This window comes from Yinghuangia soli (genome assembly GCF_021502675.1).
Classification (GTDB): Bacteria; Actinomycetota; Actinomycetes; order Streptomycetales; family Streptomycetaceae; genus Yinghuangia; species Yinghuangia soli.
In genome coordinates this window covers 13,542-71,212 of sequence record NZ_JAKFHA010000017.1, presented here as the reverse complement: position 1 = coordinate 71,212, position 57,671 = coordinate 13,542, and the positions used below count along the sequence as shown (strand labels likewise).

At 71.4% G+C, this 57,671-nt stretch carries 45 protein-coding genes; 29 read left to right on the top strand and 16 right to left on the bottom strand.

Annotated features, from left to right (window positions below; translation table 11 throughout):
- The first annotated feature begins 277 nt into the window (after positions 1 to 277).
- From LZ495_RS25650 to rlmN, 7 genes are all read left to right on the top strand, one after another.
- On the top strand, positions 278 to 1,930 hold the full coding sequence (locus tag LZ495_RS25650) for a glycoside hydrolase family 71 protein (RefSeq protein WP_235055248.1): 1,653 nt from the start codon (positions 278 to 280) through the stop codon (positions 1,928 to 1,930).
- Positions 1,931 to 2,232: 302 nt separating this feature from the next.
- The gene (rpsB, locus tag LZ495_RS25645) at positions 2,233 to 3,129 is read left to right on the top strand and encodes a 30S ribosomal protein S2 (protein ID WP_235055247.1); all 897 of its coding nucleotides are present in this window, start codon (positions 2,233 to 2,235) and stop codon (positions 3,127 to 3,129) included.
- Between the two features lie 152 nt (positions 3,130 to 3,281).
- A complete protein-coding gene (gene tsf, locus LZ495_RS25640) occupies positions 3,282 to 4,115 on the top strand; it encodes a translation elongation factor Ts (protein WP_235055246.1) in 834 nt (277 codons plus the stop codon).
- Positions 4,116 to 4,304: 189 nt separating this feature from the next.
- Positions 4,305 to 5,036, top strand: coding sequence for a UMP kinase (pyrH, locus tag LZ495_RS25635; RefSeq protein ID WP_235055348.1), 732 nt, complete (start codon positions 4,305 to 4,307; stop codon positions 5,034 to 5,036).
- 36 nt (positions 5,037 to 5,072) lie between these two features.
- Positions 5,073 to 5,630, top strand: a complete 558-nt coding sequence (gene frr, locus LZ495_RS25630; RefSeq protein ID WP_235055245.1) for a ribosome recycling factor — start codon at positions 5,073 to 5,075, stop codon at positions 5,628 to 5,630.
- Between the two features lie 371 nt (positions 5,631 to 6,001).
- The gene (locus tag LZ495_RS25625; protein ID WP_372498649.1) at positions 6,002 to 6,931 is read left to right on the top strand and encodes a phosphatidate cytidylyltransferase; all 930 of its coding nucleotides are present in this window, start codon (positions 6,002 to 6,004) and stop codon (positions 6,929 to 6,931) included.
- Positions 6,932 to 7,083: 152 nt separating this feature from the next.
- Positions 7,084 to 8,187 (top strand): dual-specificity RNA methyltransferase RlmN, encoded by a 1,104-nt coding sequence (gene rlmN / locus LZ495_RS25620; RefSeq protein ID WP_235055244.1) that lies wholly within the window; start codon positions 7,084 to 7,086, stop codon positions 8,185 to 8,187.
- 347 nt (positions 8,188 to 8,534) lie between these two features.
- On the opposite strand, the gene LZ495_RS25615 is transcribed toward rlmN, so the two are convergent.
- Together LZ495_RS25615 and LZ495_RS25610 are read right to left on the bottom strand one after the other, a co-directional pair.
- Positions 8,535 to 9,863 (bottom strand): hypothetical protein, encoded by a 1,329-nt coding sequence (locus LZ495_RS25615; protein WP_235055243.1) that lies wholly within the window; start codon positions 9,861 to 9,863, stop codon positions 8,535 to 8,537.
- 18 nt (positions 9,864 to 9,881) lie between these two features.
- Complete coding sequence (locus LZ495_RS25610) at positions 9,882 to 10,616, bottom strand: ATP-binding cassette domain-containing protein (RefSeq protein WP_235055242.1); 735 nt, start codon at positions 10,614 to 10,616, stop codon at positions 9,882 to 9,884.
- 454 nt (positions 10,617 to 11,070) lie between these two features.
- On the opposite strand from LZ495_RS25610, the gene LZ495_RS25605 reads away from it, so the two are divergent.
- On the top strand, positions 11,071 to 11,883 hold the full coding sequence (locus LZ495_RS25605; RefSeq protein ID WP_235055241.1) for a tyrosine-protein phosphatase: 813 nt from the start codon (positions 11,071 to 11,073) through the stop codon (positions 11,881 to 11,883).
- A 90-nt stretch (positions 11,884 to 11,973) separates the two neighbouring features.
- Here the strand turns inward: LZ495_RS25605 and LZ495_RS25600 are convergent, their stop codons facing one another.
- The 4 genes from LZ495_RS25600 to LZ495_RS25585 all read right to left on the bottom strand — a co-directional run bounded on the left by LZ495_RS25600 (position 11,974) and on the right by LZ495_RS25585 (position 16,127).
- Entirely contained in the window at positions 11,974 to 13,359 is a 1,386-nt protein-coding gene (locus LZ495_RS25600; protein ID WP_235055240.1) for an NAD(P)/FAD-dependent oxidoreductase, read from the bottom strand.
- Complete coding sequence (locus tag LZ495_RS25595; protein ID WP_308268644.1) at positions 13,347 to 14,003, bottom strand: pyridoxamine 5'-phosphate oxidase family protein; 657 nt, start codon at positions 14,001 to 14,003, stop codon at positions 13,347 to 13,349. Before LZ495_RS25595 ends, LZ495_RS25600 begins: the two co-directional genes overlap by 13 nt.
- 271 nt (positions 14,004 to 14,274) lie before the next feature.
- Entirely contained in the window at positions 14,275 to 15,657 is a 1,383-nt protein-coding gene (locus LZ495_RS25590) for an aspartate aminotransferase family protein (protein WP_235055239.1), read from the bottom strand.
- Positions 15,654 to 16,127: an Lrp/AsnC family transcriptional regulator gene (locus LZ495_RS25585; RefSeq protein ID WP_308268643.1), complete on the bottom strand. Its 474-nt coding sequence runs from the start codon at positions 16,125 to 16,127 to the stop codon at positions 15,654 to 15,656. The genes LZ495_RS25590 and LZ495_RS25585 overlap by 4 nt, the downstream gene beginning before the upstream one ends.
- Before the next feature lie 256 nt (positions 16,128 to 16,383).
- Between LZ495_RS25585 and LZ495_RS25580 the strand changes: the two genes are divergently transcribed.
- Together LZ495_RS25580 and LZ495_RS25575 are read left to right on the top strand one after the other, a co-directional pair.
- Positions 16,384 to 17,820: a gamma-aminobutyraldehyde dehydrogenase gene (locus tag LZ495_RS25580; RefSeq protein WP_235055238.1), complete on the top strand. Its 1,437-nt coding sequence runs from the start codon at positions 16,384 to 16,386 to the stop codon at positions 17,818 to 17,820.
- Positions 17,821 to 18,026: 206 nt separating this feature from the next.
- The gene (locus tag LZ495_RS25575) at positions 18,027 to 19,241 is read left to right on the top strand and encodes a polyamine ABC transporter substrate-binding protein (protein WP_235055237.1); all 1,215 of its coding nucleotides are present in this window, start codon (positions 18,027 to 18,029) and stop codon (positions 19,239 to 19,241) included.
- Positions 19,242 to 19,286: 45 nt separating this feature from the next.
- Here LZ495_RS25575 and LZ495_RS25570 read toward each other — a convergent pair whose 3' ends face one another.
- Complete coding sequence (locus LZ495_RS25570) at positions 19,287 to 20,537, bottom strand: cation:proton antiporter (RefSeq protein ID WP_235055236.1); 1,251 nt, start codon at positions 20,535 to 20,537, stop codon at positions 19,287 to 19,289.
- Between the two features lie 151 nt (positions 20,538 to 20,688).
- On the opposite strand from LZ495_RS25570, the gene LZ495_RS25565 reads away from it, so the two are divergent.
- Positions 20,689 to 21,900, top strand: coding sequence for a geranylgeranyl reductase family protein (locus LZ495_RS25565; RefSeq protein WP_235055235.1), 1,212 nt, complete (start codon positions 20,689 to 20,691; stop codon positions 21,898 to 21,900).
- 524 nt (positions 21,901 to 22,424) lie between these two features.
- A complete protein-coding gene (locus LZ495_RS25560) occupies positions 22,425 to 22,613 on the top strand; it encodes a DUF5708 family protein (RefSeq protein WP_235055234.1) in 189 nt (62 codons plus the stop codon).
- A 78-nt stretch (positions 22,614 to 22,691) separates the two neighbouring features.
- On the opposite strand, the gene LZ495_RS25555 is transcribed toward LZ495_RS25560, so the two are convergent.
- Positions 22,692 to 23,423 carry a hypothetical protein gene (locus LZ495_RS25555; protein ID WP_235055233.1) on the bottom strand — a complete coding sequence of 244 codons (732 nt, stop codon included), beginning with the start codon at positions 23,421 to 23,423 and terminating at the stop codon, positions 22,692 to 22,694.
- Position 23,424: 1 nt separating this feature from the next.
- On the opposite strand from LZ495_RS25555, the gene LZ495_RS25550 reads away from it, so the two are divergent.
- Together LZ495_RS25550 and LZ495_RS25545 are read left to right on the top strand one after the other, a co-directional pair.
- The gene (locus tag LZ495_RS25550; protein WP_235055232.1) at positions 23,425 to 23,772 is read left to right on the top strand and encodes a hypothetical protein; all 348 of its coding nucleotides are present in this window, start codon (positions 23,425 to 23,427) and stop codon (positions 23,770 to 23,772) included.
- Positions 23,773 to 24,064: 292 nt separating this feature from the next.
- Positions 24,065 to 26,095 carry a serine/threonine-protein kinase gene (locus LZ495_RS25545; protein ID WP_308268642.1) on the top strand — a complete coding sequence of 677 codons (2,031 nt, stop codon included), beginning with the start codon at positions 24,065 to 24,067 and terminating at the stop codon, positions 26,093 to 26,095.
- Positions 26,096 to 26,155: 60 nt separating this feature from the next.
- On the opposite strand, the gene LZ495_RS25540 is transcribed toward LZ495_RS25545, so the two are convergent.
- The gene (locus tag LZ495_RS25540; RefSeq protein ID WP_235055230.1) at positions 26,156 to 27,769 is read right to left on the bottom strand and encodes a PucR family transcriptional regulator; all 1,614 of its coding nucleotides are present in this window, start codon (positions 27,767 to 27,769) and stop codon (positions 26,156 to 26,158) included.
- 468 nt (positions 27,770 to 28,237) lie between these two features.
- Here LZ495_RS25540 and LZ495_RS25535 point away from each other — a divergent pair, with 468 nt between their 5' ends.
- The 9 genes from LZ495_RS25535 to LZ495_RS25495 all read left to right on the top strand — a co-directional run bounded on the left by LZ495_RS25535 (position 28,238) and on the right by LZ495_RS25495 (position 40,110).
- Positions 28,238 to 29,734: a gamma-aminobutyraldehyde dehydrogenase gene (locus LZ495_RS25535; protein WP_235055229.1), complete on the top strand. Its 1,497-nt coding sequence runs from the start codon at positions 28,238 to 28,240 to the stop codon at positions 29,732 to 29,734.
- A 162-nt stretch (positions 29,735 to 29,896) separates the two neighbouring features.
- Positions 29,897 to 31,036 carry an ABC transporter ATP-binding protein gene (locus LZ495_RS25530; RefSeq protein ID WP_235055228.1) on the top strand — a complete coding sequence of 380 codons (1,140 nt, stop codon included), beginning with the start codon at positions 29,897 to 29,899 and terminating at the stop codon, positions 31,034 to 31,036.
- Positions 31,033 to 31,962 carry an ABC transporter permease gene (locus LZ495_RS25525; protein ID WP_235055227.1) on the top strand — a complete coding sequence of 310 codons (930 nt, stop codon included), beginning with the start codon at positions 31,033 to 31,035 and terminating at the stop codon, positions 31,960 to 31,962. Before LZ495_RS25530 ends, LZ495_RS25525 begins: the two co-directional genes overlap by 4 nt.
- A 161-nt stretch (positions 31,963 to 32,123) precedes the next feature.
- Positions 32,124 to 32,858: an ABC transporter permease gene (locus LZ495_RS25520; protein WP_235055344.1), complete on the top strand. Its 735-nt coding sequence runs from the start codon at positions 32,124 to 32,126 to the stop codon at positions 32,856 to 32,858.
- Between the two features lie 65 nt (positions 32,859 to 32,923).
- Positions 32,924 to 34,336 carry an NAD(P)/FAD-dependent oxidoreductase gene (locus LZ495_RS25515; RefSeq protein WP_235055226.1) on the top strand — a complete coding sequence of 471 codons (1,413 nt, stop codon included), beginning with the start codon at positions 32,924 to 32,926 and terminating at the stop codon, positions 34,334 to 34,336.
- A gap of 263 nt (positions 34,337 to 34,599) precedes the next feature.
- Entirely contained in the window at positions 34,600 to 36,132 is a 1,533-nt protein-coding gene (locus tag LZ495_RS25510) for a CoA-acylating methylmalonate-semialdehyde dehydrogenase (protein WP_372498643.1), read from the top strand.
- Positions 36,133 to 36,441: 309 nt separating this feature from the next.
- On the top strand, positions 36,442 to 37,389 hold the full coding sequence (locus LZ495_RS25505) for a metallophosphoesterase (protein ID WP_235055224.1): 948 nt from the start codon (positions 36,442 to 36,444) through the stop codon (positions 37,387 to 37,389).
- Between the two features lie 109 nt (positions 37,390 to 37,498).
- On the top strand, positions 37,499 to 38,302 hold the full coding sequence (locus tag LZ495_RS25500) for a tyrosine-protein phosphatase (RefSeq protein WP_235055223.1): 804 nt from the start codon (positions 37,499 to 37,501) through the stop codon (positions 38,300 to 38,302).
- A 194-nt stretch (positions 38,303 to 38,496) separates the two neighbouring features.
- Positions 38,497 to 40,110 carry a WxL domain-containing protein gene (locus LZ495_RS25495; RefSeq protein WP_235055222.1) on the top strand — a complete coding sequence of 538 codons (1,614 nt, stop codon included), beginning with the start codon at positions 38,497 to 38,499 and terminating at the stop codon, positions 40,108 to 40,110.
- A gap of 66 nt (positions 40,111 to 40,176) precedes the next feature.
- On the opposite strand, the gene LZ495_RS25490 is transcribed toward LZ495_RS25495, so the two are convergent.
- Together LZ495_RS25490 and LZ495_RS25485 are read right to left on the bottom strand one after the other, a co-directional pair.
- Positions 40,177 to 41,328, bottom strand: coding sequence for a trypsin-like serine peptidase (locus LZ495_RS25490; RefSeq protein ID WP_235055221.1), 1,152 nt, complete (start codon positions 41,326 to 41,328; stop codon positions 40,177 to 40,179).
- Between the two features lie 155 nt (positions 41,329 to 41,483).
- On the bottom strand, positions 41,484 to 42,941 hold the full coding sequence (locus tag LZ495_RS25485; RefSeq protein ID WP_235055220.1) for an APC family permease: 1,458 nt from the start codon (positions 42,939 to 42,941) through the stop codon (positions 41,484 to 41,486).
- A gap of 373 nt (positions 42,942 to 43,314) precedes the next feature.
- Here LZ495_RS25485 and LZ495_RS25480 point away from each other — a divergent pair, with 373 nt between their 5' ends.
- Positions 43,315 to 44,250 carry an NAD(P)H-dependent flavin oxidoreductase gene (locus tag LZ495_RS25480; protein WP_235055219.1) on the top strand — a complete coding sequence of 312 codons (936 nt, stop codon included), beginning with the start codon at positions 43,315 to 43,317 and terminating at the stop codon, positions 44,248 to 44,250.
- Between the two features lie 49 nt (positions 44,251 to 44,299).
- On the opposite strand, the gene LZ495_RS25475 is transcribed toward LZ495_RS25480, so the two are convergent.
- A complete protein-coding gene (locus LZ495_RS25475) occupies positions 44,300 to 45,124 on the bottom strand; it encodes a phosphatase PAP2 family protein (RefSeq protein WP_235055218.1) in 825 nt (274 codons plus the stop codon).
- Positions 45,125 to 45,513: 389 nt separating this feature from the next.
- Between LZ495_RS25475 and LZ495_RS44990 the strand changes: the two genes are divergently transcribed.
- Positions 45,514 to 46,014, top strand: a complete 501-nt coding sequence (locus LZ495_RS44990; RefSeq protein WP_235055217.1) for an STAS domain-containing protein — start codon at positions 45,514 to 45,516, stop codon at positions 46,012 to 46,014.
- Positions 46,015 to 46,130: 116 nt separating this feature from the next.
- Here the strand turns inward: LZ495_RS44990 and gabT are convergent, their stop codons facing one another.
- Positions 46,131 to 47,486 carry a 4-aminobutyrate--2-oxoglutarate transaminase gene (gene gabT / locus LZ495_RS25465; RefSeq protein ID WP_235055216.1) on the bottom strand — a complete coding sequence of 452 codons (1,356 nt, stop codon included), beginning with the start codon at positions 47,484 to 47,486 and terminating at the stop codon, positions 46,131 to 46,133.
- A gap of 282 nt (positions 47,487 to 47,768) precedes the next feature.
- Here gabT and LZ495_RS25460 point away from each other — a divergent pair, with 282 nt between their 5' ends.
- From LZ495_RS25460 to LZ495_RS25450, 3 genes are all read left to right on the top strand, one after another.
- Positions 47,769 to 50,153 carry a type IV secretory system conjugative DNA transfer family protein gene (locus LZ495_RS25460; protein WP_235055215.1) on the top strand — a complete coding sequence of 795 codons (2,385 nt, stop codon included), beginning with the start codon at positions 47,769 to 47,771 and terminating at the stop codon, positions 50,151 to 50,153.
- Between the two features lie 206 nt (positions 50,154 to 50,359).
- Positions 50,360 to 52,018: a PucR family transcriptional regulator gene (locus tag LZ495_RS25455; RefSeq protein WP_235055214.1), complete on the top strand. Its 1,659-nt coding sequence runs from the start codon at positions 50,360 to 50,362 to the stop codon at positions 52,016 to 52,018.
- A 509-nt stretch (positions 52,019 to 52,527) separates the two neighbouring features.
- Positions 52,528 to 53,970 (top strand): aldehyde dehydrogenase family protein, encoded by a 1,443-nt coding sequence (locus LZ495_RS25450; protein ID WP_235055213.1) that lies wholly within the window; start codon positions 52,528 to 52,530, stop codon positions 53,968 to 53,970.
- Positions 53,971 to 54,102: 132 nt separating this feature from the next.
- On the opposite strand, the gene LZ495_RS25445 is transcribed toward LZ495_RS25450, so the two are convergent.
- The 3 genes from LZ495_RS25445 to LZ495_RS25435 are packed head-to-tail and all read right to left on the bottom strand — an operon-like array spanning position 54,103 to position 55,426.
- Positions 54,103 to 54,564, bottom strand: a complete 462-nt coding sequence (locus LZ495_RS25445) for a hypothetical protein (protein ID WP_235055212.1) — start codon at positions 54,562 to 54,564, stop codon at positions 54,103 to 54,105.
- A 7-nt stretch (positions 54,565 to 54,571) separates the two neighbouring features.
- Positions 54,572 to 54,979 (bottom strand): hypothetical protein, encoded by a 408-nt coding sequence (locus tag LZ495_RS25440; RefSeq protein ID WP_235055211.1) that lies wholly within the window; start codon positions 54,977 to 54,979, stop codon positions 54,572 to 54,574.
- A 12-nt stretch (positions 54,980 to 54,991) separates the two neighbouring features.
- Positions 54,992 to 55,426, bottom strand: coding sequence for a hypothetical protein (locus tag LZ495_RS25435; RefSeq protein ID WP_235055210.1), 435 nt, complete (start codon positions 55,424 to 55,426; stop codon positions 54,992 to 54,994).
- 252 nt (positions 55,427 to 55,678) lie between these two features.
- Here LZ495_RS25435 and LZ495_RS25430 point away from each other — a divergent pair, with 252 nt between their 5' ends.
- The gene (locus LZ495_RS25430; protein WP_235055209.1) at positions 55,679 to 57,589 is read left to right on the top strand and encodes an acyl-CoA dehydrogenase family protein; all 1,911 of its coding nucleotides are present in this window, start codon (positions 55,679 to 55,681) and stop codon (positions 57,587 to 57,589) included.
- Positions 57,590 to 57,671 lie beyond the last annotated feature (82 nt).

Below are 57,671 nucleotides of genomic sequence, written 5' to 3'. Positions count from 1 at the left end.
CAAATGCCGGGAAATCTGTGGAGAAACGGTTCCGCCGCTTCCGGGCTGTGGACAACTCGATCGCCGCGCACCGCCCCGGACTTCGGCTCGCGTAATGTCGAAGACGTGCGGAGCGGGACGAGCACGAGGGACGCAATCAGGTCCGCTTTCCCGCTGTTTCGCGCCGGGCGGATATTCCGCCGGCGCCACGAGTCATAGGTTCTGGGTTTCCGCTTGCACTGGTCGCATGTCCCGACTGCTTCCATCACCTGCGCAGCGAAAGAACGGGGAATCACCCATGCCCGCCACACCCGCACGCGTCCGCCGGCGCCGCCTTGCCTCCGCCGCGGTGGGCCTCGCACTCGCCTCCCTGGCCGCCGCGACCGCCTGCGATCCGGAGTCACCGCCCAAGGGCGGGAGTTCGTCGGCCCCTGCGCCTTCCGGCAGTGCGCGCCCGACCGCCACCGGCACCTCCGGCGGCGGCACCACCGTTCCCACCGGCGGCCCTTCGTCGCCGGCCGGCACCACCGCGCCCGCCACGCCGCCTGCGTCCACTCCGGCGCCCGGCACCCCGCCTGCCGCATCGGGCCCGCTGCCCTTCGACATGCCGGGCACCGCGGCCCTGCGGTCCTCGCCCAAGAAGGTGTTCGCGCACTACTTCACGCCGTACCCGATCTCGCTCAACAACGCGCAGGGCGCCGACGACTACTACACCAAGCACTACCTCAACCCGGCAGGCGAGAACGGCAAGCACCAGCCGTACGGAGGGCTGCTGCGCGACCGCCCGGTGCCGCGGGCGCCGCTGCCCGGCGACTGGGAACTGCAGGACATGGAGACCGAAGTCCGCACCGCGGTCTCCGCGGGGATCGACGGCTTCACGGTGGACCTGCTCAACCTCGCGCCGGGGACACCGCACCGCAAGCGCGTCGAACTGCTCGTGAAGGCGGCGGAACGAGTCGACCCCGGCTTCCGGATCGTGCTCATGCCGGACATGACCGCGACGCAGGTGAAGGGACTGGACCCGGCCGGCCTCGCGGCCGCGCTGGCGGGTCTGGCCGGGTCCAAGTCCGTGCAGACGCTGGGCGACGGGCGCTTGGTGGTCTCGCCGTTCAAGGCCGAGGAGCGCCCGGCGCAGTGGTGGCGGGACTTCATGGCCGCGATGGAGGCGAACCACGGCAAGAAGGTCGCCCTGGTCCCGGTGTTCCTCAATCTCGGGGCCAATGCGGACGCGTTCGCGCCGATCAGCCACGGCTTCTCCGTCTGGGGGAACCGCAGTCCGAAGGCCCAGGCGGGGATAGCCGGTGATGCGGCCAAGGCGCACGGGCTCGGCAAGATCTGGATGCAGCCGGTATCGGTGCAGGACGAGCGGCCGAATCAGGGAATCTTCGACGAGGCCGGCAACACCGAGAATCTCCGGGCCACCTGGCAGGGTGCGATCGACAAGGGTGCCGACTGGGTGCAGCTCACCACCTGGAACGACTATTCGGAAGGAACGCAGTTCGCGCCCTCCGTCCATAACGGCCGTGTCTACCTGGATATATCCGCGTACTACCTGACGTGGTTCAAGACCGGAAAGCAGCCGGCCGTCGTGCGGGACGTCATATACCTGACGCACCGCAAGCAATTCGCCGCGACCCGGCCCGGCGCGGCAGGCCAGACCAAGTTCATGGCACCGCGCGGCGGCAGCACGCCACCCCGCGACACCGCCGAGGTCCTGGCCTTCCTGACCGCACCGGCCGCGATACGTGCGCAGTCCGGCACTCAGGTCCGCGACGTCCAGGCCCCGGCCGGCCCGAGTGCCCATCTGGTGCCGCTCGGTTACGGCGCGCAGACCGCGACCGCGACCCGGGGCACGGCGGCGGTCGCGACCGTGACATCACCCTTTCCGCTGACGCAGAACACGTCCATACAAGACCTCCAATATGTGGCGGCCGGCAGCGCGCGCCCGTGACGCAGGCCTGCTCGCGGGGGTGCGGGAGCGTGGTTGGCCGCCTGGTCGCCGGGTCCCGTACACTTCCGACAGCGGCCCGGACCTCCGGGTCGACTTCGCACGCCCACCTACGGGTCCTCCGGCGCTCTGCCGGTCACGTCGTGACCAGCAAAGATCCGATGTCGGATCCGGTGGGACACCTCTCGGTCCGGGAGTCCATCCCGGCGCGGTGTCACGGGCGTCAGGCGCGCCGGCACCCGCCGGTGCGGACAACCGAGCAGGCCCCGGGCAAGTTCGCGGGGCGTACCACGAGGAGCACGGCCATGGCCGTCGTCACGATGCGGGAGCTGCTGGAGAGCGGCGTCCACTTCGGGCACCAGACCCGCCGTTGGAACCCGAAGATGAAGCGCTTCATCTTCACGGAGCGCAACGGCATCTACATCATCGACCTCATCCAGTCGCTGGGTTACATCGACCGGGCCTACGAGTTCGTCAAGGAGACGGTCGCGCACGGCGGCACCGTCCTCTTCGTCGGTACGAAGAAGCAGGCCCAGGAGGCCATCGCCGAGCAGGCGACCCGGGTCGGGATGCCCTACGTCAACCAGCGCTGGCTGGGCGGCATGCTCACCAACTTCTCGACGGTCCACAAGCGCCTGCAGCGCCTGAAGGAGCTCGAGGAGATCGACTTCGACGACGTGGCCGGCTCGGGCATGACGAAGAAGGAACTCCTCGTCCTCAAGCGCGAGAAGGACAAGCTCGACAAGACCCTCGGCGGCATCCGCGACATGCAGCGCGTGCCCTCCGCGGTGTGGATCGTCGACACCAAGAAGGAGCACATCGGCGTCGGCGAGGCCCGGAAGCTCAACATCCCGGTCGTCGCGATCCTCGACACCAACTGCGACCCGGACGAGGTCGACTACAAGATCCCGGGCAACGACGACGCGATCCGCTCCGTCACGCTGCTGACCCGCGTGATCGCCGACGCCGTCGCCGAGGGCCTCATGGCCCGCGCCGGTGCGTCGCAGGCCGACGTGAAGGCCCCCGAGGTCGCCGCCGGCGAGCCGCTCGCCGAGTGGGAGCTCGAGCAGCTGCAGGGCGAGAAGAAGGCCGACGACGCCGAGGCGCCCGCCGCCGAGGCTCCGGTCGCCGAGGCCGCGGCCGAGGCCGAGGTCCAGGAGTCGGCCGAGACCGAGAAGGTCGCCGAGTCCGAGCAGTCCTGACGCCGTAATGCGGGGGGTACGCCGGGAATCCGAGCGTGCCCCTCGCATTCGTGCGGGCTGTGTCCGTGCCGGTGTTCCCGGCAGCCGGCAGGCGTCCGCGCGAATCCGCAAGAACCCACCGCGAGACGACACGCGAGAAGAAGAGATCTGACATGGCGAACTTCACCGCCGCGGACGTCAAGAAGCTCCGCGAGCTCACCGCCGCCGGCATGATGGACTGCAAGAAGGCCCTCGAAGAGGCGAACGGCGACCTGGACAAGGCCGTCGAGATCCTGCGCGTCAAGGGCCAGAAGGGCGTCACCAAGCGCGAGGGCCGCTCGGCCTCCAACGGTGCCGTCGTCGCCGTCCTCGACGGCAACAAGTCCGGCGTCCTCGTCGAGCTCAAGTGCGAGACCGACTTCGTCGCCAAGGGCGACAAGTTCATCGCCGTCGCCGACGCGATCGCCAACCACGTCGCCGCGACCTCCCCGGCCGACCTCGACGCCCTGCTGGCGAGCGAGATCGAGGCCGGCAAGACCGTCCAGGTGTACGTGGACGAGGCCAACGCCACGCTCGGCGAGAAGATCGTGCTGGACCGCTTCGCGCAGTTCGCCGACGGTTTCGTCGCCGCGTACCTGCACAAGACCAGCCCGGACCTGCCCCCGCAGATCGGCGTGCTGGTCGAGCTCTCCGGCGACAACGCCGAGGTCGCCAAGGACATCGCGCAGCACATCGCCGCGTTCGCGCCGACCTACCTGAGCCGCGAGGACGTCCCGGCCGAGATCGTCGAGAACGAGCGCCGCGTCGCCGAGGCCACCGCCCGCGAGGAGGGCAAGCCGGAGGCCGCGCTCGCCCGCATCGTCGAGGGCCGCGTGACGGGCTTCTACAAGGAGAACGTCGTCCTCGAGCAGTCCTCCGCGAAGGACAGCAAGAAGACCGTCCAGAAGGTCCTGGACGAGGCCGGCGTGACCCTGAAGCGCTTCGCGCGCATCAAGGTCGGCGTCTGACCGACCCCGACGCGGGGCCGGTCGTCCGGTCGGCCCCGCTTCGCTTGCCACACCGGCACCACCAGCGGTGAACAGGCGTACCGGGCCGGCACGCCGAGCCCCGTACGCCGGGAAGACGAGGAGGCCACTTCCGTGGAGGGACCCGTGCAGGAAACCGAAACGGGGGCGGCCCCTTCGTCGTCCGCCGACGTGACCGACCCGGCGGCGTACCGGCGCCGGGTGCTGCTGAAGCTCTCCGGCGAGGCGTTCGCCGGCGGCGGCGGCCTCGGTGTCGACCCCGACGTGGTGCAGGGCATCGCCCGCCAGATCGCCGACGTGGTCCGACTGGGCACCGAGGTCGCGATCGTGATCGGCGGCGGCAACTTCTTCCGCGGCGCCGAGCTCCAGGTGCGCGGCATGGACCGCGCCCGGTCCGACTACATGGGCATGCTGGGCACCGTCATGAACTGCCTGGCGCTCCAGGACTTCCTCGAGAAGCTCGGCATCGACACGCGCGTGCAGACCGCGATCACCATGGGCCAGGTCGCGGAGCCGTACATTCCGCGCCGCGCCATCCGGCACCTGGAGAAGGGCCGCGTGGTGATCTTCGGTGCGGGTATGGGCATGCCGTACTTCTCCACCGACACCACCGCCGCACAGCGGGCCCTGGAGATCGACGCGTCGGCCATCCTGATGGCCAAGGGCGTGGACGGCGTGTACGACTCCGACCCGAAGACCAACCCCGACGCGGTCCTGTTCGACAGCCTGGACCACGCCGAGGTGCTCGCCCGCGAGCTGAAGGTCGCCGACGCCACGGCCATCAGCCTGTGCATGGACAACCGACTGCCGATCGTCGTGTTCAACCTGCTGGTCGAGGGCAACATCGCCCGGGCCGTGCGGGGTGAGAAGATCGGCACCCTGATCAGCCGCACCAACGGCTGATCCACGGCGACACCGGACCGGGACAGGAGCCGAGACGTGATCGATGAAATCCTCCTCGAGGCCGAGGAGAAGATGGAGAAGGCCGTTACGGTCGCCAAGGAGGACTTCTCGGCGATCCGCACCGGGCGGGCCACCCCGGCGATGTTCAACAAGATCGTCGTCGACTACTACGGTGCGATGACCCCGGTGAACCAGCTGGCCTCGTTCACCGTGCCCGAGCCGCGCATGGTGCTCATCACGCCCTTCGACAAGGGCTCCACCAACGCGGTCATCAAGGCCATCCGCGACTCGGACCTGGGTGTCAACCCGACCGACGACGGCAAGGTCATCCGCGTGGTGTTCCCGCAGCTCACCGAGGAGCGCCGCAAGGAGTTCATCAAGGTGGCCCGCGGCAAGGCCGAGGACTCCCGCATCTCCATCCGCAGCGTGCGCCGCAAGGCCAAGGAGACGCTCGACAAGCTCGTCAAGGACGGCGAGTCGGGCGAGGACGACGTGCGCCGCGCGGAGAAGGAGCTGGACGACGTCACCCACCGCTACGTGGTCCAGGTGGACGAGCTGCTGAAGCACAAGGAAGCCGAGCTGCTCGAGGTCTGATGAACAACTCCACCTGGGGCGGTGCGCCGGAGCCCGAGCGGCACGTCGCCGACCCGTTCGAACCGTACGACCCGTGGGCGGGCCAGGCCGTGCAGGCGCCGGGTCCGCACCCGGCGCAGGATGCGGACGCGCTGCGCACCCAGGTGATACCGGCCATGCCCGCCGACCTGGCGGGCCTGGCCGAACTGGCCGAGCAGGCCGGTCCGGCAGGCCGGCCTGCCGGATTCGGCTCCGGTTCCACCCGGGCGCAGCAGCACCCGGACACCGCCGACGGGGTACATCTCCACGGTGGTACGACCCAGACCGGCGGTGCCCCGTACTTCGGTGCCCCCGACGACGAGGCGGACGGCGATGGCGGGCACACGGCGTACCTGCCCGTCGCCGACCCCGGCGTGCGCCCGGCCCCGGCCGCCCAGGAGCGGCCGGTGACCGGCGACCACGGGAACGGCACCGCGCAGCCGCAGCAGCCGAAGAAGAGCCGGGCGGGCCGCAACCTGCCCGCCGCGATCGGCGTGGCGCTGCTGCTCGGCGGGGCGATCGTCGGGTCGCTGCTGACCGTCCCGGTGATCTTCGTCGGCATCGTGCTGGCCGCGGTCCTGGTGGGCCTGTGGGAGTTCTCCGGTGCGCTGGGCCGGGCGCGGACCGCGCCGGGCGGCCCCGGGCCGGTGCGCCTGCCGCTGATCCCGCTCGCGGTCGGTGCGGTCGCGATGCTGATCGCGGCGTACGAGCGCGGCCCCGAGGGGCTGGGCATCGCCACGGCGCTGACCGCGCTCGCGGTGATGGTCTGGCGGATGACCGAGGGCCCCGAGGATTACCTCAGAGACATGGCCACGGGCGTCTTCGCCGCGTTCTACCTGCCGTTCCTGGCCGGTTTCGCGGTGCTGATGCTGGCCGCGGACGACGGGGCCAAGCGGGTCCTGGCGTTCATGATCGTGGTGGTCTGCAGCGACACCGGTGCGTACGCCGCGGGTGTCGCGTTCGGCAAGCACAAGATGGCGCCGAAGATCAGCCCGGGGAAGACCTGGGAGGGCTTCGCGGGCGCGGTCGCGACCTGTGCGGTGGCCGGTGCCCTGTGCCTGACGCTGCTGCTGGACGGCCAGTGGTGGCAGGGCGCGCTGCTGGGGGCCGCGGTCGCGGCGACCGCGGCGCTGGGCGACCTGGTCGAGTCGATGATCAAGCGCGACCTCGGCGTCAAGGACATGGGCGACCTGCTCCCCGGGCACGGCGGCCTGATGGACCGGCTGGACTCGCTGCTGGCCTCCGCGCCGGTGGTCTGGCTGCTCCTGGAGCTCTACCTCTAGCCGCGCAGCATCGGCTGCACCGGCAGCACGTACAGAACCGCGGACCGCGCAACCAGCCCGCACACGGAACCTCGAAGCCCGGCAGGCCCCCCGGCCCGCCGGGCTTCGCCGCGTACCGGGCACCCGTCCGGACCTGAGACACTGGACAGATCATGCCCAAGCCTGGAGAGCTCACCTTCGTCGCCCCGCGCCGCGCCAAGCCGCCGCGCCACCTTGCCGACCTCTCGCCCGCCGAGCGCCGCGAAGCGGTGGCCGCCCTGGGCGAGAAGCCGTTCCGGGCCGGGCAGCTGTCCCGGCACTACTTCACCCGGCTCGCGGACGACCCCGCGCAGTGGACCGACATGCCGCCCGCGCTGCGCGAGCGGCTGGCCGGCGAGCTGATGCCGGAGCTGATGACGTCGGTGCGGGACATCTCGTGCGACGGCGGCGCCACCCGCAAGTCGCTGTGGAAGCTGTTCGACGGCACGCTCGTCGAGTCGGTCCTGATGCGCTACCCGGACCGCGCCACGATCTGCGTCTCCTCGCAGGCCGGCTGCGGCATGAACTGCCCGTTCTGCGCGACCGGCCAGGCCGGCCTGACCCGCAACCTGTCGACCGCGGAGATCGTCGAGCAGATCGTCGCGGGCGCCCGCGCGCTGCACCGCGGCGAGGTCCCGGGCGGACCGGGCCGGGTCAGCAACATCGTCTTCATGGGCATGGGCGAGCCGCTGGCGAACTACAAGGCGGTCATCGGCGCGGTGCGCCGCATCACCGACCCGTCGCCGGACGGCCTGGGCATCTCGCAGCGCTCGGTCACGATGTCCACGGTCGGCCTGGTGCCGGCCATCGACAAGCTGACCGACGAGGGCCTCAACGTCACGCTCGCGGTGTCGCTGCACGCGCCCGACGACGAGCTGCGCGACACGCTCGTGCCGGTCAACACCCGCTGGCCGGTGCGCGAGGTCCTGGAGGCCGCGTGGCGCTACGAGGCCCGCACCGGCCGCCGCGTGTCGATCGAGTACGCGCTGATCAAGGACATCAACGACCACGCCTGGCGGGCCGACCGGCTCGGCAAGCTGCTGCGCAACCACAACGCGCACGTGAACCTGATCCCGCTCAACCCGACCCCGGGTTCCAAGTGGACCGCGTCCACGCAGGAGCGCCAGGACGACTTCGTGCGGCTCCTGGAAGCGCACGGCGTCCCGGTGACGGTACGCGACACCCGGGGCCGCGACATCGACGGCGCCTGCGGCCAGCTCGCCGCCGCCGAGGGCTGAGCGCGCGCGATCCGATGGGGCTGCGCGGCTCGCCCGCGCGATCCGGCCAACCGCCCGGACGCTTATCGCCCTCTTAGGTCCGATCGGGGAAAGTGGAGTCAGTGCCGCCGCATTGCGGGCCTCCGCAACCCCCGTACGGAGCTCTGCAGGCGGCGGCACGACCAGGCCGCCCGTCAGCAGGATGCGGGCCCGGCCCGGCGATGAAAGCGTCCCGGGGCAGTGCGTGGCCCCCGGAGGCGACAACACGACCGGGCCGTCGCGGAAGGGGACGCCGCGGCGGTCCGGCAGTGTTGCAGCAAAAGCCCGGACCGTGTCAGACGGTCCGGGCTTTTCCGCGTGTCGGTCGGCTACTGGGCCGGCGGCAGGGCCGCGGCCGTCGGCCGTCCCCAGCCCGTCACCCCGTCGCGGCCCAGCCGCCGGGTGACCCCGGCGGTGGCAAGCGCCACCGCGGCCGCCAGTACCAGCGCGAAGGTCAGCCCCGCGGAGACCGCCTGCTCGGACACCGGCACCGACGGATGGTGCCCGCCGACCTCCAGCGGCCAGGTGGCGACCACGCCGAGCGTGGCCGCGCCGCCCCACGCGACGCCGATGGGCAGCAGCACCGCGAGCGCGCGCGTGCTGCGCTCGACCCACGGCCCGGCGCCCAGGATGTAGAGGGTGCGGGCCGCGTCCTTGCGCTCGTGCGCGTTCTCCACCAGCACCGCGAGCAGCCCCGCGGCTGCGCTGATGGTCGCCGCGGTGACCAGCGCCAGCAGCGGCAGGTCGCCGGCCGCGGCACCCGGGCCGGGGGCCCGCAGCGTGCGCGAGGTGACCAGCAGCGTGGTGCTGGCGGCCAGCAGGCCGAGCGGTACGGCCAAAGCGACGGTGTCCGCCTCCATGCGCCGGGCCGCGCACAGCAGCGCCGGGTGCCGGGTATAGGCCAGGACCGACCGGGCGGCCCGGTGCACCAGCCACGGCACCGACAGCCCGGCCCCGGCCACCACCATCGCGAAGCCGAGCGCGGCCAGCGGATGGACCATGCCGAGGCCGCCGGGCAGTTCGACCGGCCCGGTGATCGCGTGCGGCAGCACCTCCGCGACCAGCCCGGCCCCGATCAGGGCCGGTCCGGCGATGCCGACCGTGTGCGCGGACGGCAGCAGCCGCGGCAGCGCCGTGCGCTCCGGTCCGGGCAGGACCGACGTGGACGCCACCACGGTCGCCAGCGGCACCACACCGAGGACGAACGCCAGTCCGAGCAGCGGGACTTCCGTGCCGACCGCGAGCACGTCGCCGATCACCCCGCTGCCCGGCAGATCGCTTTCGAACACGGCCCGGGCGATCAAGTGCGCCTGGAGGCCGCCGACCGCACCCAGGGAGCCTGCCAACGCCGCCTCGGTGGCCGCCAGTTCGCGCACCTGGCAGGGCTCCGAGCCGGGTCCGACCAGGAGTTCGGTACGCGCCGCCCGGGCCGATGCGGTCAGCCGGGACCCGACCGCGGCGAGCTGCGCGGTGACGCCGAGCACCAGCAGGCCCGCGAACAGCGGCCGGAGCGGCCCACCGCCGCGCCCGGCCGCCGCGTACGCCATCACGCACAGCAGCAGCACGGTCCCGACGGCCGCGACGCACGCGGTGCCGAGGAGCCTGATGTGGTCCGCGCGCGAATTCCCGCGCAGATTCCCGAGCACGATCCGGATCACGTGGCCCTCCGGCCGTCGTCAGGCGTCGGCACGCACCGGGGCGGGGCGTCCGTCGCGGAGTTCGAGCTGCCGGTCGGCGTGCACCGCGACCTTGGGGTCGTCGGTGGCCAGCACGAGCGCGATGCCGTGCGAGCGGGACGCGGTGACCAGGATGCGCATCAGATGGTCCAGTTCGGCGCCTTCGAGGCCCAGGGCGGGCTCGTCGGCGAACACCACGTCCGGCCGGGCCACCAGGGCCCGGGCCACCGCGGCGCGGCGCAGCAGCGCGACCGGGAGCCCGTGCGGCCGCCGGTCGGCCTGGTCGAGTACGTCGAGGCGCCCCATCCAGTGCCGGGCCGCGGCGAACGCCGAGTCGCGCGCAGCGGGTTCGAGTAGCAGCGGCAGCGCGACGTTCTCCAGCACGGTGAGTTCGGGCATGAGCCGGGCCCGCCCGTCCATCATCCCGAAGTGCGTGCGGCGCAGTTCGGCCCGGGCGCGGCCGCCGAGGGTGTGCAGCGGGCGGCTGTTGAACCACACCTGCCCGGCGTCCGGGGCGAGCACCCCGGACAGCACCGCGACGAGCGCCGACTTCCCGGCGCCCGGCGGGCCGGTGACCGCGAACGTCTCGTCGGCCCGCACGCCCACCGAGAGGCGGCGCAGGATCGTGGCGGGTCCGCGCGTGACGGTGACGTCCTGGGCGCGCAGCACGTCGTTGTCGGGATTGCGGGTGCCGTCCTCGTCGGTGGCGAATCCGGTGCCGGGGGTGTGCGGCACCGCATCCTCGGAACCCGCAGACCGGGTCGACCGCGTCGAACGAGGCGAACGAGGCGAAAGAGCCGACCGGGGTGAAAGGGCCATATCGATACCTCCGGGACAGGACTGTCCGCCCCCGTACCGTCCAGTGCAACGAGCCGCGCCGATGAGAGGGCACGGCCGGGCCCGCTACTGCTCCGCGCGAGTGGAAAAGTCCACGGACGAGTGACCCCGGCAGCCCGAACGGCCGGACCGCCCGTGGACAGCCGCGCGGAACCCGTCCGTCCCGCCCGGGGCGGCCGGCCGTGCCCCGGTCAGCCTCCGGTCCGCCCCTGCCCGCCCCCTGTCCGCACCCTCCCCGCCATCCGTGATTCGGCCTCTTGTGCCTGGTCACCTCCGGTTCCTGCGGCGATGATGGCGATTCAGGGCCCGTGCGGGGCGCGGGCCGGGGGTTCACGGAGGGCGGGGCACATCCATGCACACGATCGACTGGCTCGATCTGCCGAACCAGGTCAACGCACGGGACGTCGGCGGACTGCCGGTCGCGGGCGGCGGACGGACCCGCTCGGGCGTCCTGATGCGCTGCGAGACGCCGGACCTGCTCACCCCGGAATCCGTGGTGCGGCTGCACACCGCCTACGGGGTGCGGCACGTCTTCGACCTGAGGTCGCACGGCGAGGGGCTGGAGCGGGCCGAGTGGGCTGGACTGACCCGGCACCACCTGCCGCTGCTCGGCCGCCGCGCGGGCGAGGCCGCGGATGCCGCGGCGCGCGAGGTCGGCGACATCTCGGCCGGCCAGGTCGACGTCGCGGACGGCGAAGAGGGCTTCGACCTGGGCGACGTCGACGTCTACGGGGCCGGCCGGCTCTACCTGCGGATGGCCGAACGCGGCCGCGAGTCCTTCGCGCGCGCCCTCGAACTCCTCACCGACGACGACTCCGGCCCGACGATCGTGCACTGCACGGCCGGCAAGGACCGCACCGGCATCCTCGTCGCGATGCTGCTGCTCCTGGTCGACGTCGACCGCGACGCGATCGTCGCCGACTACTCCGCGACGCAGACCAATCTCGTCGAGATGTTCCGGCGCATCGACGAACTCCCGCGCCAGCCCCGCCTCAAGCCGGGTGCGCCCGCCTCCGCCGCACTGCGCGACGCGGCTCCGCAGTCGATGGAGACGTTCCTCGACGGGCTGGCCGAACGCTACGGCACCGCCGCCGAGTTCTTCCTCAAGGCCGGTGCGCAGCCGGTCTGGATCGAGCGCTGGCGCGAGCGCTTCCTGGACGCCTGACCGCGCGACGCCGCCCGGACGCGACTGCGGGGCGCGTGCGCATGCACCCGCCCCGCAAGTCCGTTCTGCATGCCGCTGCCCACGGGGGCCTCAGTGCCCGAGGAACCGCCCGAACGCGCCCGCCAGCCGCGAGTCCTTCCCGGTGCGCTGCTCCTCGCCGTCCGCCGCCGACATCACCCGCAGCCCGACGTTCGTGCCGAGCCAGCGCAGCGGTTCCGGCTCCCAGCGCGGCGAGCGGTGCTGCACCCAGGGCAGCCGGGTCAGGTCGGTGTACCGGTCGCGGACCAGGTCGGCCAGGGTGCGCCCGGCCAGGTTCGCGGTGCCGACGCCGTCGCCGACATACCCGCCCGCCCACGCCAACTTGCGCGACCGGTCCAGGCCGCAGCTCGCGAACCAGTCGCGCGGCACGCCGAGCGCACCGCCCCAGGCGTGCGTGAACTTCGCGTCGCCGAGCGCCGGGAACAGCTCCCGGAGCACCTTGCGCAGCTCGCCGAACACGCGCTCGTCGCGGTCGTATTCGGCCTTGATGCCGGACCCGAAGTGGTACGGCGCGCCGCGGCCGCCGAACGCCAGCCGCCCGTCCGCGGTGCGCTGCCCGTAGATGATCAGGTGGCGCAGGTCGGTGAACGTCTCGCGCGCGGCCAGCCCCACCTCGTCCCAGAAGCTGTCCGGGAGCGGCTCGGTGGCCACCATGAGCGAGTACACCGGCACCAGGTCCCGCCGGAATCCCGGGAGTTCGGGGGTGTAGCCCTCGGTGGCCCGCACCACGACCTCGGCGCGTACGGTCCCGTACGGGGTGACCGCCCGGCCGTCCTCGATCAGCGTGACCGGGGTGCCTTCGTAGATGGCCACGCCGCGCCGCTCGACCGCCGCGGCCAGCCCGCGGGCCAGCTTGGCGGGCTGGATGGCCGCGCAGTGCGGGGTGTAGATGCCGCCGAGCACGTCGGTGGCGCCGACCCGGGCGCGGGCCTCGTCGGCGAGCATGAGCCGGATGTCGTCGTCGCCGAAGCCCCAGGACTGCTCGTCCTGGACCGCGGCGTAGGCGCGCCGCATCTGGACGTGCGTGCGGGCCAGCATCATCATGCCGCCCTTGGCGAAGTCGCAGTCGATGCCCTCGGCTTCGACGACCCGGCCGACCTCGTCGACGGTGGCGTTCATGGCCCGCTGCTGGGCGACGGCGCGTTCGCGCGTGCTGGTCCGGGCCACCTTGGCGAGGCTGGCCGGGAACAGGTTGGAGCACCAGCCGCCGTTGCGGCCGGAGGCGCCGAAGCCGGCGAACTCGCGCTCCAGGACCGCGATCCGCAGCGTGGGGTCGGCCTCGGCGAGGTAGTACGCGGTCCACAGGCCGGTGTAGCCGGCCCCGACGATCGCCACGTCCACGTCGAGGTCGCCGGCGAGGGCGGGCCGCGGCGCGACCTCTTCGCCGAGCGTGTCGAACCACAGGGACAGATCGCGGTAGCCGCTCACCGGCGCCACGTCCTCACGTAATCGGGGACCGGCAGCTCGAAGCGCAGGTCGGGGGCGGGGACCGGGTCGCAGTAGGTCTCCGCGAGCGGGACCACACCGGCCCAGACTTCGGTGTCGAGGTCGTCCTCGTCGTCGTCCGGGACTCCGGCGGATATCTTCACCGAGGCCTCGTCGAGCGGCAGCGCGAGGACGAGTGTCGCGGCCAGTTCCTTGTTCTTGTGCGCGCGCAGCTCGGCCCGGCGGCCCGGCATGAGGTGGTCGGTGAGCAGGTCCAGCGCGGCGGTCTTCGCCTCGCCGTCCACGACCTCGCAGGTGCCGAGCACCATCGCGCAGCGGTAGTTCATCGACGACTCGAACGCCGAGCGGGCCACCACCAGGCCGTCGAGGAGCGTCACGGTCAGGCAGGTGGGCGCCCCGGCGGCCAGCGAGCGGAACAGCCGGCTGCCGGTCGAGCCGTGGATCAGGACGCGGTCGCCGTCGCGGGCGTAGGCGACCGGCAGGACGTACGGGCGCCCTTGGTCGTCGGCGACCGAGAGGTGCCCGACGAGCCCGGCGTCCAGGACGCGGTGCAGGACCTCGCGGTCGGTGACGGCCTTGTCGGGCAGGCGGCGGACGCGGGTGCGGTCGGTGGAACCGGGTGCGGGCAGTGCCAAGGGTCCGTGCTTTCTCGAGCGGGTGGAGAAGCGGTGCAGCGGATGCGGCGGGACGAGCTTAGGTCGTGGCGCGGACTGCCAAGATCGTTTGGGACGGGAAGCGCCGGGACCCGGCCCGGATACGCGAATGTGCCGCCGGCGCGCTCGGGGCGCACCGACGACACATTCGTGAGGGTTCGTCAGTAGTGGTTCTGGGTGCTGCCCGGGCGGCACCGGGATCCCGACGATCGGATCCCGGTGCGCGGCCGGCCGGAGCCGGCGGTCTGCCGGATCAGAGCTTGGTCCACGCCTCGGTGAGGACGGAGCGCAGGATCTGCTCGATCTCGTCGAACGTGCCCTGGTCCGAGATCAGCGGCGGGGACAGCTGGATGACCGGGTCGCCGCGGTCGTCGGCGCGGCAGTACAGGCCGGCGTCGAAGAGCGCCTTCGACAGGAAGCCGTACAGGACGCGCTCGATCTCGTCGTCGTTGAAGGTCTCCTTGGAGGCCTTGTCCTTGACGAGCTCGATGCCGTAGAAGTACCCGTTGCCGCGGACGTCGCCGACGATGGGCAGGTCGAGCAGCTTCTGCAGGGTGGCGAGGAACTTGCCCTCGTTGTCCAGCACGTGCTGGTTCAGGCCCTCGCGCTCGAAGATGTCCAGGTTGGCCAGCGCGACCGCCGACGAGACCGGGTGGCCGCCGAAGGTGTAGCCGTGCAGGAACATCTCCTCGCCCTTGTAGAAGGGCTCGGCGAGCTTGTCGGACACGATCATCGCGCCGATCGGGGAGTAGCCCGAGGTCATGCCCTTGGCGCAGGTGATGATGTCCGGCACGTAGCCGAACTTCTCGCAGCCGAACATGGTGCCCAGGCGGCCGAAGGCGCAGATGACCTCGTCCGACACCATGAGGACGTCGTACTTGTCGCAGATCTCGCGCACGCGCTGGAAGTATCCGGGCGGCGGCGGGAAGCAGCCGCCGGCGTTCTGCACCGGCTCGAGGAAGACCGCGGCGACGGTCTCGGGGCCCTCGTTGAGGATCTGGACCTCGATCTGGTCCGCGGCCCAGCGGCCGAAGGCCTCCGGGGAGGCGTCCGCGAGGAAGGCCGGCGCGCGGTAGATGTTGGTGTTCGGCACCCGGAAGGTGGACGGCACCAGCGGCTCGTACGGGGCCTTCAGGCCCGGCAGGCCGGTGATCGACAGGGCGCCCTGCGGGGTGCCGTGGTAAGCCGTGGAGCGCGACAGCACCTTGTGCTTGGTCGGCATGCCCTTGAGCTTGAAGTAGTGCTTGGCCAGCTTCCACGCGGACTCGACGGCCTCGCCGCCGCCGGTGGTGAAGAAGACCTTGTTCAGGTCGCCGGGCGCGTAATTGGCGATGCGCTCGGCCAGCTCGATCGCCTTCGGGTGGGCGTAGCTCCACACCGGGAAGAAGGCCAGCTCCTCGGCCTGCTTGCGCGCGACCTCGGCCAGTTCGGCGCGGCCGTGGCCGGCCTGCACCACGAACAGGCCGGCGAGGCCGTCGATGTACTTGCGGCCGTTGGCGTCCCAGATGTGGACGCCCTCACCGCGGACGATCGTCGGAACGGGCGCGTTCTCGTACGACGACATGCGGGTGAAGTGCATCCACAGGTGGTCGTACGCCTTCTTCGACATAGCGGCGGTGTCGAGCTGTTCTGTCATCGAGTACCCCATGTGTAGGTCTGCTTCCGGAGCTTGAGGTAGACGAAGCTCTCGGTGCTCCGTACTCCGGGGATCGCTCGGATCCTCTTGTTGATGATCTCGAGCAGGTGGTCGTCGTCCTCGCAGACGAGCTCGGCGATCAGGTCGAACGAACCAGCCGTGATGACGACGTAGTCCACCTCGTCCATGGTCGCAAGGATGTCCGCAACCGGCTCGATATCGCCCTCGACGCGCATGCCGACCATCGCCTGCCGGTGGTAGCCCACGGTGAGCGGGTCGGTGACCGCGACGATCTGCATGACGCCCTGGTCGAGCAGGCGCTGCACGCGCTGGCGCACCGCTGCCTCGGACAGGCCCACGGCCTTCCCGATGGCGGCGTACGAGCGGCGTCCGTCCTCCTGGAGCTGCTCGATGATCGCCATGGACACGGAGTCCAGCGATCCGCCCGGGTTCCTGTCTCGACTGGCCACGGCGTCACTCTGCCTTATCTGTCGGGTCTTTTGCAAGGGATTCCGTTGACTTTGGTCCTACTCACAACTGATTCAGTCGTCCTGGCGGGTTCAGGCTGATGATCCCGGCAGGTATGGGGTTACTCTTGGGCGCGTGTGAGCAGGGTCCCTGCGCACCCGCGTGAGGTTCACCCGGATACCGCAAGGTGACGGCATCCTCCCGCGCTGTCAGGACCGGCGTACGACCACTGGGACGAAAGTCAAGGAGACTGGGGACATGAGCGAACTGCGGACCCTGCGCAATTTCATCGACGGCAAGTTCGTCGACGCGGCCGACGGCCGGACCCTGGACGTGATCGACCCCGCCACCGGCGAGGTCTACGCGACCTCTCCGCTGTCCCGCGAGGCGGACGTCGACGCGGCCATGCAGGCGGCCGCGAACGCCTTCGAGTCCTGGAGCGAGACCACGCCGTCCGAGCGCCAGCTGGCGCTGCTCAAGATCGCCGACGCGATCGAGAAGCGCGCCGAGGAGTTCGTCGCCGCGGAGTCGCGCAACACCGGCAAGCCGCGCGGCCTGACCGCGTCCGAAGAGGTCCCCCCGATGGTGGACCAGATCCGCTTCTTCGCGGGCGCCGCGCGCATGCTGGAGGGCAAGTCGGCGGGCGAGTACATGGCCGGCCACACCTCCTTCGTACGCCGCGAGCCGGTCGGCGTCTGCGCCCAGGTGGCGCCGTGGAACTACCCGATGCTCATGGCCGTGTGGAAGTTCGCGCCGGCCATCGCCGCGGGCAACTGCGTCGTGCTCAAGCCGTCGGACACCACCCCGGAGTCCACCGTGCTGCTCGCCGAGGTCATGGGCGAGATCCTCCCGCCCGGCGTCTTCAACGTCATCTGCGGCGACCGCGAGACCGGCAGCCTGATGGTCCAGCACAAGATCCCGGCGATGGCCTCCATCACCGGCTCGGTGCGGGCCGGCATGGCGGTCGCCGAGACCGCGTCGCGCGACCTCAAGCGCGTGCACCTGGAGCTCGGCGGCAAGGCCCCCGTCCTGGTGTTCGAGGACGCCGACATCGACGGCGCGGTCGAGGGCATCTCGGGCGCCGGCTACTTCAACGCCGGCCAGGACTGCACCGCGGCCACCCGGGTGCTGGTGCACGAGAGCATCCACGACGAGTTCGTCGCCAAGCTGGCGGCCGCCGCGTCCGCGCTCAAGACCGCGGGCCCCGAGGTCGAGGACGCCGACTTCGGCCCGGTCAACAACGCCAACCAGCTCGCCCAGGTCACCGGCTTCATCGAGCGGCTCCCGGAGCACGCCAAGGTCGAGGCGGGCGGCCACCGGGTCGGCGAGAAGGGCTACTTCTACGCCGCCACCGTCGTCTCCGGCCTGAACCAGGACGACGAGATCGTCCAGAACGAGGTCTTCGGCCCGGTCATCACCGTGCAGAAGTTCGCCGACGAGGCCGAGGCCCTGGAGAACGCCAACGACGTGCAGTACGCGCTGGCCTCCTCGGTGTGGACCAAGGACCACGCCCGCGCGATGCGCCTGTCGAAGAAGCTCGACTTCGGCTGCGTGTGGATCAACACCCACATCCCGCTGGTCGCCGAGATGCCGCACGGCGGCTTCAAGCACTCCGGCTACGGCAAGGACCTGTCGGCGTACGGCTTCGAGGACTACACGCGCATCAAGCACGTGATGTCCGCCATCGAGGGCTGATCCCGCAGGATTCCCGCAGGATCCGCACGGGTCCCCGCAGCACCACCGATGCCCGCTCCGGCCGCCAGGCCGGGGCGGGCATCGCCGTGCCCGGGGGCGATCCAGGCTGTCAAGGGGACCGGCGCAGAGCTGACAGCGTGTGTGTTGTCCCAGGTCAGGGCCCGCAGGGAGGATGCACGAGGTCCAACATCGAAGGAGCTCCGCCCATGATCCGCAACCGCGCTGCTGTGCCCACCTCGCGGATCGGCGGAAAGGGCTTCGACCGGCGGACGCTGCTGCGCGGCGGCGGCGCCCTCGCCGCGGCCGGCACCCTGGCCGCCTGCGGCGTGCCGTCCGCATACGTCCCCGAGGACAAGCGCACCGGCGTCGACAAGAGCGAGGACGACAAGAGCGTCCGCTTCTCCAACTGGGCGCTCTACATCGACGTCGACGAGGACGACGAGGAGAAGCACCCCACTCTCGACGCGTTCACCGAGAAGACCGGCATCGAGGTCAGGTACACCGAGGAGATCAACGACAACGACGAGTTCTTCGGCAAGATCCACCCCGCCATCCAGGCGGGCAAGGAGCCGGGCCGCGACCTCATCGTCATCTCCGACTGGATGTGCACCCGCTTCGTGGGCCTGGGCTGGGTGCAGACCCTGGACCAGAAGAACCTGCCGAACGTGCGCGCCAACCTCGCCGAGTCGCTGCGCAGCCCCGGCTACGACCCGGAGCGCAAGCACACCGTGCCGTGGGCGAGCGGCATCACCGGCATCGCGTACAACAAGAAGCTGGTCGGCCGCGAGATCAAGCACGTGAGCGACCTGTGGGCCAAGGACCTCGCGGGCCGCGTGACGCTCTTCTCCGGCTTCATGGAGGCCGTCACCCTGCTGATGATCGGCGAGGGCGCGGACGTCACCAAGTTCACCGAGCAGGACGTGGACAAGGTCATGGAGCGCGTCCAGAAGCTCGTCGACAACAAGCACATCCGCAGCTTCACCGGCAACGACTACACCTCGGGCCTGGCCTCCGGCGACGTGCTGGCCTGCATGGCGTACTCCGGCGACGTGCTGCAGCTGCAGCTCGACAACCCCGACATCGAGTTCGTGGTGCCCGAGGAGGGCGCCGAGCTCTGGTCGGAGAATCTGATGATCCCCAACCGGGCGTCCCACAAGGCCAACGCCGAGGCCCTGATGGACTTCTACTACGACCCGGAGATCGCCGCCGAGCTGGCCGCGTCCGTGCAGTACATCTGCCCGGTGCCGGCCGCGCGCGAGATCATCGCCAAGAACGAGGACGAAGAGATCGCCGGGCTCGCCGAGAACGAGCTGATGTTCCCGAGCGACGAGACCCAGGCCCGGCTGCACACCATGCGCGAGGTCGGCGTGGACGAGAGCCGCGGGTGGGAGAAGACCTGGGGCGGCATCATCGGCCTCTGAGGCCGCCGGGCCCGACGGGGCGGCCGAGGGCCGCCGGGCCGCCCGTCACCGGTCCTTGAGGACCTCGTCCTCGTTCTCACCGGGCGGCTCGCCGTCGAATTCCTCGGCCCGCGTGCCGGTGGCGTCCCCCGCAGTACGCAGGGCCAGCTGCGGGAAGGCCATCACCGAGATCATCCCCGCGCCGACCAGCGCGGCGGCCTTGCCGGAGCTCAAGTACCCGTTCTCCACCGCGATGTTGGTGATCACGACCACGAGCGGCAGCGCGGTCGAGGCGAACAGGGCCAGCTCGCGCCGCCGCCCGGCCACCTCGCCGCGACCCGCGAGCACGAACGTCGGAAGGCCGCGGACCAGCAGGAACAGCACCAGGAACAACGGGATCAGGGCCAGCAGCCCGGGCTTGTCGAGCAGCGCGTCCAGGTCGAACTTCACGCCGCTCATCACAAAGAAGATCGGGATGAAGAAGCCGAAGCCGATGCCGTCCAGCTTCGCCGAGATCGTCTCCACCAGATCGCCGGGCGCGTGCCACAGGGACAGGCGCAGCACCAGTCCGGCAGTGAATGCGCCCATCAGGTTGTCCAGTTCGAGCTCGTCGGCGAACCAGACCAGCAGCACCATGATGACCATGGCGAGGCGTACCGCCAGCTGACCGCTGGAATGCAGCGTCTTGACCACCAGCCGGTCCAGCCAGCGCGGATTGGGCCTGACCGCGAGCAGCAGCGCGACCGCGGCGAGGATCGCGAACACCGCCAGCGCCGCCACCGTCGCCCCTGGATGCCGGCCGCTCAGCAGCAGCGCGATGGCCACGATCGGGGCGAACTCGCCGACCGTGCCGATCGCCATGATGTTCGCCCCCAGCGGCGTGGGCAGCAGCCCGGCGTCCCGCACGATCGGCAGGATCGTGCCCAATGCGGTCGTGGTCAGGGCCAGGCCGATGGCGACCCCGGCCATGGTCTCGCCGCCTACTGCCACCGTCATCAGCAGGCCCGCGCCGAGTCCGAGCACCAGCGAGGCGCCCCAGCCCACGGCCGCCGACGTCAGCGGCCGGCCCTTGATGCGCGGCACGTCGATCTCGTAGCCGGCCAGGAACATCAGCATGACCAGCCCGAACTCGGACAGGTCGTTGACGATGTCGCCGTTACGGCCGATCCAGCCCAGCAGCGCGGGCCCGGCCAGCACCCCGAGCAGGATCTCGACCACCACGGTCGGCACCGGGATCCAGCGCGCGCACGCCGCGGTGGCCATCGGCGCGAGGGCCACCAGCACCACGACCACGACCAGATCGGCGGTGTCGCTCATCGAACCTCCCCCACCCGTCCGACGGTCGGACGACTGGCGATCATACGTAAGAAATCCGACAAATCACCGCAGCCTCGCGGGTTGCTCCGGCAGGCCGCGGCGGCGACCGCCCGGCACGGCCCGCTGCCGCCGCTCGATAAGCTCAGGGCCCATGACCAGCACCCCCGGCACCCCCGAACAGCCCATCCCCGCGCCTGCCGACGACGAGCGGACCTGGGACGTCGTGGTCGTCGGAGCGGGCCCCGCGGGCGCCACCGCGGCCCTCGCCGCCGCCGAGGCGGGCCGCAGCGTGCTGCTGGTCGAGAAGGCCGTCCTGCCCCGCTACAAGACCTGCGGCGGCGGCATCATCGGCCCCTCCGCGGACGCGCTGCCGCGCGACTTCCGGCCGCCGCTCAAGGGCTACGTGCACACCGTCGACTTCACCGTCCGCGGCCGCTGGCACCGCTCCCGGCAACTGCGCTCCCGCGCCCCGCTGTTCGCCCTGGTCAACCGCCCCGAATTCGACGCCGCCCTGGTCGGCGCGGCCCGTGCGGCCGGCGCCGAGATCCGCCAGGACACCACCGTCCAGCGCATCGACCAGGACGCCGACACCGCGGTCCTCACCCTCGCCGACGGCAGCACCCTGCGCGCCCGCGCCCTGGTCGGCGCCGACGGCAGCGCGGGCCGCAGCAGCGCGTACGTCGGCGTCTCCTTCGCCCAGGTCGACCTCGGCCTCGAAGCCGAGATCCCGGTCCCGCGCGAGGTCGCCGACCACTGGCGCGGCCGCGTCCTCATCGACTGGGGCCCGGTGCCCGGCTCGTACGCCTGGGTCTTCCCCAAGGACGACGTGCTCACCGTCGGCGTCATCTGCGCCCGCGGCAACGGCGAGGCCACCCGCGCCTACCTCCGCGACTTCATCGCGAGCCAGGCCCTCTCCGGCTTCCGCCCGCACCTCACCTCAGGCCACCTCACCCGCTGCCGCACCGACGAATCCCCGCTCGCCCGCGGCCGCGTCCTCGTCGCCGGCGACGCCGCGGGCCTCCTCGAACCCTGGACCCGCGAAGGCATCTCCTTCGCCCTCCGCAGCGGCCGCGCGGCCGGCGAATCCGCCGCCCGCATCGCGGCCGCCGCCACCGACGCCGACGTCAAGGAAGCCGCCGAGGCGTACCGCACCCGCATCGAGAGCACCCTCGGCCGCGAAATGCGCGCCGGCCGCCTCATGCTCGCCGCCTTCGAACGCCGCCCCGCGGTCTTCCACACCGCCATCGCCACCGTCCCCAAGGCCTGGTCCGCCTTCCGCAACATCGTGCGCGGCACCAAGACCCTCGCCGACTACGTCGACCGCCCCGCCGTCAAAAAGGCCCTCACCCGCCTCGCCCGCTGACCGCGGCACGAGTCGGGCGAGGGCCCGTCACTCACTGGCCGGCGAACAGATCCTCGGCCTCGCCGACGGACAGCGCACGGTCCAGCCACGCATCCAGGACCTCGCTCCGCCCGCCCGGCGACGACCCCTTCTTCGCGCCCTTCCTCGCGTCCCTGCGCGAGGCTCTCGCGAATGGTCCTGCCGATGAGCGTGTCCCGATGCGGGAAGTAGTCGCGCACGGTCATGAGGTTCCTCCAGATCTTGCTCGCCGGCGTATCGGTCAGACCGATGTCCAGGAATTGCCCGAAGTACTTGGCCGTATCGTCGTCCGCGGCCGCCAGCGCCTCGGCACCAAGATCTCGAAGACCGGCCTGAGGAGCTCAGGCCGTTCCTGGAAGATCCGGTGCGACGCCTCGTGTTTCGAGGTGACCATGGGCGGAACGCTAGGTCTGGGTAAGCCAGTTCGCGAGGATTCGGGCTGGAGTTCACCCCTGCGAATGGTTTTACTTCGGGACGAACTCGGACACGGCGAAAAGGGGGCAGGGATGCGCGACGTGGTGATCGGGACGCTGGGGATCGTGCTCGGGCTGGTGCTCAAGCTGTACGCAGGCGACGTGGACCTGCCGGGGATCGCGCTCGACAAGCTCGGGCTCATCCTGGTCGCGGTCGGCGCGCTCGACCTGCTCTTCGGCATCTTCCGCATCGCGACCAAGTCCCGCAGGCAGGCTGCCTGATACCGGAGCGGAGACGGAAAAGTGCGGGTCGCCAGGGTTGGTTGGCGACCCGCACTGTTTTCGACCGTCCGCTGTCCGTCAGGCGGTCGAGCCTTCCGACGCCTCGCGCAGGACCTGCGCCTGGGCGCGCAATCTGGCCGCGCCGACGAGGCCGAAGCCGAGGATCAGCAGGCCCAGTGCACCGCCTGCCATGGACAGGATCGACGGGGCCGCACCGGTCTTGGGCAGTGCGGTCGGCGTGACGGGGTCGTTGCCCCCGTTGGAGCCGCTGCCCGTACCGCCGTTGCCGCCCGTACCGCCGGCCGAGGTCGCCTTGGGGGTGACCGTGAAGCTGATGACGTTCGGGTCGTTGCTGCTGCCGAAGACGAACCGCAGCGGGCCGTCCTGGCCGAGCACCACGCTCAGGTTCTTCGCGCCCGCGGGCACGACGATGACGCAGAACGTGGAGACGTCGATCTCTTCGATCACCGGCAGGCGCGCCGGGGCCGCACGGCCGGCCTGGCCGCCGCCGGAGCCCGCACCGCGCTCCAGTGCGGGCAGGTAGCGCACCTGGGCGTTCCAGGAGCGCGATTCGCCCGGCTTGAGGGACGGCAGCGTACAGCGGTAGCTGTCCCGCCAGCCCTCGCCGATGGCCGGTGCGCTGACGCAGCCGGGCACCGCCAGGATCTGGAGCTTGTTGGTGCTGAACGCGTAGACGTCACGGGCCGGTTGGGTCTTGTTCGTGGTGTTGGACACCGTGAACGGGATGGTCCCGACACCGTTCGCGTCGAACGTGATCTTGCGGCTGATGCCCACGCCGTAGCTGCGCACGATGGCGGAGGGCATCGCCGTGGCCGGCCCCGTGGTGGGGGCGCCCGTGGTCGGACCGGTGGGTCCGGTGGGAGTGGCCGTGGTCGGTGCCGTGGTCGGCGTCGTGGTCGCCGTCGGCGAGGTGTTCGGACTCGTCGTACGGGTCGACGGCGTGTACGTGGGCGTGGTGGGCCCGGTCGACGGCCGTGTCGTACGCGTGCTCGGGCTTTCGCCGCCGGGGGTCTCCCCGCCCGGGTTCTCCCCGCCGGGGCTTTCGCCGCCGGGATTCTCGCCCCCGGGGTTCTCGCCCCCGGGGCTGCTCGTGGTGGACGGCCCGCCCGGCTGGGTGCCGGTGGCGGTGCGCGTGTAGCCGCCGTGGTGGTGCCCCCCGGGCCTGCCGTCGCCGCCGGTATGCGCGAACGCGAGCCCCGCCTGCAGCGTCAGCGCCAGGCCGACCGGGAAGGCGACAATGACTGCTGCCCTTTTGACCGATTCTGATCGGAAATTGCGTGGGATGGCCACGCGTAGCCCCCTAGGAAGGATTGGCCGGATATTGGATCTTGTTTTTCCCCACCCATATCCAATGGCCGTGTCGCTTTGTTTTACCATGGACCGCCGGGAATTCTGACGGACTCCCGGGAGCGGTATCGCCCGAAACCGGGATGGGCCGCATACCGGGGAGTGGGGGCGGGATGCCGCGCGGGCAGGAGCACGCCGAGAGAGGCCACGTGGTCGGTGGCCGGTATCGGCTGGTCAGCGTCATCGGGAGCGGAGGGATGGGTACCGTCTGGCGGGCCCACGACGAGCTCCTGGACCGGCCGGTGGCGGCCAAGGTGCTCAATGTGGTTTTCGGCCACCATTCCGAGGACCAGAACCGGCGTGAGCGGTCGCTTCGCGAGGCGCGCGCCACGGCGCGCATCAACCATCCGAATGTGGTGCGGGTCTACGACTATGTCGAGGACGACGATCGTCTGTGGATCGTCATGGAACTTCTCGCCGCTCGTTCCCTTGATGCGGTTTTGGACGAAGACGGCCCGCTGACTCCGCAGGACGCGGCAGCCATAGGCGTGCAAATCGCCCGGGCCCTGCGGGTGGTCCACGAGCACGGCGTGCTGCACCGCGACGTGAAGCCCGGCAACGTGATGATCGAGGCCGACGGGCACGCCGTCCTCACCGACTTCGGCATCGCCGCGCTGGAGGGCAGCACCGGCCTCACCGGCACCGGGGCGATCGTCGGCTCGCCGGAGTTCATGGCCCCCGAGCGCATCGAGAGCGACAGCCCGGGCCCCGCATCCGACCTGTGGTCGCTGGGTGTCACGCTGTGCGCCGCGGTCACCGGCAGCTCGCCGTTCCGCCGCTCCACGCCGGTCGCCACGCTCGCCGCGATCGTCATCGCGGAACCCGAAGTACCGGACGCCACGGGTCCGTTGGAGCCGCTGGTGCGCGCCCTCTTCGCGCGCGACCCGGAGGCCCGCCCGGACGCCGCCGCGGTGATGGCCGGCCTGCAGACCGTGCTCGACGCCGAGGCCAGGCGGCACAGCAACGACCCCACCCGGGAGGTCGTCGCCCTCGCCGCGGACGCCCCGACCTGGCAGCTCGAACCGGGGGCCGTGGCCGGCGGCGCCGCTCCCGAGGCCGCCGCGTCCGGCACCGCCGCACCGGCGCAGGCGCCGGAACTCGACGAGTCCGCGGGGCCCGGCGCACCCGGTGACGGCACTCAGGACCTGCGCACGGTCCTGAACCCGGCGGCCCAGCAGGCGCCCGCCGCACCGCGCGGCGAGGACGCCACCGCTTCGCTGCTGATGCCCGCCGCCCGACCGCCGGTCGGGCCCCCGCCCGGGCAGGTGACCGAGGAACTGCCCCGCGTACCGGCCCCGCCGCCCCGCGACGAGGTACCGGTGACGCTGTCGCCGATGCCGGGGGACACCACCCCCGCCACCGTCCTGCCGGGCACCGCGACGCCGACCCGCGAGGTCGGCCCGCCGGCCGCGCGCCCGTGGTGGCGGAAGCCCGTCGTGGTGGGGCCGAGCGCGGCCGCGGTCGTCGCGGCGATCGTGATCGGCGCCGTGCTGGCGTCCGGCGGGGGCGACGACGACAAGGCGAAGAACCAGGCGCAGACCGGGAGTTCCGTCTCGGCATCGCAGGACCCGACGGACGGCGCCGGGCCGAGTGCCTCCGCAGGCCCGCCGACCAGCGCACCGGCCACCCAGGCACCGAAGGCCCCCGTCTACCCAGCCGAGGCCACGGTCGTCGCCGCGGCGCCGATCCCGGTCGCCACCGCGGACGAGAAGCGCTTCGCCTGGCCGGTGCCCCAAGGCTGGCGGCGCAACGAGCAGGACGGCGTGGTGCGCTACGACGCCCCGAGCCCGCCGTCGATGCTGGCCGCGCGCACCGCCTTCAAGCAGACCGACGACCTGCTGGAGCAGTGGCGTCCGCAGGAGCAGCGGTCGGTCGCGGTGTTCTCCGGCTACAAGCTGATCCGCTTCGAGGAGCGCACGATCCGCGGCAACCCCGGCGTGGTGTGGGAGTACACCTGGACCGAGGGCGGCGACGAACTCCACGCCGTGCTCACCGCGTTCATCGAGAACGGCCTGTACGTCGAGGTCGACGTCCGGAGCAACGCGGCCAACTGGGAGCGCGACCAGGCGCTGTTCTTCTGGGCGCTGCAGAACCTCAAGCTGGCCGGCGGCTGAGCCAGGGCAGGGGGCGCAGGGGGCGGACAGGCGGCCGCTGAGACTGCCGGCCGCCCCGGCTCAGCGCCGCAGCGCTTCCAGTCCCAGCAGTGCGACATGCAGGGACAGGCAGCTCTCCACCTGGTCCAGATCCACCGACAGCACCCGCTCGATGCGGTGCAGGCGTTCGTAGAACGACGGCCGCGACAGGTGTGCGGCGTCCGCCGCCGCCGACTTGTTGCGGCCGTGCTCCAGGTAGATGCCGAGCATCTGCACCAACTGCGTTCCGTGCTGCGCGTCGTACGCCAGCAGCGGGCCCAACTCGCGCTCCACGTACGTCTGCAGCCGCGCATCGTCGCGCAGCAGGTGCAGCAGGCCGCGCAACCGCACGTCGGGCAGCCGGTAGAACGCCGCCCCGCCGCCCTGGTGCACCGCGGCGTCCGCGACCTGGGTGGCCTCGAGGAGTGACCGCCGCGCATCGCGCACCGCGCCGACCGACGAGCCGACCGCGATGACGATGTCCGCGGCCAAGTCCGGGGCGAGCTTGCGCAGCGCGGCCGAGAAGCCCTCGAGGGCGGCGTCCTCGGTGTCCTGCGCGTTGAGCGCGACCAGCAGCCCGACGCTGTCGTCGTCGAGCCCGCCGACCAGCGCGGCGAGCCGCCGCTCGCGGACCGCGGCCGCCGCGGTCTCGGTGAAGTCGCGCAGCCGGGCCTGGGATTCCAGGGCCGCCGGGGTCACCCCGCGGCGCAGCCGCAGCACCACGCCGACCAGCCGCCGCCCCTCCAGCTGCACGCCCAGCGCGCGGGCCCGCAGCGTCACCTCGGCGACCGTGTACGAGTGCGTCAGGATGCCGGACAGCAGCGTCCGGTGGGTCTGCCGCTCCAGCGTCTCGCGGTCGCGCACCACCAGCCGGTTCAGCGCCAGCGTGGACGCCGCGCGCTCCAGCAGCATGGTCTGCTGCGGCGGCGGGTTGCCGCCGTCGCCGACCAGGATCAGCCGGCCCCAGTCGTGCCCGCGCGCGCCGACCATGGTGACCAGCCAGCCGGCCCGCTCGTCGAAGCCGGTCCGGGCGCCGAGGCGCACCTGCCGGGAGCGGTCCTCCCAGTGGTCGAGGAGCGACTCGGCGCGCACCCCGGCGGCGTCGTACGCGAGCACCTGGTGGGCGAGGTTCTCCAGCACCACCGGGCGGCCGGACATGCGGGACGCCTGGCGCACCACGTCGGCCGGCTCGGCGCCCTCCACGGCCAGTTCGTTGAACGCCTGGTGCACCGCCTCGGAGGCCTGCAGCTCGGCCAGCTGGGCGTCGATGATCAGCCCGTGCACGGCCTCGGTGATGCCCACGAAGTGCGTCTCGTGGCGCAGCGTGACGACCGGGAGGCCGGCCTGCTCGGCGGCCGCGACCAGGGCCCGGGGGAGCTGGTCGGCGTACCGCCGGCCGAGCTCGATGACCAGGCCCGCCGCGTCCACGTCCACCAGGTCGCGGACGTAGCGCTGCAGTCCCTCGCGCTCCTCGGGCAGCGCGATGCCGGTGGCCAGGACCAGCTCGCCGCCGCGCAGCAGCCGGGCGGCGTCCGGGATCTCGCTGATGTGCACCCAGCGGACCGGTCGGGACAGCCCGCGCTCGCCCGCGACCACCTGGGGCATTCCGCGGCGCACGGCATCGAGGGCCACTACGTCGGCGACCGTGGGAAACACTGGCTGACCTCCCCAACCTGTAAATGCGCATCGGCGCACCGCTTCCATCGTGACAGGTTTCGCCCGACACACGACGGCAGGGCCGAACGGCTGCGGGTCCCCCAAAACAGACAGGGCACCTTTGCCGATGTGTAAAGCCACTGGGCTCTGGCCTGTCGCCGTGGCAGTTGCGGCACCTGGTGTCGGCGCGGCATCGTCCTACGCTGACGCGGTAGACGCGCCGATCCGATGGATACCTCAGCCAGAATGGCAGCAGACGACGGATTCCATCGCAAACAACGGCCGATTCTGTGGAGACCATCCGTCCGGGTGGCATCTCGACAGCGCATCACAGCGCAACGCAGTTCCGGCCGTGCATCCCGCAAGATTGTGGGGGAACGCGCACGTCGGGACTGCCGGACCGCCGCAGTCCGCCGGAACCGGGGCAGCTCCGAGCTGCTTCGAGCAGAAGTGCCAGTGGAGGGCCGAATGCAGGACTTCGCCGAGGGTCACCAGTTCATCGGGGGCCGCCTGCGCCCCGGATCGTCCGGTGAGACGTTCGACGTCACCAACCCCGCGAACGGACAGGTCGTCGAGACCGTCACCCTGGCGGACACCGCCGATGTGGATGCCGCGGTAGCGAGTGCGTCGGCGGCGTTCCCGGAGTGGTCGAAGGCCGCTCCGGCGGACCGCGCGGGCGCCCTGAACCGCCTCGCCGCGGTGCTCGAGGAGCGCGCCGAGGACTTCGCGCGCGCCGAGACCGCGCAGGCCGGCAAGCCGATCAAGCTGACCCGCGAGTTCGACGTGCCCGGCACGATCGACAACGTCTCGTACTTCGCCGGTGCCGCGCGCAACCTCGAGGGCAAGGCGTCCGCCGAGTACAGCGCCGACCACACCTCGTCGATCCGCCGCGAGGCGATCGGCGTCGTCGGCTCCATCGCGCCGTGGAACTACCCGCTGCAGATGGCCGCCTGGAAGATCCTCCCGGCCATCGCCGCGGGCAACACGATCGTCCTCAAGCCGGCCGAGATCACCCCGCTGACCTCGCTGATGTTCGCCCAGGCGTGCACCGACGCGGGCATCCCCGACGGTGTCGTCAACGTGGTCACCGGCAAGGGCCGCACGGTCGGCGAGTACCTCATGGGCCACCGCGACGTGTCGATGATCTCGTTCACCGGCTCGACCGGCGTCGGCAAGCGCGTCGCCGAGGTCGCCATGGGCACCGTCAAGCGCATGCACCTCGAACTGGGCGGCAAGGCCCCGTTCGTGGTCTTCGACGACGCGGACCTGGACGCCGCAATCAACGGCGCGGTCGCCGCCTCGCTCATCAACTCCGGCCAGGACTGCACCGCGGCGACCCGCGCGTACGTCCAGCGCCCGCTCTTCGACGCGTTCGTCGAGGGCGTCGCGGAGCTGTACGCCGCGGTCCGGCACGGCGACACGATGGACCCGTCGACCGACAACGGCCCGCTCGTCTCGCGCCGCCAGCAGGAGTCGGTGGCCGGCTTCATCGACCGCGCCCGCGGCTACGGCGCCAAGATCGTGGTCGGCGGCGAGGCCCCCGGCGGCGCCCTGGCGGACGGCGCGTTCTACCGCCCGACCCTGGTCACCGGCGTGTCCCAGGACTCCGAGATCGTGCAGGACGAGATCTTCGGCCCGGTCCTGGTCGTGCTGCCCTTCGACAGCGACGAAGAGGGCATCCGCCTCGCCAACGACACGCCGTACGGCCTGGCCGCCTCGGCCTGGACCCGCGACGTGTTCCGGGCCGGCCGCGCCACCCGCGAGATCCAGGCGGGCTGCGTGTGGGTCAACGACCACATCCCGATCATCAGCGACATGCCGCACGGCGGCTACAAGGCCTCCGGCTTCGGCAAGGACATGTCGCAGTACTCGTTCGACGAGTACACGAACATCAAGCACGTGATGTACGACATCACCGCCGCCGCCAAGAAGGACTGGCACCGGACCATTTTTGGAGACCGGTAATCACACCCATCCGCCGCGGTCCGTGAGCGCGGCGGGCGGGCCGGCCGAGTCGTCTCCGAGCGACCTCGGCCGGCCCGCCCGCCGCACGGACCGCGGTACGTACCAAGGCGCTTGCCCGCCGCCCGGGAGCCGGGCGGCCGGCCGGTGCTGTCCAGAGGGAACATGAGCGAGCAGCAGCGGGCCGGCGCGTCCGGCGACGTCAACCTGGTGGGCCTGAGCAAGAGCTTCGGCAGCAACACCGTCGTCCAGCCCACGGATCTGACGATCCCCGCGGGCTCATTCTTCGCGGTCCTCGGCGCCTCCGGGTGCGGCAAGACGACCACGCTGCGGATGATCGCCGGCCTGGAGGAGCCGACCACCGGACAGGTGCTCATCGGCGGCCAGGACGTCACCGGTCTGCCGCCCTACAAGCGGCCGGTCAACACCGTTTTCCAGAACTACGCGCTGTTCCCGCACCTCAGCGTCGCGGAGAACGTCGCGTTCGGTCTGCGCCGCAAGGGCCGCAAGGACGTCGACGGCCCGGTCAAGGAGATGCTGGAGCTGGTCGAGCTCGGGCACCTGGGCGGCCGCAAGCCCGCTCAGCTCTCGGGCGGCCAGCAGCAGCGTGTCGCGGTGGCCCGGGCGCTCATCAACCACCCGCAGGTCCTGCTCCTGGACGAGCCGCTGGGCGCGCTCGACCTGAAGCTGCGCCGCCAGATGCAGCTCGAGCTCAAGCGCATCCAGACCGAGGTCGGCATCACCTTCGTGCACGTCACGCACGACCAGGAAGAGGCCATGACCATGGCCGACACCATCGCCGTCATGAACGGCGGGGTCGTCGAGCAACTCGGTTCGCCGGCCGACCTGTACGAGTCGCCGCGCACCAAGTTCGTGGCGAACTTCCTCGGCCAGTCCAATCTGCTGGACACCCGGATCACCGGCACCAGCGGCGGCTACCTGCTCATGGACGTGCACGGCACCCGCATGGCGCTCCCGGTCGACCGCACCGCCGCGCAGGGCGACCAGGTCGTCATGGGCATCCGCCCGGAGAAGATCGCCATCCAGCACGCCTCGGCGGCCGACTCGAACGGGAACCGGAACCGAATAGACGGCGGCGTCATCGTCGACTCCAGCTTCATCGGCGTCTCCACGCAGTACACCGTCCGCATGCCGTGGGCACAGGAGATCACCGTGTTCGAGCAGAACATGGAGCGCGACCACCGCCTCGTGCCCGGCGCGCCCGTCGTCCTGCACTGGAACCCGGACCACGGCTTCGGCCTCGCGCCCGAGCCCGCGACGGCATCGGCGGCGGTGAAGGCATGAACGCTCTCGCCCCCACCGGCGGCGGTGGCGGCGGCGGGACGGACGACCTGAAGGAGCCGCCGAAGCGCGGCCGCTGGGTCCCGTACGCCCTGCTCGCGCCCGGCATGATCTGGCTGGTCGTCTTCTTCCTGATCCCGATGCTGGTCCAGGGCGGCACCTCGCTCCAGACCGGCGGCCTGGAGAAGGGCTACGAGTTCACGTGGCACTTCTCCACTTACTGGGACGCGCTGCAGACGTACTACCCGCAGTTCCTGCGGTCCTTCGGGTACGCCGCGGCCGCGACGGTCATGTGCCTGGTCATCGGCTACCCGCTCGCGTACGCCATCGCCTTCAAGGCCGGCAAGTGGCGCGGCCTGTGGCTGGTCCTGGTCATCGCGCCGTTCTTCACCAGCTTCCTGGTCCGCACGCTGGCCTGGAAGACGATCCTGGCCGACAACGGCATCGTGGTCGACGTCCTCAACACGCTGCACTTCACCGACGTCACCGCGCTGCTCGGGCTGACCGAGGGCGACCGCGTGCTGGCCACGCCGCTCGCGGTGATCTGCGGTCTGACGTACAACTTCCTGCCGTTCATGGTGCTGCCGCTGTACGCCTCGCTGGAGCGCATCGACCCGCGCCTGCACGAGGCCGCGAACGACCTGTACGCGGACCCGAAGACGACCTTCCGCAAGGTCACCTTCCCGCTGTCGCTGCCCGGCGTGGTCTCCGGCACGCTGCTGACCTTCATCCCGGCGTCCGGCGACTACGTGAACGCCGCGTGGCTCGGCTCGCCGGACACCGGCATGGCGGGCAACGTGATCCAGACGCAGTTCCTGCGCGTCCTGGACTACCCGACCGCAGCCGCCCTGTCGTTCATCCTCATGCTGCTCATCGTGCTGATGGTGTCGGCGTACATCCGCAAGGCCGGGACGGAGGAACTCGTCTGATGACCGCGACCCTCACCCCGCAGACCGGCGGCTCGCACGCAGGCGGGTCGCACCGCCGGGCCACCCCGCCCGCGGCCCACCAGCTGTCCGCCCCGGCCCGCGCGCTGCGCTGGCTGCGCCGCAACGTCGTGACGCTGTTCGGCATCCTGGCGCTCGCGTACATGACGCTGCCGAACCTGGTCGTGCTGCTGTTCTCGTTCAACGACCCGAACGGCAAGTTCAACTACACCTGGAACGGCTTCACGCTCGACGCGTGGAAGGACCCGTTCGGCGTCGCGGGCATCAAGGACTCGCTGATCACCAGCCTGGAGATCGCCTTCCTGTCCACGCTGTTCGCGACCGTGCTCGGCACCGCCGTGGCGTTCGCGCTGGGCCGCTACCGCTTCCGCGGCCGCGGCCTGACCAACACGCTGCTGTTCGTGCCGATGTCGATGCCCGAGGTCGTCATGGGCGCCTCGCTCGGCACGCTGTTCCTCAACATGCGCATCTCGTTCGGCTTCTGGACGATCCTGATCGCGCACGTGATGTTCTGCCTCAGCTTCGTCGTCGTCGCGGTCAAGGCGCGCGTGCTGGGCATGGACCCCAAGCTGGAAGAGGCCGCGCAGGACCTGTACGCGTCCCCGACGCAGACCTTCCTGCGCGTCACCCTGCCGATCGCCGCCCCCGGCATCGGCGCCGGCGCCCTCCTCGCGTTCTCGCTGTCCTTCGACGACTTCGTCATCACGAACTTCAACTCGGGCGACACCGTCACCTTCCCGATGTTCGTGTGGGGCGCGGCGCAGCGGGGTACTCCGCCGCAGATCAACGTGATCGGGTCCGCGATGTTCTTCATCGCGATCGCGGTCGTCATCGTCGGCCAAGTGCGGACGAACCGCAGGAAGCAAAAGGCTTCCTGACAAGTAGGCAGTGCGAGCGGCCCGGCCTCTCCGGCCGGGCCGCACAAGAGAGGTTGTGGAAACCGATGGATCCCGCGAAGTCTCTGGATCCCACCCGGTCCCTCGCGGACGCGACGCCGGTCCCGTTCTGGCTCGACGACCCGGCCCGCCCGGCGGCGCTGCCCGCGCTGATCGGCGACGACCACGCCGACCTCGCGGTGGTCGGCGGCGGCTACTCGGGCCTGTGGACCGCGCTGATCGCCAAGGAGCGCAACCCCTCGCGCGACGTCGTGCTGATCGAGGGCCAGGAGATCGGCTGGGCGGCCTCGGGCCGCAACGGCGGTTTCTGCGCGGCCAGCCTCACGCACGGCTTCTGGAACGGCCTGGACCGCTGGCCGGACGACATCCGCCGCCTGGAGCAGCTCGGCGAGGAGAACCTCGACGAGATCGAGGCCGCGGTCAAGCGGTACGGCATCGACTGCGACTACCGCCGCACCGGCGAGCTCGCGGTGGCCACCCAGCAGTGGCAGGCCGACGAGCTGCGCGAAGGCGTCGCGATCATGCAGGAGCACGGCATCGACGCCGAGTTCCTGGACCGCGACCAGGTGCAGGCCGAGGTCCACTCGCCGACGTACCAGGCCGGCCTGTGGGACAAGAACGGCTGCGCGATCGTGAACCCGGCCAAGCTGGCCTGGGGCCTCAAGGCCGCATGCCTCAAGCTCGGCGTCCGCATCTACGAGCACACCCAGGCCACCGACCTGAAGGCGCACGGCGCCGGCATGGTGCTGACCACCGGCTACGGCAAGCTCTACGCGGGCCGCGTCGCGCTGGGCACCAACGTGTTCCCGAACCTGGTCAAGCGCCTGCGCTCGTTCGTCGTGCCGGTCTACGACTACGCGATGATGACCGAGCCGCTGAGCGAGGAGCAGCTCGACTCGATCGGCTGGAAGAACCGCCAGGGCATCGGCGACAGCGCCAACCACTTCCACTACTACCGGCTGTCCGCGGACAACCGGATCCTGTGGGGCGGCTACGACGCGGTCTACGACTTCAACCAGAAGGTCTCCGCCGACCACGACCAGCGGCCGGCCACCTTCGCCAAGCTCGCCGGGCACTTCTTCGAGACGTTCCCGCAGCTCGAAGGCCTGCGCTTCACGCACACGTGGGGCGGCGCGATCGACACGTGCAGCCGCTTCTCGGCGTTCTTCGGCACCGCGTACAAGGGCAAGGTCGCGTACGCGATGGGCTACACCGGCCTGGGCGTCGGCGCCACCCGCTTCGGCGCCGAGGTCATGCTCGACAAGCTGGACGGCCGTTCCACCGAGCGCACCGAGCTCAAGATGGTCAAGACCAAGCCGATCCCGTTCCCGCCGGAGCCGGTCCGCTGGGTCGGCATCGAGCTCACCCAGCGCGCGCTGACCCGCGCCGACGCCAACGGCGGCAAGCGCAACCTGTGGCTCAAGGCGCTCGACAAGGCCGGTATGGGCTTCGACAGCTGATCTGCGCTGCGCGTACCCCGCGCGGCGGTCACTCGTCAGGCGGCACCCGAAAGGGTGCCGCCTGACGGCTTTTTCCGGCTTGTCAGGGCATGCCGGGCGGCTCCGCACGACGACCTGTAAGGCTGTGCGCCGAACGGCCGACAGGGTGCAGGTTGAGTGCGGCCCCGCGGTTGATGAGACTGGCGTACGTAGGGGTGCGGTGCGCGGTTCGACCCGTTTGGTCCGCCCCGGCCCCGTACTCGAGTTCTTCGCCGCCGACGCGCATGTTCGGCGCCGTCACCGGAGGCCCTCACTTGAGCAAGCACATCACCCACTGGATCGGCGGCGCCGCCTGGACCGGCACCTCCGAGCGCCGCGGCGACATCTACAACCCCGCCACCGGCAAGGTGACCGGCACCGTCGACTTCGCCTCGGTCGCCGAGGTGGACGCTGCCGTGGGCGCCGCTGTCGAGGCCTTCGCGTCCTGGCGCAACGCGTCGCTCGCCAAGCGCTCGCAGGTGCTGTTCAAGTTCCGCGAGCTGCTCGACGCCAAGAAGGACGAGCTGGCCGCGATCATCGTCGAAGAGCACGGCAAGGTGCACTCCGACGCGCTCGGCGAGATCGCCCGCGGCCAGGAGGTCGTGGAGTTCGCGTGCGGCGTGCCGCAGCTGCAGAAGGGCGGCTTCTCGGAGCAGGCCTCGACCGGCATCGACGTCTACTCGATCCGCCAGCCGCTCGGCCCGGTCGCGATCATCTCGCCGTTCAACTTCCCGGCGATGGTCCCGATGTGGTTCTTCCCGCTCGCCATCGCGACCGGCAACACCGTCATCCTCAAGCCGTCCGAGAAGGACCCGTCGGCCGCGCAGTTCCTGGCCGAGCTGTGGAAGCAGGCCGGCCTGCCGGACGGCGTCTTCAACGTCGTGCACGGCGACAAGGTCTCGGTCGACCGCCTGCTCGAGCACCCGGACGTCAAGTCCGTGTCGTTCGTGGGCTCGACCCCGATCGCCAAGTACGTGTACGAGAACGGCACCCGCTACGGCAAGCGCGTGCAGGCCCTGGGCGGCGCCAAGAACCACATGCTGGTGCTCCCGGACGCCGACCTCGACCTGGTCGCCGACGCCGCGGTCAACGCCGGCTTCGGTGCCGCGGGCGAGCGCTGCATGGCCATCTCCGCGCTGGTCGCGGTCGAGCCGATCGCGGACGAGCTGATCGCCAAGATCAAGGAGCGCATCGCGGGCCTGCGCGTCGGCGCCGGCTGCAACGCCACCTCCGAGATGGGCCCGCTGGTCACCCGCCAGCACGCCGACAAGGTCATCTCGTACGTCGAGGCGGGCGTCAAGGAGGGTGCCGAGCTGGTCGTCGACGGCCGCCTGCACCCGATCGACGGCGACGACACCGCGGACGGCTTCTGGCTCGGTCCGACGCTGTTCGACAAGGTCACCCCGGAGATGTCCATCTACACGGACGAGATCTTCGGCCCGGTGCTGTCGGTCGTGCGCGTCGAGTCGTACGACGAGGGCCTGGCGCTCATCAACGCCAACCCGTACGGCAACGGCACCGCGATCTTCACGAACGACGGCGGCGCGGCCCGCAAGTTCCAGAACGAGGTCGAGGTCGGCATGGTCGGCATCAACGTGCCGATCCCGGTGCCGGTGGCCTACTACTCGTTCGGCGGCTGGAAGGCCTCGCTGTTCGGCGACACCCACGCGTACGGCGCCGAGGGCGTGCACTTCTTCACGCGCGGCAAGGTCGTCACGCAGCGCTGGCTCGACCCCTCGCACGGCGGCATCAACCTGGGCTTCCCGACCAACAGCTGATCACCGGTCGAGCGAGCCCGCGCAGTACTGCAGTACCCGCAGCTGATCCGCCTTCTGCGGTCTTCCACAGCCCCGCCGGACGCCAATGGCGTCGTCCGGCGGGGCTGTGCCCGTTCCCCCGATCGGACTTCCATACTCATGCGTATGTAACGCATCCGCCATAGCTTTCCGGAATACGTCCACAGATCTTTGCCGCGGCCATTCCCGTTGCGCGCCCGGGGTGGCACCATGCGTGACGACTCGTCAGATGATCGACGCTGAGCGAGCCGGCACGACCTGAACCCTTCGAACCACCGAACGAAGAGGCGCATGAGCACGACGGCTGCGGACCCGGTCACCCTCGTCCAGATCTCCGACCTGCACTTCCCCGACACCGCAGGTGTCCGCGGATTCGTGCAGCACGACCCGGACGCCGGCCTCGCCGCCGTCCTCGGCCACGCCGCCGGCGCGATAGCCGCGGCGTCCCTCGTGGTGGCCACCGGCGACCTCGCCGACCTGGGGGAGCCCGGGGCCTACGAGCGCCTCGGCGACGTCCTGGACGCCGTTCCGGCGCCCGTCTACTGCCTGTCCGGCAACCACGACAGGAACGACGCCTACCGGGCCTGCCTGCCGCGCCGCAACGTGCACCTGGAGACCGCGGTCCGCGTCGGCTCCTGGCTGATGCTCTTCCTGGACAGCAACGCCCGCGGCCGCGAGGACGCCGGCGACGGCACGTACCGCGACCGCGACGACCGCATGACGGCCGCCGAGCAGCCCGAGCTCACCCCCGCCGAGGCCGCGCAGGCCCGCGCGATCCTGGAGGCGACCTCCGCCGAGCACGTCTTCGTGTGGCTGCACCACCCGCCGCTGCCCGACATCGCACCGGACGCCCAGGGCGACACCGAACTGGCAAAGCTGGTCCGCGACTTCCCCAAGATCCGGGCGCTGGGTGCCGGTCACCTGCACGGCGACCTGCACGGCACCTTCGAGGGGCGGCCGGTGTTCGTGTGCCCGTCCACCACGTACAGCATCGACTACGCGGGGCGGGTCTTCGACGGACCCAGCTACCGCACCTACACTCTCCACGCGGACGGCACTGTCGAATCGGAAGCCCTCACCGTCCCGGGGGACATCACCGACACGATGCGCGCCAAGCCCGCGCCGAAGTTCCTGACCGACCTGATGATGGGCCGGATCACGCTCGAAGAGATGCGTGAGCTGACCGACGCCGAATTCGAAGAGCGCTTCGGCGAGCCGCGCCCGACCCGCGGCGCCTAGACCGCACGCGTCCCCCCGCCGCGTGAGCAGTACGGGTCCCGCAGAACCACGCGGGGCCCGAAGTACGTGTGAGTACGTACGCGCGTACGTACGTGTGAGAGGAGCACGTGTGGGGCACCAGCACGCGGATGCCGAGGACGGCACCATCGCCCTCGAAGGCATCCGCAACTTCCGGGACATCGGCGGACTGCCGACCGCCGACGGACGCCGTATCCGGCCCGGCCGCTACTTCCGCAGCGGACACCTGGCCAAGCCGACCGAGGCCGACCGCGAGGCGCTTGCCGCGCTCGGCATCCGGCTGGTCGTCGACCTGCGCAGCCCGGCCGACATCGAACTCGACGGTGCGGACGTCCTCCCCGACGGCGCGCGGTGGATCAACCTGCCGATGTCCGACCCGGCGCGCACGTCCGACTTCTGGTCGGACATCAAGGCCGGGGACATGGCCGTCCTCCGCGAGCGCCTCGGCGACGGCAAGGCCGAGAAGGCCATCGCGCACGACTACCGCGACCAGGTGGTGAGCCGCCGCGCCAACCACGTCACGCTGCTCAACGCGCTGATCGAGGCGGACGGCCTGCCGGTCGTCGTGCACTGCTCGGCGGGCAAGGACCGCGCGGGCATCGCCGCCGCCCTGGTCCAGCGCATCGCGGGCGTGCCGGACGACGCGATCCTGGCGAACTACCTGGAGAGCAACGACCCGGAGCGCCGCTACGCGCCGAGCACCGACAAGCTCGCGGCGCGGCCCGAACTCATGGCGCTGTTCCAGCCGTTCCTCGAAGTGCGCGAGGAGTACCTGGTGGGTTCCCTCGAAGTCATGGACACCCACTGGGGATCCTTCGAGGCGTACCTCGCCGAGGGCCTGGAGTTCGACGAGGACAAGCAGAAGCGCCTGCGCGAACTCCTCCTGGAGGACTGAGCGCGGCACCCGCAAGTCTGCAAGGCCCCGGCGAACTCCCGTCGGGGCCTTGGTCGTTCGGTGACACGTGTCAACGCGTTTCGATGTCATCGGCTATTGACTTGATTCTTTCGGAGCGGCACATTTCCGATGCTCATGCGCACGTCGGCTCGACTCTTCCGGGCGGGCCCACCCATGGGACGAGGAGACTTTCTGTGCCACGCACTTACCTCCGACGTGCGGTCGCGGCAGCGTCCGCCGGACTGGTCGCCGTCTCGGGACTTGTCGCTCTGGCCCCTGCCGCGGGCGCGGGCACCGTGCGGCCGACCGTGACATGCGTACTGCCCGCCGGGCAGGGCACGTTCACCGGCCCGCAGGACGTCACCGTCACGCTGGACAAGTCCGCGGTGCCGGCCGGCGGCCAGCTGACCGGGACCGTCACGCTGGGCGTGAGCCCGGCCAAGAGCTCGCTCAGCCTGACCATTTACGCCACCCCGTCCATCACGCTGGCGATGAAGGGCGCGGCCACCGGCGAGGTGACGGTCACCGGAACCGAGCAGACGATCATCGCGGTGAAGGACGAGCCGGTGCCGATCGCGGCGTACAGCGGGAAGTTCAACATCCCGGTATCTGCGACCGCGGGCGGCCGGATCGAGTTCACCGTCGTCAAGATGGTCACGGACACCACGCTGGCGCCCGGCGGGATGGTCTTCCCGACCACGTGCACCGTCGACGCGGGCGGCGACGCCGTCGTGGCGGACGTCGCGGTCGAGGGGAGCGGCGGCGAGCCGGCCGTACTGACCGCGCCGGGCGGCGACTTGCACCCCGGGCAGCCGATCGCCCTCGGCGGCAGCAAGTTCACCCCGAACGGGGCCGTGCAGGTCCAGTTGTGCAACGGCGACGGCAGCGGCTGTGCCGCGTCGCGCTTCACCGCGGACACGCTGGCGGTCGACGGCGCCGGCGTCCTGACCGGTACGGCCACCCTCGCGCCGACCGGACTGCCGGAAGGCGCGTACATCGTCAAGGTGGTCGGCGGCGAGAAGGAAGCCCAGGCCGGCATCTCCGTCAAGCCGTTCGTGGTGACCGGACCGCGCGAGGCCACCCTGAGCACGTCGTCCGGCGGCCTCGGCACCGTCGTGCACATCACCGGACGGAACTGGACGCCGAACGTCGGCGCCAACGTCACGCAACTGGACTCCGACGGCTTCGAATTGTGGCCCACCCACAACTTCGACGTGGGGTACGACGGCACGTTCACCACGCAGTTCACGATCGACTCGCCGTGGGTCAAGGGGCTGCTCGTCCGCGAAGGCACCTACGACGACCGTTCCGTCACCCTCCCGTTCACTCTCACCGAGGGCCCGCCGCCCGCGACGCAGAACGCCGCGGTGACGCTGGCGCCCGGCACGCTCACGATGTCCCAGGCCGGCACCGGCCTCGACTTCGGCGCGGTGACCCTGAACGGCGAGGCGCAGACCGCCAAGGCGGACCTGAACCGGGTGACCGTCCTGGACACGCGCGGCGGCAACCTCGGCTGGTCGCTCACCGGCACCATGACCGATCTGACCGCGGCGAACGGAGTGGACAAGATCCCCGCGGGCAACATCGCCTGGACCCCGTCCTGCGCCGCCTCGGCAGCCAGCCTCAACCCGGTCGCCGACGGCTCCCCGGGTCCCCTCGGCGCGACCGCCGCCACCCTGTGCAGCGCCGCACCCACCGGCGCGACGACCGGCGGCAAGTTCACCGCGGATGCCGAACTCGTCCTGACCACGCCCAAGTTCGCCGCAGCAGGCGCCTACACAGGAACACTCACTCTCACCCTCGCCTGACCCGTGTACCGCTCACGCCGACGGCGCCGGAGTCCGTGCTCCGGCGCCGTCGGCGTACCTGCTCGGTCAATCGCGGGCGGTGGCCTGGTACATCGCCCACACGTCGGACCCGAAGCGCGGGCTGTAGTTGCGCCTGAAGCGGGAACTGTCGGCCGTCGAGGTGACGCCGACGAGCCAGCCGATCTCGGGGAACCGCCAGACCCAGGGGCCGCCGCTCGATCCGGGGCCGTAGTTGCAGGCCACCTCGACGAACACCTTGCGGGGGATCAGCGGGGCGACGCATTCCTGTTCGACGTTCCCGCCGTCCATGTTCTTCGGATAGCCCAGGACGCGTACGTCGGCCGGGCGGACCGGGTAGCCGCCGGTGCGGATTCCGTAGCCGCCGTACTGGTCCACGATGCGCTTGCCGGAGAATCCGTTCGCGGTGGTCACGAAGGCGACGTCGTGGCTGAACGCCTTGTCGGTGGTGTACTTGTCGCCGTTGCCCTCGGCGATCCACACGTCGAACGTGCGCAGCGTCCGGGCCGGGAAGGCGCTCAACGCGTTGAGCGTGCTGCCGGCTTGGTATTGCGAGATGAACACCCAGTTCTGCATCCACCGGCCGTCCTTCCCGGAATGCACGCAGTGCGCCGCGGTGGCCAGAAGCCGCCGCGTACCGCTGTTGACCGCGGCGGCGGAGCACTTGTGGTCTTTCCCGTCCCCCGGATCACGGAAGAAGACCTTCCCCGAAGCCTGCGGAATCGCCCCGCCGCTCGACGGCAGCCCCGGCACACCGCGCCCGGCACTTCCCGCCGACGGTGCCGCAGCCGGACCGCCGACCTGCTCCGGACCCGCAGGACCGGCCGTCGCACTCGCCTCGGCGGAAGCCTGCACGGACTCGTCCACGACCGGTTCGCGCTCCGTGGCCGCGCCGAGGCGCTGCGGCGTCCAGTACTTCTGCAGCAGCAACTGCCCGGCCGTATCGCCCAGGTCCCGCACGTTCCCGACGACCCGCCCCAACGTCGTATCGAACAACTCGGCGGCCTGCTCGACGGTCGCCCCGTCCGGCGACACCCCCGGATCGGACGAGGAACCACCCGAACTCCCGGGCGAGTTCGACGCCCCACTGCCCTTGTCGACCGCCCGCTTGATGCTGTCGCACCCGCTCAACGCAAGCGTCGCGACCAGCACCCCCGCAACCAGCACCCGTAACCGCCCCGCCGCACGCTTCCCGGCCATGGCCCCCTCCGAACCGACCCTCCCCGTACCACTCTTCGTAGCCGCAGCCATCCACCGCCAACCTCAAGCCAAGGCCAAATCCCGCCCTTCTCCCGCACATGCAGCAGGGCCCCGGCGGAAATCCGCCGGGGCCCTGCTGGTGTGTCAGGTGCTGCTCAGTCCTTCGGGGTGCCCTCGTCGGCGAGGGTGATGACCCAGCGCTTCTGCTGACGCGGGTAGAGGTACGCCACGTAGTAGACCGCGGCGACTGCGACGATGCCGAGGGTGTAGTACACCGGCTCCATGTCGGACTTGGCCAGTTCGTACATGACGTACAGCAGGCCGCCGATGAGCACGATCGGGACGGCCGGCCACAGCGGCATGCGCCAAGCCGGGGTGTGCTTGTGGTGGCCGCGGCGCGAGAACAGGGCGGCGACTGCGACGACCAGGTAGAGCAGGGTGACCGCGACCGAGGTCACGAGGCCCAGCAGCGTCAGGTCGACGAAGCACAGGACCGCACCCGGGACGCCGACCGCGAGGGTGGAGACCCACGGGGCGCCGAAGCGGTTGACGGTGCCGAACGCCTTGTTGACCGGGGTCGGCCACGCGCGGTCGCGCGCCGAGGCGTACAGGACGCGGGAGTTCTGGATGACCATGACGATCGCCGCGTTGATGATGGCGAGCGCGATGCACAGGCTGATGAACGTCGCCATGCCGGAGTTGCTCCAGCCCTCGATCATGCTCGGCAGGTCGCCCGCGGTCAGCGTCTCCATGTCGGAGGCGCCGAGGGTGATGGCGATCGTCGGGATGATCAGGATCGCGGCGCCCAGGCCCAGCGTCCACAGGACGGTGCGCGAGACGGTGCGGCGCGGCTGGTCCATCTCCTCGGCCAGGTAGACCGCGGTCGAGAAGCCCTGCAGGGCGAACAGCGCGACGGCCAGGCCGGAGATCAGCACACCCATGGTCAGCGGGCTCATGCCGCCGCCCTCGGTGAGCACCTCGGGCTTGATCAGCGTCGACGCGCCGCGCTCGGTGTGGCCGAAGCCGAGGAACGCGACCAGGGCGGCCGCGACGACCTCGAGGGCCAGGAAGATGCCGGTGACCCAGGCGTTGGCGCGCAGGTCGAGCAGGCCCATCACGGTCGCGCCGAGCATCACCAGGGCGCCGGCCCACTTGATGCCGGTCTCGTCGAGACTGACGATCGAGGTGATGTATTCACCGGTGCCGAGCGCGATGATCGGCGGCACCACCATCACCACGATGCCCGCGACGATGAAGGCGATCCAGGCCGCGAAGCGGCCCATGAACGTACCGACCATCGCGTACTCGCCGCCCGCGCTCGGCACCATCGTGCCCAGTTCGGAGTAGCAGAACGCGGCCAGCACGCACATCACGGCGGCGATCACGAGAGTCAGTGCGGTGCCGGTGCCCTGCGTCGCGAACATGCCGGGCACGATCACGAACAGCGAGGACGCCGGGGTCAGACAGGAAAGCGTGAGCAGAGTGCCTCCGACGACGCCGATCGACCGCTTCAGCGGCTTCGGTCCGTCGGGGTGCACGGCGGTGCCTGTGGTGCCGGTCGGGGGGTTCGGGGGCGATCCCGCGTCGACCTTGGGGAGTGTTGCTTCAGCCATGGGCGCGTCCTGATTCAACAGGGGGTGCGAGGTATCGCCTCCGGAGACGGGAGCAAGACGGGGCCGTGATGCGTCGTGGGACGTACGGCTGCGTCTGCAAGGTGCTGCGTTATGAAATCTGCCGTTCGTTCGAGCGTCAAGATCCCGTCAACAACCGATTCCGAAGGCAAACGACTGAAACTACGTCAGTTTCCTATGGTTGCGGGAATTTCCTGCAACGGATCCCGTCGTTTTGCCCGGGCAAAAAGTTACCGGCTGTGAGACACCTGTGATCTTCGGGACGGAAGGGGTCGGGCCGCGGGGAGGAGCGACGGCGGTCACACCAAGTCGCACTGCCTTCTGGCCGTACGGCCCGGGCGGTACGGTCCGGCGCATGAGCAATCGCGTCCTCGCGCACACCGGTGCGCGCCTGCCGATCGTCCAGGCGCCCATGGGCTGGATAGCCCGCTCCGGCCTCGCCGCCGCGGTCTCCGCGGCGGGCGGCCTCGGCATGATCGAGACGTCCTCCGGCGAGACCGACAACTGCAAGGCGGAGATCGACGCGATGGTGGCCGCCGGCCTGCCGTTCGGCGTCAACCTGCCGCTGATGTTCCTGCGCGACGACACGATGGTCCGGTACGTCGCGGAGGCGGGGGTGCGCTTCGTGACCACGTCCGCGGGCAACCCGGCGACCTTCCTGCCGCTGCTCAAGGAGCACGGGCTGACCGTCTACCACGTCGTCCCGTCGGTACGCGCGGCCCGCAAGGCGGTCGAGTGCGGCGTCGACGGGCTGGTCGTGGAAGGCGCGGAGGGCGGCGGCTTCAAGAACCCCGCCGAGGTCTCCCTGCTCGTGCTGCTCCAGGCCGTCCGCGAGTTGACCGACCTGCCGCTGATCGCCGCGGGCGGCATCGTGGACGGGCGCGGGATGGCCGCCGCGTTCGCGCTCGGCGCCGAGGCGGTCCAGATGGGCACGCGCTTCGTGGCGAGCGCCGAGAGCCCCGTGCACGGCAACTACAAGCAGGCCGTCGTCGGCGCCGACGAGACCGGCACCGTGGTGGTGAACCGCAACGGCAGCCCGACCATGCGGGTGCTCAAGACCGCGTACTCGAGCGAGCTCGCGGCCACCGGCGGCCAGGCGGGCGGCTCGCTGGCGGCGGTCAAGCAGCTGTACTTCGGCGGCGACATGGAGGCCTCGCTGGCCTCCGCGGGCCAGTCCGTGGGCCTGGTGCACCAGGTGCAGCCGGCTGCCGAGATCATCGAGGAGACGATGCGGACCTTCCGGGAAGCCCTGGACGAGGCCCGCAAGCGCGCCGACCTGCTGCCGTTCTGACCTGCTGACCTGCTGACCTGCCTGCGGGCCTTCTTGCCGGCCGCGCGCCTCACGAGCCTGCGCGGTCCGCTTCTTCTTCCGGTGCCCGGGGCAGGAAGCGGGCCGCGCACCAGAGCACGATGCCGACCAGGCACCAGCTCGCCAGCACGTCGCCCAGCCAGTGGTAGTCGCACCACAGCAGCGAGAATCCGATCAGCCCGCACAGCAGGATCGTCACTGCATAGACCCGCTTGCGCGCCCGCGACCCCAGGACGCACCCCAGAAGCAGGGCCGCCGCGCCGAAGCACACCGCGGATGTGGCCGTGTGCCCGGACGGGAAGAAGCCCCAGTCGCCGCCCGCCACCGGCTGCTCGTTCGTGCCGGGCCGCGCGATGGCCATCTTGCCGACGACGACGAGCACCGAGACGACGGCCACCGAGGCCGTCGCCACCGCCGCGAGCCGGAGCCGGAAGACGTGCGCGCCATGGGGGACCCCGCGCCGGCGCGGGGGAGTGCGCTGCACCGCGTATGCATAGGCCGCGGCCAGCGCGAGCCCGCCGGGCAGCGGACCGCCCAGGTCGGCGAGCCCGTGCATCGGGCCGTCCAGCCACCCGAGTCCCGAGGCCGCGGCCAGGTCGCGCATGCCGTCGCGGACCGACTCGTCCAGCGGGATCAGCGGCCCGGCGTCCGCGACGACCTGGACGGTCAGTGCGGTCAGCAGCAGGGCCAGAAGGAGGGGGAGCAGTGCACCGGACCGTGCCAGGGCGGACCACCGCCCCGGGACGGGGGGCGTTGTCCCGGGGCGGTCGCCGGCTTGCTCAAGGCCGGCATGGGGTCCGCCGGTGCCCGGGCTTGGGGGCGTGCCGGGTCCGGCATCTGGGGTCCTCGCGTGCATCTCACTCGAAGATACGTGGAACCCCCCATTCCAGGTTCCCGGTGCCCGCGGTCGTCACAAGTCCTGCACACCATCTCCACGGCCCTTGTCCGCACTCGTCCGGGGCCGGATTGTCATCGTGCGATGGCGCCGAAGCGGGAATTGCCCAACCGAGTCCCTGTTCGGAAGTCCGCGCACTCTGGATTGTGCGGCGTCCGAGATGTACGGTGTCAGCCCCGGATGTGAGCGGCGTCACAGAGCGGGAGATCCGGCCCTCCACACCATGGCAGGGACCGGGCCGACGATGGGGGCAGTCAGGCGTTGAACCGCCTGAGGTTGTGTGACGTGACGTCAGCGCACGGTCGTCCGACCCCCGCCCGCCGTCGGTCCGCAAAGGTAGGGTTCCCAAGGTGGTTGAAGAGTCCGGCTACCCGTCCCACCGAGTGCCGTCGATTCCGGCACCCGCCGCACCGGCGCGTGTCCGCCGGTTCACCACGGCATTTTCCGATCCCCGCACGCCGGCCCGCGAGAAGCGCGGCAGTCCCGGCGGCGCGAGCGGCTCGGGCATCGGCGTGGTCATCACCAGCGACCGCCAGCTCCGGGTGGTCCGCACGGCCCGGCCGCGCGGCATCCGCCTGGACGGCGAGGTCGACCTGGCCAATGTCGAGATCGTCCGGCACTCGCTGCGCGCGGTCGCCCGCGACGGCGCCGAGGTCACCGTGGACGTCTCGCGACTGGCCTTCATCGATGTCGCGGGGCTCCGCGTCGTGATCGAGAGCGCCGCCGAACTGGCCAGACAGGACGGCTACTTGCTGCTCGTCGGCGCATCCCGCCAACTGCTGCGCATTTTGCGGCTGTGCGGCTGGGACACCGCCGCCGGCCTGCGCATCGGCCAACCGGGCGGCGCCTGACGCGCCCGCCCGGAAACACTCCGGAACACGCCGGAAAACGCGTACCGAAAACACTTCGGCCGCGGCACCCCAAGGACGGGTGCCGCGGCCGAAGTGTCTTACTCGGCAGGCCGGGATCAGGCGACCTGGCCGATGACCTTCTCCAGGATGTCCAGGCCCTCGACGAGGAGGTGCTCGGGCATCACCAGCGGCGGCAGGAAGCGCAGCACGTTGCCGTAGGTGCCGGCGGTCAGCACCAGCAGGCCCTCGGCGTGGCAGGCCTTGGCGATGGCGCCGGCCAGCTCCGCGTTCGCCTCCTTGGTGCCGGGCTTGACCAGCTCGATCGCGATCATCGCGCCGCGGCCGCGGACCTCGCCGATCGCCGGGTTCTTCTCGGCCATCGCGCCCAGGCGGGCCTTCATGACCTCGCCGATGCGGGTGGCCGCGGCGTTGAGGTCCAGCGCGCGCATCGTCTCGATGGCGCCCAGCGCGGCGGCGCAGGCCACCGGGTTGCCGCCGTACGTGCCGCCCAGGCCGCCCGCGTGCGCGGCGTCCATGATCTCGGCGCGGCCGGTCACCGCGGCGAGCGGCAGGCCGCCCGCGATGCCCTTGGCGGTGGTGATGAGGTCCGGGACGACGCCCTCGTCGTCGCACGCGAACCACTGGCCGGTGCGGCAGAAGCCGGTCTGGATCTCGTCCGCGACGAACACGATGCCGTTCTCGCGGCAGAACTCCGCGATGCGCGGCAGGAAGCCCTTGGCCGGCTCGATGAAGCCGCCCTCGCCCAGGATGGGCTCGATGACGACCGCGGCGACGTTGTGCGCGCCGATCTGCTTGGTGATCGCGTCGATCGCGGCCGCCGAGGCCTCCTCGGCGCAGTTCTCCGCGCCGGTCAGCCAGCGGTACGGGTACGCCACCGGCACCCGGTAGACCTCGGGCGCGAACGGGCCGAACGACTCCTTGTACGGCATGTTCTTCGCCGTCAGGGCCATCGTCAGGTTGGTGCGGCCGTGGTAGCCGTGGTCGAACACGACGACCGCGCTGCGCTTGGTGTACGCGCGGGCGATCTTCACCGCGTTCTCGACCGCCTCGGCGCCCGAGTTGAACAGCGCGGTGCGCTTCTCGTGGTCGCCCGGGGTGAGCTCGTTGAGCTGCTCGGCCACCGCCACGTACGAGTCGTACGGGGTCACCATGAAGCAGGTGTGGGTGAAGCGCTGCAGCTGCTCGGTGGCGCGGCGGACCACGGCCTCGGCGCTGTTGCCGACGCTGGTCACCGCGATGCCGGAGCCGAAGTCGATCAGCGAGTTGCCGTCCACGTCCTCGACGACGCCGCCGCCGGAGCGGGTGATGAACACCGGCAGGGTGGTGCTGACGCCACGCGCCACGGCCTTGTTCCGGCGCTCCATGAGCTCGACGGACTTGGGGCCGGGGATGGCGGTGACAAGCCGGCGCTCCTGCGGAAGCGACGGCCCGCCGGGCTGCGAAGCGCCCATCGAGTTCTCCTTGTGAGTGGCGGGGTGTGCTCCGCAGGCTAGGTTCCCGGGACGGGTGGCTGCATGCGCCACACCGGAGAAGTCACCCCCTCGAACATGTCCAGTGCGGACAACTCCGCGACGGGCTCTGGGACGGGCTCCGCGGCGGGCTGTCCGGCGCGGCGCATTTGACCTGCGGACGATCGTGTCGGGATACGGAATGATCATCACGCGCGAGCAGCGGTCCACTACATTGAGTGCGTTTCCTGTGGCGGGAATCGACGCGGCGGTGACGGGATGGACGTGGAACGCAGACGGGGTGCGGACGGCCGCGAATCGGCCGCGGCGGCGACCGGGACCGCAGGCGAGTGGTGGCACGACCCGGAGCTCGAGGAACCGGTCTTCGGCACTCCCGGACGCCCCGGAGTGCCGCACCCGGCCAAGCCCGCGGGCGGCGCCTCGGGTGGCTTCGACCTGCGCGGCTGGATCACCGCACCGCGCTTCCAGGACGCGCCCGGGATCTTCGCGTACGGCCGCGACGAGGGCGCCATCAAGCTGCGCGCCCTGGAGGAGCGGGCCCGCCGCCGCCCGGACGCCGCACTGGTCCGCCGCGCCGCGCTGTGGCTGCTGCTGTCGGTGCTGGCCGGCCGCTGGTTCGTCGTCGCGTACGTGTGGATCATCGGCACGGTCGTGCCGAAATGGCTGTGGCCGGTCTTCGCCTCGCCCTTCTGGCTCACCTACTTCGCGTTCTTCGCCTATCTGGGCCGCTGGCACGTCCTGGCCATGCACTACCTCGGTCCGACGTTCCAGCGCCTGGACCAGCGGGCCGCGGTCAACGGCCGCCCGTCCCCCGAGCAGTGGAAGCGCGCCGGCGTGGCGCTCGCCGCCGGGGTCGTCGCCTGGGCGCTGCTCATGCGCCCGTTCGTGTGGCTGCTCCTCGAGACCTTCCCGGGCAGCCGCCACACGCTGCACGAAATGCAGCCGCTGATCCGCATCGTCTACAACGGCGCGTTCATCGCGGCGGCCGCCTACTGGGGCGGCTGGGCGGCCGTGCTGCGGCCGTACTTCACCCGCCCGCGGCGCGACGAGGAGGCGGCCGAGACCGCCGACGCCGCCGACGAGGAACTTTGGCCCGAGCTGCGCGGCGCCGGCCTCGACGGGGCCGCCGACCGGCTGGAGGAAGAAGCCTCGCTCGGCCGCCTCGGCGACGTCGACTTCCTGCGCCTGCGCCGCGTCCTGGAGGCGAGCGACGGCGACCCGGAGTACCTCGAGGACGTCGCCTACGAGATTGCCGAACGCGGTGCCGGCGCCTGCGTGCACGGCTCCGGCTCGCGCGACCTGCGCCCCCGGCGCGCGGTCCACGACCTGATGACCGGCCAGGTCAAGGTCGGCCGGATGGCCGACAGCGAACGCAACACCGCGCCGCTGCGCGCCGTCGACTTCGCCCTCGAACCGGACACCCTCGGCACCTCCATGGTGGTCGTCGGCCCGTCCGGCGCCGGCGAGGCCGAGGCACTGCTGCGGCCGGTCGTCGAGTCGCTCGGGCTGGCCGCGCTGTCCGGCGGCGCCTCGGTCGTCGTGCTGGACAGCAAGGGCACCGGCTTCGCCCGGCCTGGCGCGTACGACATCGAGATCCTGCTCGGCGACCCCGAATCGCCGTGGGGCATCGACCCGTACGGCGCCGCCGACTCGCCCGAGGAGGCCGCCGCCCGGCTGGCCTCCGCGGCCCTGGGCGCCGACGAGGACGACGCGCGCCTGCGCGATGGCGCCCGCGCCGCACTCCACCAGGCCATCACCGCGTACGTCGCGGCCCACGGCCGGCACCCCTCCTTCGCGACGCTCCTCGACCTGCTCGACGGACACGAGGACGCCCTCGGCGCACTGCGTGCCGCGCTGGCCCAGGCCGGCCGCGAAGCCGAGTTCGAGCGCGGCCTGCGCACCCTGGCCCGCGCCGACGACGCCGCACGGCTCGTCGTCCAGCGCCTGTCCGTGCTGGAACGCCCGGGCATGGCCGCACTGTTCGATCCGGCCCGGGAACGCTTCGCGATGCGGCACATCGGACGCCCGGTCCGGGTGCGGGTGGCCCTCAACGAAGCCGCGTACCCGGACGCCGCGCGCATCGTCGGACGCCTCCTGGTCGGCCACTTCGTGCAGGCCGCCGCGGCCCGCGACCCGGAGGCCGCGGCGGACGGCCCGTTCGCCTGCCTGATCGCCGACGGCGCGGGCGCCTACCTCGACGACTACGCCGCGCAGGGCCTGGGCTGGATCCGCGGCCGCAACGCCGGCATGGTCCTCGCGGTGCGCTCGATGGACGACTTCCCGCTGCGCCTGCGCCCGCCGGTCTTCGGCGGGGTCGGCTGCAAGGCGGTCCTGCCCGGCGCGGGCGCCCGGGACGCCGAGGCCTTCGCGGAGCACTGGGGCAAGAAGCTGGTCGAGGAACGCTCGGTGACCCGCGGCGCACCCGAGGGCGGCCTGGTCCGCAAGGCCCGCTTCGCGGTCATGGGCGCGCTCTTCGGCGAGAAGGCGGCGGGCGGCTCGGAGAGCGTCACGGTGCGCAGCGTCGAGCGCTTCCACTGGTCGCCGTCCGAGATCTCCGGCGAGCTCAAGGCCAAGCACGTGCTGTGCAGCCTGAGCACGCGCGACGGGGACCGCACGGGACCGATCCTGATCGAGCTCGACCCGAGCTGACGGGGACGCGGGGGACCGTCGAGTCGGACGGTCCCCGCAACCCGCCGGGACGCGGGCGGTCGGCGCAGGCGGGCGTGTGCACGTGCCCCGCCACAGGGCGTGTGCACGCGCCCCGCCATCGCATCCCCTGGCCGGAGAGGCAGAATGGAGGCACACCTCCACTCCACTTCGGCCACCCAGGGCCGCCCGGCGCACAGGATCCCGCCATGCCCCCCACCCTCGAGCAGCTCGTCCGGGCCCCCTCGCTCGACCTGCTCGTGCTGGCCGGGGAGCGCAACCTCGGGCGCGAGATCCGCTGGGTGCACACCAGCGAGCTGGCCGACCCCACGCCGTACCTCGAAGGCGGCGAGCTCGTGCTGACCACCGGCATGAAGCTGGGCCGGTCGACCGCCGAGCGCCGCGCGTACGTCGAACGCCTCGCGGACGCGGGCGTGGTGGGCCTCGGCCTCGGCATCGGCCTGACGCACTCCAAGGTGCCTGCCGCGGTCGTCGAGGCCGCCGAGGAACGCGGGCTGCCGGTCTTCGCCGTACCGCGCCCGACACCGTTCATCGCCATCAGCAAGATGGTCTCCTCGGCCCTCGCCGCCGACCAGTACGAGTCCGTCACCACCGGCTTCGCCGCCCAGCAGGAGCTCACCCGCGCCGTCCTCGGCCGCGAGGGCACCGCCGCGCTGATCCGCCGCCTCGCCGGCCGCCTGGACGGCTGGGCGGCCCTGTACGACCCGTCCGGCGCGCCCATACACGTCAGCCCCGCCGCGGCCCGCCCCCGCGCCGCCGCGCTCGCCGCCGATGTGACCCGCCTCCGCGGCCTGTCCGCGCCCGCGTCCGCCTCGCTCCAGAGCGCCGGACCGCAGGCCGAACGCGTCGTCCTCCAGTCCCTCGGCGCGGACCGCCGCATCCGCGGCTTCCTCGCCGTCGGCACCGACCGCGCCCCCGGCCCCGCGGACCGCCAGATCATCGGCTCGGCGACCTCGCTCCTCACCCTGGCGCTCGAACAGTCCCGCGCGCTGGGCGCCGCCGAGGCCCGCATGCGCACCGCACTCCTGCGCCTGTGGCTCAGCGCCCCCACCCCGGCCGCGCACGGCACGCCCTATGCCGCAGCCACCACCGCCGCCTTCACCACCGACCCCGGCGACCCGGCCGGCCCCGCCTCGATCGACGGCCTCGTCCGCTCCATCGCGCGCGACATGAGCAGCCCGCTGCCCCCGCCGCCGCTCGCCATCGCCGTCGCACACGGCCCCGAGACCGCCCGCACCACCTTCACCGACCGCGTCACGGCCGCCACCGCGGGCGTCTTCGCCGCCGAACTCGACGACGCGACGATCCTGATCGTCCCGGCCCGCCTCCTGGACGACGACGCCGCAGTCCTCGCCTCCGCCGCCCGCGACCTGCCCGGCTTCGCCGTCGGCGTGTCCGAACCCCCCGGCCCGCACGGCGAAGCCCCGCAGACCGCCGCCGAGGCCTACCGCCAAGCCCGCCAGGCCTACGGCGTCGGCGCGGGCGCCGGCCGCGTCCTCACCGTCTACGGCCACGCCGGCGCCTCCCTCCTCCCGCTCCTCGCCGACGACGCCGTCCGCGGCTGGGCCGAAGAACTCCTCGCCCCCCTGCACGCCCACGACGCCTCCTCCCGCGGCGACCTGACCGCCTCGGTCCGCGCCTGGCTCGCCCGGCACGGCCAATGGGACGCCGCCGCCGGCGACCTCGGCATCCACCGCCACACCCTCCGCTACCGCATCCGCCGAGCCGAGGAAATCCTCGGCCGCCGCCTCGACGACCCCGACACAAGAACCGAACTCTGGCTGGCCCTGCGCCTGACCACCCCCGACCACCACCCCCAACCCCCAGGCGACCACCCCCGCGCCTGAACCGCTTCGAACGGGGACGGGGTCGGCCCCCCGCGCCGGGGGCCATCGGTCGCCGCTGCGTCCGGCCCCGAACACGAGCCCCCAGCTTCGGGAGACCACCCTGACGTGGGACCGGCTTCGGACGTCGCCAGACCCGCCCGCACCTGGGCCTGACGGGAGCTTCGCGCGTATGGCCACCGATCGCCCTGCGCCCGGCCGCCCCCACCTCCGGGGGACCACTCGCATTCGTCGCTTCGGACCGCGCCAGACTGCTCCTGCGCCTCGCTCGGAGCCCCGCCCCTGCGTTCCGTCGCCCCACGCAGTCGGCGGTTCGGCGCATGGGCCGCGCGTGCCCTGGCGGCTCTGCGACAGTCCGACGTCCGTCAGGCTGTCCCCCGGACCGTACAAGTCGTCCTAACCGCGGTCACCCATTTGGACGTCGCGTACAAGGTCGGTTCCCGCCTCGCGCGCCTACCTTGGAAGGGCGGCGCAGGGCCGCCTCTGTCCCGTACGCGATCCATGGAGTACCCGTGACCACGACCCACGCGTTCTGGCTGGCCGGTCGCCAGGCGACCGGCGAGTCCGCCTTCGATGTCACCCACTCCTACGACAACAGCCTCGTGGGCCGGGTCAGCGAGCCGACCGACGCGCAGGTCGAAGAGGCCGTCGCCGCGGCGTACGCGGTGCGCGACGAGTTCGCCGGGCTGCCCGCGTACCGCCGCGCCGCCGCGCTCGACCACGTCGCCAAGCGCCTCGGCGAGCGCGCCGAGGAGATCGCGCGACTGATCACCGCCGAGAACGGCAAGCCGATCAAGTGGGCCCGCGGCGAGGTCGGCCGTGCCGTCTCGGTGTTCCGCTGGGCCGCCGAGGAAGCCCGCCGCTTCAACGGCGAGGGCATGCGCCTGGACACCGACGCGGGCGGCACCGGCCGCTACGCGCTGGTCCGGCGCTTCTCGCGCGGCGTGGTCCTCGGCATCGCGCCGTTCAACTTCCCGCTGAACCTGGTCGCGCACAAGGTCGCCCCGGCCCTCGCGGTCGGCGCCCCGATCATCCTGAAGCCGGCCCCCGCCACGCCGCTCTCGGCGCTGGTCCTCGGCGAGATCCTGGCCGAGACCGACCTGCCGGCCGGCTCGTGGAGCGTCCTGCCGGTGCCGAACGCCAAGATGCCGGCGCTGGTCCAGGACCCGCGCCTGCCGGTCATCTCGTTCACCGGCTCGGGCCCGGTCGGCTGGTCGATCATGGACTCGGTGCCGCGCAAGCACGTCGTCCTGGAGCTGGGCGGCAACGCCGCGGCCGCGGTCCTCGCCGACTGGTCCTCGGACGCCGACATCGAGTGGGCCGCCACCCGCATCGCGACGTTCTCGAACTACCAGGGCGGCCAGTCCTGCATCTCGGTGCAGCGCGTGATCGCCGACGCGAGCGTCTACGACCGCCTGGTCGAGAAGGTCGTGGAGAAGGTCAACGCCCAGGTCACCGGCGACCCGAACGACGACACCGTCGACGTCGGCCCGCTGGTCAGCGAGGACGCCGCCAAGCGCGTCGAGTCCTGGGTCGACGAGGCGGTCGCGGGCGGCGCGAAGCTCCTTGCGGGCGGCAAGCGCGAGGGTGCGTCGTACGCCCCGACCGTGCTCACCGACGTCCCGTCGAACGTCACGATCGCCTGCGAAGAGGTCTTCGGCCCGGTCCTGACCGTCACCAAGGTCGACGGCACCGATGCGGCCTTCGCCGCGGTCAACGACTCGGCGTACGGCCTCCAGGCGGGCGTCTTCACGCACGACCTGCAGACCGCGTTCAAGGCCCAGAAGGCTCTCGAGGTCGGCGGCGTGATCATCGGCGACGCGCCGTCCTACCGCGCCGACCAGATGCCGTACGGCGGCGCCAAGCAGTCCGGCGTGGGCCGCGAGGGCGTCAAGTACGCGATGGACGACTTCACGTACGAGCGCGTGATGGTGATGACGGGTCTCGACCTCTAGAGATCCCCATAGACGACGGGCCCGGCGACCTGGGGTGGGTTACGCCGGGCCCGTTCGCTTTCCCGGAAGCGGGAGCCCTATCCGGCTGCGATGCGAAGCGCCATTCAGGCCTCCTGGGCACGTGGGGAGGGTTCACAGCGCCAGGGCGACGATCAGCAGCACGAGCGCGATCACCGCCCACAGACCCGCCAAGGCGGGGACGTTGCGCCGCAACTGACTCGGGCCCTTCGTGGACTGGACCGCGAGGGCGAGGAGCAACACCGTCGGCAAGGCCAGGACCACGCCGACGATCATCAGCATCAGGCCTTCGAGCACGCAGATGACCCCCGCGATGACCGCGACCGAGAAGAACGCGTCCGGGTCACGTTCACGGAGCAGCCATGCGTAGGGCGCTATTTGCAGCAGCGCCAACCAGACAAGCGGCGGGTTGTAGAGCGCGATCAGGACGGCGGGTGCGCAGGGCAGGAACCCCGCCAGCACGACCAGCAGCCTGGCCGGGGTGTGCACCTGTCCTTCGCGCTTTCGCGGTCGGGGCGGTGGTTCGGTCGGCTTCGGCTCGAAGCTCGGCCGCTTCAGATAGTCGCGCAGGGCCATGTCGGCTTCACCTCGTCGAAGTGGTGATGAGCAGGGCCAGCACACCGGCGAAGCACAAGCCGGCCAGTGCGGGGACGTTGCGCCAGAGCGTGCTCGGCCGCTTGGTGGACGCGACGGCCAGGGCCAGCAGGAGCGCCGTCGGCAGCGCGAAGACGACGCCGACGATGAGGAACATCAGGCCTTCGACGAGGCAGATGACCGCAGCGACGATCGCGAATATCAGGAAGCCCTCTGGGTCGCGCTGCCAGAGCAGGCATATGTACGGGACGAGTTGCAGGGGCACAAGCCAGAACACGGGCGGGTACGCGGTGGCGACCACAGCCGCGACCGCACAAGGCGGGAAGCCCGCCAGGACGACCAGCAGCCGCGCGGGCCAGTGGACTTGGGGAGCGTGCGTGCTTTCCGGCGGCATCATGCTCGGCGCCTGTCAGAAGCCGAGGCCGAAGGCCGGGCCGAGCCATGTCGCGATCCACGTGGTGACCGTGACCATGTAGATCAGGCCCAGGATCGCGGGGCCGTTGTGCGACCAGCTCGCGTCGCGGCGGGCGGCTGCGGCAGCCAGCAGGAGCAAAGGGATCGAAGGCAGGTAGCCGAAGCCGCCGAAGAACACGGTGACGACCCCGTACGGACCGAGCAGCAGGCCCATCCCGATGCAGATGCCGCGGAAAGCCGTCGCGTCCTGGGTGGCCAGCAGCCAGGCGAAGGCGGGCAGGGGCGCAGCTGCCGGGGTGAGGAGGTACAGGCTCTGCGCGTCGGCGCCGAAGCCGATGATCAGGCCGAAGAACAGGACGGTGGCTGCGGGGAATGCCGCGGCGAACCAGACCAGTGTCCGGGCGGGAGCAACCACCCCAGCCGTTGCCATCGTCGGCTCCAGGTCTGGCCGCCAAGGCGGGTAGGGCGTGAAGTGTGTCATCGAACCCCCTTGAGCAGTCGCTTTGAGCAGTCGCTCAAAAGCTTGTGCTCATTGAAGCGCATCCCGCCGCGGAGCGGCAGTGCGGGGGTGACCTTGGTCGTGCCGGGGTAGGTACGGCCCAGTAACACCGGCCGGTAACGGGCGGCATCCTCCGGGGCAGGCCGGGTACGTGTCGGGAACCCGCACGTCAGGAGGCCACACATGCCCCCCGTCACCGAACGCGAGGCGCGCAAGGTCGCCGAGGAAGCCCGCGAGAGCGAGTGGCGCAAGCCCAGCTTCGCCAAGGAGCTCTTCCTCGGCCGGTTCCGCCTCGACCTGATCCATCCGCACCCCGAGCCCGATCCCGCAGAAGTCGCGCGCGGCGAGGAATTCCTGGTGCGGCTGCGGCAGTTCCTGGAGACCAAGGTGGACCCGGGGGTCATCGAGCGCGAGGCCCGGATCCCCGACGAGGTGGTGCAGGGGCTGCGCGAGCTCGGCGCGCTCGGCATGAAGGTCGATGCGGAGTACGGCGGCCTCGGGCTGAGCCAGTACTACTACAACAAGGCCTTGGTCCTGGTCGGCTCGGTCAGCCCCGCGCTCGGCGCACTGCTGTCCGCGCACCAGTCGATCGGCGTACCGCAGCCGGTCAAGATGTTCGGTACGCCCGAGCAGAAGCGCGAGTTTCTGCCCCCGTCGGCGCGCGGTGTGACCGCGTTCCTGCTGACCGAGCCGGACGTCGGCAGCGACCCCGCCCGGCTCGCCACCACCGCGGTGCCGACCGAGGACGGCGAGGCGTACCTGCTGGACGGCGTGAAGCTGTGGACCACGAACGGCGTGGTCGCCGACCTCGTCGTGGTCATGGCGCGCGTGCCCAGGTCGGAAGGCCACAAGGGCGGCATCACCGCGTTCGTGGTGGCCGCGGACTCGCCCGGCATCACGGTCGAGAACCGCAACACGTTCATGGGCCTGCGCGGCATCGAGAACGGCGTGACGCGCTTCCACCAGGTCCGCGTCCCCGCCGCGAACCGGATCGGCCCCGAGGGCGCCGGCCTCAAGATCGCGCTGACCACGCTCAACACCGGGCGGCTGTCCCTGCCCGCGATGTGCGCGGGCGGCGCCAAATGGTCGCTCAAGATCGCCCGCGAGTGGTCCGCGGAGCGCGAGCAGTGGGGCCGGTCCATCGCCGGGCACGAGGCGGTGGCCAAGAAGATCGCGTTCATCGCGGCGACCGCGTTCGCGCTGGAGGCGGTGCTCGACCTGACCGGGCTGATGGCCGACGAGGACCGGCGCGACATCCGCATCGAGGCCGCGCTGGCCAAGCTGTACGGCTCGGAGAAGGGCTGGCTGGTCGCCGACGAACTCGTCCAGATCCGCGGCGGACGCGGCTACGAGACCGCCGACTCGCTCGCCGCCCGCGGCGAACGCGGCGTCCCGGCCGAGCAGATGCTGCGCGACTCGCGCATCAACCGCATCTTCGAGGGCTCCACCGAGATCATGCACCTGCTCATCGCGCGTGAGGCCGTCGACGCGCACCTCGCGGTGGCCGGCGACATCATCGACCCCGACGCGACCATGAAGGACAAGGGCAAGGCCGCCGTCGACGCGGGCGGCTTCTACGCCAAGTGGCTCCCCAAGCTCGTCGCCGGCAAGGGCCAAGTCCCGACGTCCTACAACGAGTTCGGCGAACTCGGGGCGCATCTGCGCTACGTCGAGCGCGCCTCGCGCAAGCTGGCCCGGTCGACGTTCTACGGCATGGCCCGTTGGCAGGGCCGCATGGAGCGCAAGCAGGGCTTCCTGGGCCGCATCGTCGACATCGGCGCCGAGCTGTTCGCGATGAGCGCCTGCTGCGTACGCGCCGAGCAGCTGCGCCGCAAGGAACCCGCGCAAGGCGAGTCGGCGTACGCGCTGGCCGACTTGTTCTGCCGGCAGGCCCGGGTGCGCTGCGAGGAGCTCTTCGGCCGGCTGTGGACCAACACCGACGACCTCGACGTGAAGGTGACCGGCCAGGTCATGGCCGGACGGCACCGCTGGCTCGAGGACGGCGTCCTCGACCCGTCCACCCCGGGTGCCTGGATCGCGGCCGCCGACCCCGGCCCCGCCAAGGTCGAGAACGTGCACCGCACGGTGCCATGACGGCCGTGGGGGGGGGGGGGGGGGGGGGGGGCCCCCGCGCCCAGGGGCCGGGTGGACGGGGGGGGCGAGCCGGGACGCGCGG

What these genes read in the sequence shown, in the direction of transcription:
- LZ495_RS25650 (WP_235055248.1), top strand. Translation starts at nt 278, where the DNA reads ATGCCCGCCACACCCGCACGCGTCCGCCGGCGCCGCCTTGCCTCCGCC.
- rpsB (WP_235055247.1), top strand. Translation starts at nt 2,233, where the DNA reads ATGGCCGTCGTCACGATGCGGGAGCTGCTGGAGAGCGGCGTCCACTTC.
- tsf (WP_235055246.1), top strand. Translation starts at nt 3,282, where the DNA reads ATGGCGAACTTCACCGCCGCGGACGTCAAGAAGCTCCGCGAGCTCACC.
- rlmN (WP_235055244.1), top strand. Translation starts at nt 7,084, where the DNA reads ATGCCCAAGCCTGGAGAGCTCACCTTCGTCGCCCCGCGCCGCGCCAAG.
- LZ495_RS25605 (WP_235055241.1), top strand. Translation starts at nt 11,071, where the DNA reads ATGCACACGATCGACTGGCTCGATCTGCCGAACCAGGTCAACGCACGG.
- LZ495_RS25590 (WP_235055239.1), bottom strand. Translation starts at nt 15,657, where the DNA reads ATGACAGAACAGCTCGACACCGCCGCTATGTCGAAGAAGGCGTACGAC.
- LZ495_RS25580 (WP_235055238.1), top strand. Translation starts at nt 16,384, where the DNA reads ATGAGCGAACTGCGGACCCTGCGCAATTTCATCGACGGCAAGTTCGTC.
- LZ495_RS25575 (WP_235055237.1), top strand. Translation starts at nt 18,027, where the DNA reads ATGATCCGCAACCGCGCTGCTGTGCCCACCTCGCGGATCGGCGGAAAG.
- LZ495_RS25570 (WP_235055236.1), bottom strand. Translation starts at nt 20,537, where the DNA reads ATGAGCGACACCGCCGATCTGGTCGTGGTCGTGGTGCTGGTGGCCCTC.
- LZ495_RS25565 (WP_235055235.1), top strand. Translation starts at nt 20,689, where the DNA reads ATGACCAGCACCCCCGGCACCCCCGAACAGCCCATCCCCGCGCCTGCC.
- LZ495_RS25560 (WP_235055234.1), top strand. Translation starts at nt 22,425, where the DNA reads ATGCGCGACGTGGTGATCGGGACGCTGGGGATCGTGCTCGGGCTGGTG.
- LZ495_RS25550 (WP_235055232.1), top strand. Translation starts at nt 23,425, where the DNA reads ATGGCGGAGGGCATCGCCGTGGCCGGCCCCGTGGTGGGGGCGCCCGTG.
- LZ495_RS25545 (WP_308268642.1), top strand. Translation starts at nt 24,065, where the DNA reads ATGGGCCGCATACCGGGGAGTGGGGGCGGGATGCCGCGCGGGCAGGAG.
- LZ495_RS25535 (WP_235055229.1), top strand. Translation starts at nt 28,238, where the DNA reads ATGCAGGACTTCGCCGAGGGTCACCAGTTCATCGGGGGCCGCCTGCGC.
- LZ495_RS25530 (WP_235055228.1), top strand. Translation starts at nt 29,897, where the DNA reads ATGAGCGAGCAGCAGCGGGCCGGCGCGTCCGGCGACGTCAACCTGGTG.
- LZ495_RS25525 (WP_235055227.1), top strand. Translation starts at nt 31,033, where the DNA reads ATGAACGCTCTCGCCCCCACCGGCGGCGGTGGCGGCGGCGGGACGGAC.
- LZ495_RS25520 (WP_235055344.1), top strand. Translation starts at nt 32,124, where the DNA reads ATGACGCTGCCGAACCTGGTCGTGCTGCTGTTCTCGTTCAACGACCCG.
- LZ495_RS25515 (WP_235055226.1), top strand. Translation starts at nt 32,924, where the DNA reads ATGGATCCCGCGAAGTCTCTGGATCCCACCCGGTCCCTCGCGGACGCG.
- LZ495_RS25510 (WP_372498643.1), top strand. Translation starts at nt 34,600, where the DNA reads ATGTTCGGCGCCGTCACCGGAGGCCCTCACTTGAGCAAGCACATCACC.
- LZ495_RS25505 (WP_235055224.1), top strand. Translation starts at nt 36,442, where the DNA reads ATGAGCACGACGGCTGCGGACCCGGTCACCCTCGTCCAGATCTCCGAC.
- LZ495_RS25490 (WP_235055221.1), bottom strand. Translation starts at nt 41,328, where the DNA reads ATGGCCGGGAAGCGTGCGGCGGGGCGGTTACGGGTGCTGGTTGCGGGG.
- LZ495_RS25485 (WP_235055220.1), bottom strand. Translation starts at nt 42,941, where the DNA reads ATGGCTGAAGCAACACTCCCCAAGGTCGACGCGGGATCGCCCCCGAAC.
- LZ495_RS25480 (WP_235055219.1), top strand. Translation starts at nt 43,315, where the DNA reads ATGAGCAATCGCGTCCTCGCGCACACCGGTGCGCGCCTGCCGATCGTC.
- LZ495_RS25475 (WP_235055218.1), bottom strand. Translation starts at nt 45,124, where the DNA reads ATGCACGCGAGGACCCCAGATGCCGGACCCGGCACGCCCCCAAGCCCG.
- gabT (WP_235055216.1), bottom strand. Translation starts at nt 47,486, where the DNA reads ATGGGCGCTTCGCAGCCCGGCGGGCCGTCGCTTCCGCAGGAGCGCCGG.
- LZ495_RS25455 (WP_235055214.1), top strand. Translation starts at nt 50,360, where the DNA reads ATGCCCCCCACCCTCGAGCAGCTCGTCCGGGCCCCCTCGCTCGACCTG.
- LZ495_RS25445 (WP_235055212.1), bottom strand. Translation starts at nt 54,564, where the DNA reads ATGGCCCTGCGCGACTATCTGAAGCGGCCGAGCTTCGAGCCGAAGCCG.
- LZ495_RS25440 (WP_235055211.1), bottom strand. Translation starts at nt 54,979, where the DNA reads ATGATGCCGCCGGAAAGCACGCACGCTCCCCAAGTCCACTGGCCCGCG.
- LZ495_RS25435 (WP_235055210.1), bottom strand. Translation starts at nt 55,426, where the DNA reads ATGGCAACGGCTGGGGTGGTTGCTCCCGCCCGGACACTGGTCTGGTTC.
- LZ495_RS25430 (WP_235055209.1), top strand. Translation starts at nt 55,679, where the DNA reads ATGCCCCCCGTCACCGAACGCGAGGCGCGCAAGGTCGCCGAGGAAGCC.